Genomic DNA, 56,265 nt, shown 5'->3' with positions numbered 1-56,265 from the left:
CGGCGCCGGCCGCCGCCTCGCGAGGATCGCTGGTCAGGGTGACGGCGTCCCCGCCCTTGGCGAGGTCGCGCAGGTCCGGATGATATTCGGCCGGGCAGGCCACGTTCAGGTGGAAGCCGAACTTGGGCGCGGCGTGCATGAAGCTGTGGCAGACATTGTTGCCGTCGCCGACCCAGGCGATGGTCTTGCCCGCGACCGGGCCGGAATGTTCCTCGATCGTCTGGAGGTCGGCCAGGATCTGGCACGGGTGCGACCGGTCGGTCAGGCCGTTGATCACCGGCACGGTCGAGACGCGGGCGAAGCGTTCGACGTCCTCGTGATCATTGGCTCGGATCATCACCGCATCGACCATCCGCGACAGGACACGGGCGGTGTCCTCGACCGGTTCGCCTCGCCCCAGCTGCATGTCGGACGCGGTGGCGATGATGGCCGAGCCGCCCAGCTGGCGGATCGCCGCGTCGAAGCTGAAGCGGGTGCGGGTCGAATTCTTCTCGAAGATCATAGCCAGAACGCGGTCCCGACCCGGCGCATCGGCGTCGGCGCGCCCCTGGGGCCAGCCCTTGCGGGCGGCCTTGCGGGCGTGGGCGTCGTCCAGGATGCCGCGCAGGTCGGCCGCGGACAGCTGATGGATGTCGAGGAAGTGGCGGGTCATTCTCTACTCCGCTCAAACCCCGCGAAACGCGGGGCTGAAGGTCAGGCCGCCAGCTTCTCGCGGGCGACTTCGCAGGCGGCCTCGAACCGGGCGATCAGTTCGCGGGCCTCGTCCAGGGTCAGGTTCAGCGGCGGCAACAGGCGCACGCAATTGTCGCCGCCGCCGGCGACCAGCAGCTGCTGCGTATCGCGCGCCAGGGCCATGAACTCGCGATTGTTCGGGATCAGCTTGACCCCGATCAGCAGCCCCTTGCCGCGTACATCGACGATGATGTCGGGGAAGCGGGACTGAAGCCCGGCCAGCTGCTGCTTCAGATAGCCGGCGATGTCGTTGACGTTGGCCAGCAGTTCCGGCGTGTTGATCAGGCTCAGCGCCTTGCCGCCCACGGCCATGGCCAGGGGGTTGCCGCCGAAGGTCGAGCCGTGGACGCCCACTGTCATGCCCGACGCCGCCCGGGCCGTGGCCAGACAGGCGCCGATAGGGAAGCCGCCGCCCAGGGCCTTGGCCACCGCCATGATGTCGGGCGACATGCCGGCCCATTCGTGGGCCCACAGCTTGCCGCTGCGGCCCATGCCGCACTGGACCTCGTCGAAGATGATCAGCACGCCGTGTTCGTCGCACAGGTCGCGCAGGCCGCGCAGGCACTGTTCCGGCATGGCGCGGCAGCCGCCCTCGCCCTGGACCGGCTCGACGATGATGGCGGCGGTCGTCGGGTTGGCGACGGCGGCCTTGATGGCCTCGTGATCGCCCCATTTCAGCTGGTGGAAGCCCTGCATCGCCGGGCCGAAGCCGTCGGTATAGCTGGGGTTGGCGGCGGCGTTGATCGCCCCATAGGTCCGGCCGTGGAACGAGCCGTCGAAGCCATAGATGTCGATCCGCTCGGGCGCGCCGTTAGCCGAATGATATTTGCGCGCCGTCTTCAGCGCGCACTCGACCGCTTCGGTGCCCGAGTTGGTGAAGAAGACCACGTCGGCGAAACTGCTGTCGCACAGGGCGTCGGCCAGGGCTTCCTGGCCCGGAATACGGAAGATGTTGGACACGTGCCACAGCTTCTCGGCCTGGTCCTTGACCGCCTGGACCAGTTCGGGATGGGCGTGGCCCAGGCCGTTGGTCGAGATGCCGGCGACGCAGTCCAGATACTCGGTCCCGTCGGTCGACCACAGGCGAGCGCCTCGGCCGCGTTCCACTTCCAGCGGCGCGCGATTGTAGACACCCATCAGATGGTTCGTGGACACGGACTAAGACCTCCAAAAGCGAGACGGCCCCGGCGCAGGGGCGACGGAGCCGGATTTCACAGGGACAGGGGTTGTCGGATGAGTGACGGTGTTAGTCAACACCAGCGCCAAGGGCTTTCACTGCTCCGCCGCCGTCCGGTCCAGCCGTAGGGTCAGGTCGACGATGAAGCGGCCGAAGCGGGCCACGTCGTCGCCGTTCAGATAGGACAGCTTATCTTCCTTGGAATGGATGCGCTGGAAGACCGGCGGGACGAAGCCTTCCTTCAGGCCGTTGTCCTCGCCGCCGTTGAAGGCCAGCCACATCTGGTGCGCCCCGACGGCGTCCTGGGTTCCCAGCGAGACCACGGGCACGCCGGCGGCCGAGAAGACGCGGTCGTCGCTGGGCGGATAGATCGGGAAGGCGACGCAGTCGACGGCCTGTTCGGCGCACTGCGCACGCAGGGCGCCGAGGACGAAGCCCGACTGGCCGCCGTTGTTCTCACCATACATGACGGTGCGGCCATAGGCGGCGACGTCGGCGTTGATCACGGCGTGGATGCGCGACTTGTCGTGGGCGGCCAGCCAGGCCTTGGCGCCGATCAGGCCCAGCTCCTCCTGGTCGGTCAGGACGAAGATCAACCGATGATCCGTCGCCTGCCCCTTCAGCGTCTTCATCGCTTCGATCATGGCCAGGACCGAGCCGGCGTTGTCCACGACGCCTTGCGACATCGACCCGTCGCTCAGCTTCACCGCGTCATAATGGGCGGTCAGGACGATATCCCTGGGTCCATCGCCCAGGGTGACGACGACGTTCGACCCGGCCATTGGCCCAGAGCGTTGATTGCCGCCCTCGAAGGTCTGGATTTCGTGCGGCAGGCCGGCGGCCGTCAGCTGATCGACGATGACGGCCAGACGCTCGGCGTTCGACGGCCGGACATAGGCGGCTGCGGCCGTCTGGATCGCGGCGCCGGGCTCGTGAGCCAGGGCGGGCGAGGCGGCGAACAGGGCCGCAACGGCGACAAGCGAACGGAACAACATGGCGGACCTCCCCAGGACGATCCGCCAGAGTTAGCCGTCTAGCTCTTCAGACGCCAGCCCGACCGGAACACCAGCCAGCAGACCGTTCCCATAACGACCATCAGCACCGCCGACCCCGCGACCCCGATCGCCAGATTGCTCTCCGCATGGCCGATGAAGCCGTAGCGGAAGCCGTCGATCAGATAGAAGAAGGGGTTGTAGTGGCTGATCGAGCGGAACGGCTCGGGCAGATTGTCGACCAGATAGAAGGTGCCGGACAGGAAGGTCATCGGCATGACGATGAAGTTCTGGACCGCGGCCAGATGGTCGAACTTCTCGCTCCACAGCCCGGCTAGCACCCCGGTCATGCCCATGATGAAGCTGGCCGCCAGGGCGAACCAGACGATGGCCAGGATATTGGCCACGCCCAGGGGCGCGAAGGGCAGGACGCAAAGCGCCGTGACCAGACCGACGACCGCCCCGCGCGTCGCCGCCCCCAGGGTGAAGCCCAGGGTCAGCTCCAGCGGGCTCAGAGGCGGGGTCAGGAAATCAGTGGCCGTGCCCATGATCTTGGCCTGGATCAGGCTGGAGGAGGCGTTGGCGAAGGCGTTGTTCAGCACCGCCATCATGATCAGGCCGGGCGCTACGAACAGGGCGAAAGGCGTGCCGTGCAGCGGCGGCCGCGCGTCCTGCAGCGCGACCACGAAGACCAGCATATAAAGCAGCGTCGTCACCACCGGCGCCGCCACCGTCTGCGCCCCCACCTTCCAGAACCGCCGCACCTCGCGAAGATAAAGGGTCTGAACCCCTATCCAGTTGATCCCCGGATAGCGCCGCGGCTGCGGCAGGCCGGAGGGGCGGGTGGAGATCAGGTCGGGCGTCTCGGTCATGCGCCGCCAGATGCGCTTTGAAGCCTTGCCGCGCAAGGGAGTGGCGAGTGGTTAGTGGCGAGTGACGAGAAAGAGACGCCGAGATCGAGGGACAGGCCGCGCCGTCGCCACTCGCCACTCGCCACTCGCCACTCGAACCCGCCTTAACCTTAACGATGATTCAATATCTGGTTTCTGTGGACAGGATGATTCGCACATCTTGCGTCCCTTAACGGCTGGTTTACGATTAGTTGTAGGTCAAGACCCCGGAGGGGGAGCCTGGACCTAGATATTGAATCCAAACTCGCTGGAGGGTGGCATGACCGCAGGCTGGACCGACGACCGCGTAGGCGCGCTGAAGAAGCTCTGGCTCGAGGGCCAGTCCGCGAGCCAGATCGCCAAACAACTGGGCGGCGGGGTCACCCGCAACGCCGTGATCGGCAAGGTGCACCGTCTGGGCCTGTCCGGCCGGGCCGCCCCGTCGCAGCCGGCGCGCACCGCCGCCACGACCTTCCGCACCGCTCGCCCGCGTCCGACCGCGACGACCCAGGGCGCCGCGGCCCAGCCCTCGGCCCCGCGTCGCCTGGAGGCCGTCCAGCCCAAGCCGGTCCAGCCGGCCGCCCCGGCGCCCGCGCCGATCCCGGACCTGCCGGGCACGGCCACGGTCATGACCCTGGGCGCCCACATGTGCAAATGGCCGATCGGCGACCCGTCCTCGCGCGAGTTCAGCTTCTGCGGCCGTCGCGCCTCGGAAGGCGTCTATTGCGTCGAACACGCCCGCGTCGCCTATCAGCCGCAGGTTCGTCGCGGCAAGGAAAGCGGTTCGGACCTGGCCCGCAGCCTGCGTCGCTACATCTAAGAGCGCTACGCTCGCGACGCGGTCGCTCGCTGCTTGAGCGCGGCGCTTCGCGCGGGTCATGCTCGCGTCACAGATGCTCCTTATGGAGCTGCCTTCCCCCTCGCCGGCCGCCCAAGCGACCGGCGAGACTCTGGGGGCGGGGCTGCGGTTCATCCGGGTTGACGCAGCCCCATCCGCCTTCACCATCGTCATTCCGGGCGAAGGGCCGCTAGGCCCGTAGACCCGGAACCCAGCGGCGCGCGAGAGCGCGAACCTGTTGCGGAGTCGGTCTTTCCGCATCCAGCGGCTTACAGATTTCGCCTTCGGCGCCCCTGGGTTCCGGGTCTCCGCTGCGCTTCGCCCGGAATGACGAAAGAAGAACGCCTAGTTCAACACCCGCCGCGCATCGGGCGTATCCAGCGAAAAGGCCGGAATCTCCGCCTCGAAACTGCGACCGTCCGCATCCATCATATAATAGGCGCCCGCCATCGACCCGCTGTCGGTGCCCAGCGGACAGCCGGACGCATAGGCGTAGCTGGCCCCCGGCTCGATCACCGGCTGTTCGCCGACCACGCCGGGGCCGCGCACCTCTTCCACATGGCCGTGGCCGTCGGTGATGGTCCAGCGCCGGGCCATCAGTTGGACCGTCGATCCGCTCAGGTTCACGATCTCGATCTGATAGGCCCAGACCCAGCGACCGCCGTCGGGATCGGACTGGCCGGCCAGATAGCTGGGCCGCACCCGGATCAGTATGCCGTTGGTCTCGGCGGTATAGGCAGGTCCGTCATGCATGGGCTATATGCTCGCCCCGCCGCGCGCGGGCTGCAAGCGCGACTTGGAGACAAGTCGTGAAAACCGTGTGAGACAGACGCCATGAGCTCCTTCCAAGCGCCCCGTCCCGGCATCCTGCCCGCCCAGTCCATCGAGACGCTGATCGCCACGGGCGCCATCACGTCCGACACCCCGTTCGATCCCGATCAGGTCCAGCCCGCCAGTCTGGACCTGCGCCTGTCGGACCAGGCCTGGCGCGTCCGCGCGTCCTTCCTGCCCGGTCGGCGCAAGGTCGAAGAACGGATCGCCGACGTCACCATGCACGCCATCGAGATCACCGATGCCGGCGTCGTGCTGGAAAAGGGCTGCGTCTATATCGTGCGGCTGCAGGAACGGCTGAACCTGCCCCAGGGCCTGATCGCCCGCGCCAATCCAAAATCGTCCACGGGTCGGGTCGACGTCTTCGTACGCCTGCTGACCGATCAGGGCGCCAGTTTCGACGATGTAGCCGAAGGCTATGATGGTCCCCTGTATCTGGAGATCGCGCCCCAGACCTTCTCCATCTTGGTCCGCCCCGGCACCCGGCTGAACCAGCTGCGGCTGAAGGCCGGCGATCCGCCCAAGCTGGAGACCCGTTCGGTCGGCGTCGATCTGCAGGGCGGCGACATCGTCGGCTTCCGCGGCCGCCGCCACGCCGGGGTCGTCGACCTGGACCATATCGCCGGCCACGACCCGCGCGACTTCTGGGAGCCCCTGTCGCTCCGTCGCGGCGAACTGCTGCTGGACCCGGGCGAATTCTACATCCTGGCCTCCTCCGACGATGTCGAGATCCCGGTCGATCAGGCCGCCGAGATGACGCCGATCGATCCGTCGGTGGGCGAGTTCCGCGTCCATTACGCCGGCTTCTTCGACCCCGGCTTCGGCACCGACGAGGCCCATGGCGCGGGATCGAAGGGCGTCCTGGAGGTCCGCACCCACGACACGCCGTTCCTGCTGGAACACGGCCAGATCGTCGCCCGCCTGGTCTACGAACCCCTGACCGAACGCCCCAGCCGCCTGTATGGCGAAAGCGGCAGCCACTACCAGAACCAGGGCCTGAAGCTGTCGAAGCATTTCCGGGTCTGGTGAGGGAAGTGTCTCCTCCCCACTCGTGGGGAGGTGGCGCGGCGCTCCTTCAGCGCCGTGACGGAGGGGTTCTTCACCGCATCACCAGCGCCCGTGAGACGTCCAGAGCCCCTCCACCCCCGCGCGAAGAGGCGCGGCGGTCCCCCTCCCCGCAAGGCGGGTAGGAGACGATGGCCTCACGTCAGCTTGTCCGCCTTCCTCAGCCCCGGGAACATCGCCGACCACGCCCCCGTGGCCGCCAGCGCGCCGAACCCGCCGAACACCGCCGCCCCGACGGCGCCCAGCAACCGCACCATGACCCCGGAATAGGCCTCGCCCAGCTCGTTCGAGGCGCCGATGAACAGCATCGACACCGACGACACCCGCCCGCGCATATGGTCGGGCGTGGCCAGCTGGATCAGGGTCTGGCGCACATTGACGCTGATCATGTCGGCCGCCCCGCCGATCAACAGGGCCAGTCCCGACAGCCAGACGATCTTGGACAGGCCGAAGGTCAGGGTGCACAGGCCGAACACCGCGACGGCCGAGAACATCCACCGCCCCCCGTTCCGCCGGATCGGGAACCGGCTCAGATAGATGGCCATCCCCATGGCGCCGACGCCGAAAGCGGCCCGCAGCAGGCCAAAGCCTTGCGGTCCCACATGCAGGATGTCGCGCGCGAAGATCGGCGTCAGCAGGGCCACCCCGGCCAGCAGCACCACCACCAGGTCCAGCGATATGGCGCCCAGGACGATCTTGGTCTTCCACACATAGGCCAGACCCTCCTTGACGGAATCCACCGGCGACAGCGGATGGGCCTGGGGGGCCGGCTTGCCGCTGGTGCGGATCAGGATGAAGGCCGCGATCGCCAGCAGGAACATGCCTAGGGCGACCGCATAGGCTAGGGGCACATTGACCCCGACGATCACCCCGCCCAGGGCCGGCCCGGCGATGGCGCCGGTCTGGAAAGCGATGGACTGGGCCGCGATGGCCGGCGGCAGGGCCTTGCGCCCCACCACCATGGGCAGGAAGGCCTGACTGGCCGGCGCCAGGAAGGCCCGCGCAGCGCCGAACACGGCCGCCACCGCCAACAGCCCCCACAGCGGCGGCGCCCCGTGCAGGGCCAGAGCCAGGAAGGCGGCCGCGCAGGACGCCTCGACCAGGATGGAGATCCACACCGTACGCTTCCTGTCGCGCCGGTCGGCCATGGCGCCGGCCGGCAGGGTGAAGGCCAACAACGGCAGGAACTGACACAGGCCGACCAGGCCCAGATACAGGCTGGCCTCCTCGATCGGATGATCGCGCCGCGCGATCTCATAGACCTGCCACAACAGGGCCGAGGACTGGATCTGGATCGCCAGCACGGCGACCACCCGGCCGAACCACAACAGGCGGAAGTCGCGAATGCCCCAGGGACTGGACGGCCCCTCCGGCGGCCCGGACGACGAGAGGGGTGGAGCGGGCGGCGTGGGAGAGCCGGCGTCGATGGATTCTGTGGTCACGTTCTTCGGGGGTATTTCGGATAGGGCGAACCATCGCGGTGGAAATAACGGTCCGCGCCCTCGGGCAGGACCATGTCGATATCGGGATAGTCGCAGGCGGTGACGGTCGGGCTGCGCGTGCCGACCTCCAGCAGAACCGCCTCGCGGCCGGATCGGTTCTCGATCTTGTGGCCGTTCGGGACCCCGGCCTTGAAGCCCGCGCAGTCGCCGGCGCGCAGGATCGTCTCGCCGTCGTCCTCGATCAAGACGACCTCGCCCTCGACCACCATGACGAACTCGTCCTCGGCCGCGTGCCAGTGACGCTGGCTGGACCAGGCCCCGTCCGGCAGGCGCAGCAGGTTGACCCCGAACTGGTCCAGGCCCGCCGCATCGCCCAGCCGCCAGCGGCGGCGCGGCTTGCAGGGACCGGCGAATTCCTCCGGATAGGTCGTGCCGTCGCCGCGCGGGGCGGCGTCGATGTCGATCTTGGGCATGGGCCTTCTCCCCGTTGCGCGTTGTCCGTAAAGCATAGGCGCATGAGCCGCGCATCAACTCCTGTGATCGATCCTGTCGAACTGACCCGCGACCTGATCCGCATTCCGTCCGTCACCCCCGCCGACGAAGGGGCGATGGACGTTCTCGAACGTCATCTGACCGCCCTGGGCTTCCACTGCCGCCGTCTGGCCTTCGAAGGGCCGGGCGGAGAGGGCGTCCACGCCCGGATCGAGAACCTGTACGCCCGGCGCGGAACCGCCTCGCCCAACCTCTGTTTCGCCGGCCATACGGACGTGGTGCCGACCGGGCCGTCGGACCAGTGGTCGTCGCAACCCTTCACCGCCGAGGTCCGCGACGGCGTCCTCTATGGGCGCGGCGCGGTGGACATGAAGGGCGGAATCGCCGCCTGGGTCGCCGCCGTGTCCCAGGTCATCGCGGAGGGCGAGGTTCCGGGCTCCCTCTCCTTCCTGATCACCGGCGACGAGGAAGGCCCGGCCCTGCACGGCACCAAACGGGTGGTCGAGACCCTGGCGGCCGAAGGCGAGGTCATCGACGCCTGCGTCGTCGGCGAGCCGTCTTCGTCGCAACATCTGGGCGACATGATCAAGGTCGGCCGACGCGGCTCCCTGAACACCTGGATCACCGTCACGGGCAAACAGGGCCACGTCGCCTATCCCGAGCGTGCGGCCAATCCCGCCCCGGTGATCGCCCGGCTGATGAGCCGGCTGAACGATCATGTCCTCGACGACGGCTATGAGGGTTTCCCGCCGTCGAACCTCGAGATCACCACCATCGACATCGGCAATCCGGCCACCAACATCATCCCGGCCGAGGCCAGGGCGCGGCTGAACATCCGCTTCAACCCTAGCCATACGGGAGACGACCTGATCGACTGGCTGAACCGCGAGGCGGGCGCCATGCAGGCCGAGACCGGGCTGCGGATCACGTTGGAGCACCTGTGTTCCGGCGAAGCCTTCCTGACCGAGCCCGGCGTCTTCGTCGCGGCGGTCCAGGACGCCGTCGAGGCCGTCGCCGGCCGCCGCCCCGAGGCCTCGACCACCGGCGGCACCTCCGACGCCCGTTTCATCCGCGCCCTGTGCCCGGTGCTGGAACTGGGCCTGGTCGGCCAGACCATGCACCAGATCGACGAACGGGTGCCGGTGGCGGAACTGGAGACCCTGACGGCGGTTTATCGCCGGGTCATCGAGACGGTGTTCGAGCGGTTGTGAGGACCTTCCGTCACCTCCCCGCCGCGCGGCGAGGTGACGGGCCAGTATCGCGCTTGTGCAACGATCCTCGCTCGGCGAAAATCGAATCATGGCCAAGCCGATCAAGAGCACGACGACCGAGTGGCGCGACGTCGTGCTTGTCTGCCGAAAATGCTCGAAGAAGCTGGACGGCGGCTTCGGCCCCGACGGCGACATGACGCTGAAGAAGGCCCTGCGGAAGTATCTGCACCTGAAGAAGGGCAAGAAGGGGCGCAAGGGCGAGTTGACGGTGGCGGGGACCGACTGTTTCGACATCTGCCCCAAGGGCGGCGTGGTGGCGGTCAACGCCGCCCAGCCCAAGAAGCTGCTGATCATCCCGGCCGGGGCCGACCTGTTCGAGGTCAAGACGCGGCTGGGGCTGGACGACGGGCGGCGGTTGAAGGTGGTCCTGCCCGACTAGATCACGCGTCGGGCGCCTTCCTTCCGACGCCGAGCCGTGGCAGATCGGCGTCATGGATGATGCCAAGATCGAGAAACGCGTCGGCGTGCAGGCCACTTCCGACCGGTTGTGGGAGCTGGTCTCGGACCTGTCGCGATGGAATATCTGGAATCCCTATGAGACCGATGTCGAGGGCGCCATCGCCTTCGGCGGACAGCTGGAGATAACCGAAGCCTTTCCGGGTCAGCCGCAACGCCGGGTGACCGCACGCGTCGCCGAATGGCGGCCCTATGTGCGGCTGGTCTGGACTGAGAACCGGGGCTTCCTGTTCCGCAGCCTGCGCTACATCGACATCGAGGAACTGGACAAGGGCCGGTGCATCGTCTCCTCCGCCCACAAGTTCGCGGGCCTGAGGGGCGAGCTGTTCCACGACAAGCACCGGATCGCCCTGCGCGACGCGCACCAGGCCATCGTCGACCGGCTCAAGGCCGAAGCCGAGGCCTGATCCGTCAGCCCGTCACCCCTTGGCCAGGGTGTCCATGATGTTCAGGATCGCCGGTCCCAGGATGACGATGAACAGCACCGGCAGGAAGAACAGGATCATCGGCACCGTCAGCTGGGCCGGCAGGGCCGAGGCCTTCTTCTCGGCCGCCGACAGACGCAGCTCGCGGTTCTCCTTGGCCATGACGCGCAGGGCCGCCGACAGCGGCGTGCCATAGGTTTCGGCCTGGGTCATGGCGACGGCGACCGACTTGACGCCCGGATGATTGGTGCGCTTGCCCAGGTTCTCGTAGGCCAGGCGCCGGTCCGGCAGATAGCTGAGCTCGGCCGACAGCAGCGTCAGTTCCTCGGCGAGGTCGATCGACGAGGTGCCGATCTCTTGGCTGACCTTGGTGATCGCCGCCTCGATCGACATGCCCGCCTCGACGCAGATCAGCAGCAGGTCCAGGGCGTCGGGAAACGCCTGCATGATCGAGGTGCGCCGCTTGGTGATCCGGTTCTTCAGGAACAGGTTCGGCGCATAGAAGCCGGCCACGGCGGCGGCCATGCAGGCGGTGATCTTGTTCATCGTGGGCCAATCCACGATCTTGATCACGAACATGTAGAAGGCCGTCACCATCAGGAACAGGAAGGGTGACGCGAAGCGGAAGAAGTAGAAGGTCGTCAACGGACGCGGTCCGCGATACCCCGCCTGGGCCATCTGGTCGGCGACCTTGGGGTCCTCCAGCAGCTTGGTCAGGTTCAGCCGGTCCACGACCCGTTTCTTGAACCCTTCGTCGTCGGTGTGGCGCAGCCCGCCCGCTCCCGACTGGATGGCGGCCCGCGACCGGCGTTTCAGCTCGTCGCGCCGTTCGGAAACCGCCTTCATCCGCTTGTCCAGCTTCACCCCGCCGGTCATCGACGACAGCAGGGTCAGGACGGTGGCGAAGACCAGAACCCCGACGCCCAGGCTGAGCAGGTTCTGCGGGTCGGTGATGAAGCGGATGAAGCCCTGCATGGTCCCGCCTCAGATCTTGAACGAGATCATGCGCTTCATCACGAAGACGCCGGTGCCCATCAGGGCGGCCGCCACCAGCAGCAGGAAGTTGCCGCGGTAGTCGGTGAACAGGATCATCATGTAGCTGGGACTGGACAGCATCACCATGGTCATCACCGCCGGCGGCAGGGCGGCGATGATGCCGGCCGAGGCCAGGGCTTCGGACGACAGGGCCTTGACCTTCTCGGCCATCATCCGGCGCGCGCGCAGCACGGCCGACAGATTGCTCAGGGCCTCGGCCAGATTGCCGCCGGTCTTCTGCTGGATGGCGATGACGATGGTGAAGAACCGAAGTTCCGGCGTCGGCATCTGTTCGAACATCTTGTCCAGCGCCTGTTCCAGCGTCATGCCGACCCCCAGGGCCTCGACGAGTTTCTTGAACGCTGGACCGAGCGGCGCCGGGCTCTCGCGGGCGATGATCTTGAAACATTCGTGGACCGGCAGGCCGGACTTGATACCCCGGACGATGACATCGACGGCGTTCGGAAACTCCAGCGAGAACTTCTTCATCCGTCCCTTGGCCAGGAAGCCGACGACCCACCGGGGCAAGCCCAGACCGACGATGATCCCCAGACCCAGGGCCAGAAGAACGTGCAGCCCGGCCACCAGGGCGCCCAGGCCGGCGATCAGGCCGGCGACGACGCTGATGATGTAGAATGTGCGTACACTGATCGTCAGGCCAGCCTGCTTCAGCTTGGCGGCCATGTTAGCGCGGGCCTTGCGTTCGCGGCGCTCGGCGTCCTGCAGCTGGACCATGATCTGCTTGCGGCGCGCCTCGGGCGTATTGGCCGCGGCGGCGGCCTTGCGGGCCGTGGCGGCGTTGCGCTTGCCCTCGCCCAGGTTCTGGGCGCGCTTGACCGCCTGGCTGGAAGAATCTTCGCCGCCGACGAAGACCCAGCCAAGGCCGCCGATGGTGATGAAGGCCAGAACGGCGGCGAGGATCGGCAGCATCGCCCTACTCCGCCGCGTCGAGGGCGTCGGCCAGCTCGCGCTCCAGCCCGTAGTAACGGGCGCGGTCCCAGAACCGGGGGCGGGCGATGCCGGTCGAGCGGTGACGCCCCACGACCTTGCCGTGCTCGTCCTCGCCGGTGATGTCGTAGACGAACAGGTCCTGGGTCACGATCACGTCGCCCTCCAGCCCCACCACCTCGGTGATATGGGTGATGCGGCGCGACCCGTCGCGCAGGCGGGCGGCCTGGACGATGACGTCGACCGAGCCGACGATCATCTCGCGGATGGTCTTGGAGGGCAGACCGTAGCCGCCCATGGTGATCATCGATTCCATCCGGCTGATGGCCTCGCGCGGGGAGTTGGCGTGCAGCGTGCCCATCGAGCCGTCGTGGCCGGTGTTCATGGCCTGGAGCAGGTCGAAGGCCTCGGGACCGCGCACCTCGCCGACGATGATCCGTTCGGGACGCATCCGCAGACAGTTCTTCACCAGATCGCGCATGGTGATCGTGCCCTGACCCTCCAGGTTCGGCGGCCGGGTCTCAAGGCGCACGACGTGCGGCTGCTGCAGCTGCAGTTCGGCGGCGTCTTCGCAGGTGATGACCCGCTCGGTCGGGTCGATGAAGGCCGTCAGGGTGTTCAGCAGGGTCGTCTTGCCCGAGCCGGTGCCGCCCGAGATGACCAGGTTGCAGCGCGAGGCGCCGATGACGCCCAGGACGCGCGCGCCCTCGGGACTGATGGACTTGAAGTCCACCAGATTCTTCATCGTCAGCTTGTCCTTCTTGAACTTCCGGATCGTCAGGGTCGGTCCGTCCAGCGCCAGCGGCGGCGCGATGACGTTGACGCGCGAGCCGTCGGGCAGGCGGGCGTCGCAGATCGGACTCGACTCGTCCACGCGGCGGCCGACCTGGGACACGATCCGCTGGCAGATATTCATCAGCTGGCCGTTGTCGCGGAACCGGACATTGGTCAGCTGGACCTTGCCGGCCACCTCGATGAAGACCCGGCCGGCGCCGTTGACCATGATGTCGGCGATGTCGTCTCGCGCCAGCAGCGGCTCCAGCGGACCGTAGCCGAGGACGTCGTTGACGATGTCCTGGACCAGATGCTCCTGCTCGGCGACCGACATGGAGACGTTCTTGATCGCCACCAGTTCGGCGACGATGTCGCGGATCTCTTCCGACGCGGCCTTGGTGTCCAGCTGAGCCAGCTGGGCCAGGTCGATGGTGTTCATCAGCGCGTTGAAGATGGTCGTCTTCGTGGCGTGATAATAGTCGCTCTGCTCCCGGACGATCTCGGCGACCGCCTGGGCTTTTTTCAGCTGTTCGAAGCCGGCGGTGGCCTTGGGGCCGGCGGTTTTGCTTCCCTGCGGGGCGGGGTTGGGCGCTTCAGGAGCGGGCGCCGGTCGCGACGCCAGGGCGTCGAGGCGGTCCGGCTTCGGAGTTGCAGGCTGCACGGGCGCGTCCGCGCGAGCGAAGGCCTCGGCGACGGGTTCGAAGTCCGTCCCGCCGTCAAAGGCGAAGGCCTCGGTCTGTACGCCCGGCGTGGGTTGACGAGGCGCGGCCGCGAACTCGGGCGCGCCCGCCGGCTGGGGAACGGGACGCGGCGGCGCGGCGGCGACGCCAGGCTGGCCTGTGCGTTTTCCGAACACCCGTCAGCGCTTCTTGAACATGGAGCCGAACAGGGACTTCGACTCGCTCGAAGCCGCCTTGCCCGGTTTGGCCTTGGGTCCGGCCAGCGCCGGCAGTTCCCGGCGCGACACGATCTGGGCCAGGGTCTGGAAGGCTTCGGCGGCCTTGGTCTTGGCGCCGGCGTCCAGGATCATCTGACCGTTGTTGGCGGCCGCGCCGAAGGTCTTGGCGTCGAAGGGAATGATCAGGCTGGGGTGGACGCCCAGGGCGGCGCCGAAGTCCTTGGCCGGGATTTCCGGACGGCCCGGCACGCCGACCTGGTTCAGCACCAGCCGCGGCGGCGCGTCATTGGGGCGACCCGACCGGACCAGGTCCATCATGTTCTTGGCGTTGCGGAGCGAGGCCAGGTCGGGGGTGGCGATCACGACCACCTCGTCGGCGCTGATCAGGGTGCGGCGCATCCACGGCGACCACAGGTGCGGCAGGTCCAGGACCACGAAGGGGGCGGTCGAGCGGATCCGTGTGGTCACCTCCTCGAAGGCCTCGGTCGAGATGTCCCAGTCGGTGTCCAGGGTGGCGGGCGCGGCGAACAGGCTGAGCTTGTCGGTGCATCGGACCATCATCCGGTCCAGCAGGGTCGAGTCCAGACGGTCGGGCTGGCCCAGGGCGTCGGCGACGCCGTTCAGCGGATCCTGATTGAAGTCCAGGCCGGCGGTGCCGAACGGCAGGTCATAGTCGACGATGACGGTGTTGGCGCCGATGCGCTCGGAGATGGCGTAGGCGGTGTTGTGGGCCACGGCCGAGGCCCCCGCTCCGCCCCGCGCGCCGACGAAGGCGATGGAGCGGCCGACGAAGGGCTGGGCCGGATCATTGAACAGGCCGCCGATGGCCGCGATCAACTGCAGCGGCTGCAGCGGGCCGACCAGATACTCGCTGACCCCGCGCCGCATCAGTTCGCGGAACAGCAGGATGTCGTTGGTCGGACCGACGACGACCACCTTGGTGCCGGAGTCGCAGACCTCGGCCAGCTGATCGACCTCCCAGAGCAGGGTCTGGGGATCCTTTAGGCATTCGACGATGATCAGCGGCGGCGTCGGTTCGTGACGATAGGTCTCGACCGCGGCCATGATGCCGCCGATGCGGATCTGGGTCGTGGCCCGCGACAGGCGCCGGTCCTGGGCCGCGCGCTCGGCCGCCGCCAGGGTGTCCTGACGTTCGGCGAACACGTGAATGGCGATGCGCGGCACCGACACCTCGCCGATGGCGCTCGACGGGGCCAAACCGACGGGGGCCAGACCGGCGGAAGCCAGGTCTGCAGGGACGACGCCGACGGAAGCCGTGTCCGGAACCGGGACGAAATTGGACTGGGCCTGGGCCACCATGTCGCCCACCGGATTGAAACCGGCGGCGGGCGAGACCGGGCTCGCCGGCTGAAGCGTCTGGGCGCGCGGACCAGGTTCCGCCGTTGACGTCGGGCTCGGCGCGGTGAACTGCAGCGGCGCGCGCGCCGGCTCGCTCGGGAAGGCGCCAGGCTCGGAGAAATCCATATCGACGTCGAAGTCGTCGTCGAAGGTCTCGATATCTCGGGAAGCGGGAATGCTCATGGGGCTATTCCACCGCCGTCGAGACTCGTGTCCGAGCAACCAGAGTCTCTTGCGGGGCAGCCGTCAGCCTTCCAGCTCGATAGTTGTCGAACACGACCGATCGACGTCCGGCGTCAGCAGGGGTCAAAGCGCGTGGCGCGACGATGTCGCGGGGGTCGGCGATCTGAGCTGCCAGATTTGCAGTCACGGCGCAGCCGAAGTTGGCGCTGGTCCTATTGTCTCCCGTACGGCTCAGATTGCCCCAGGCCGTCCCGCAGCGGGGTACGGCCGCCTGAATGGTCTCGAAGCCGACGAGAACGGGAGCGCGGGGGTCAGGCCCAGTATAGCTGATGATGCGAAGTTGCTCCGACGCCAGGCCGAGACGCTCCAGCATGGCGTGGACGTCATAGGCGGCCTTGACGGCGACGGGATCTCCACCGGCCGGGGCTTCGATCACGATCACCTCGGCGCCAGACACGGCAAACCGCCGGGCCAGGTCGCTTAAAGCGGCATTCTGATTGGTGGACAGCCCGTCTTCGTGAACCGCGAAGGCGATCCGATCCAGGCCATTTTCGACCTGAAGCGAATATCGCGACGTCGGCGTCAGCGGAGCCGGCCCGCCCAGGCTTGCGGGACCGCCGACACAGCTGACAAGTCCGAAGACTGGAGCCGAAAAAGCGAGCGCGATAACGAGCGCCTTGGGGGTGCGGATCATGGGCTTACTCGATCACATAGCCGACCGCGCCCTGCCACTCGGCTCCGGGCCGGTCGCTCGACGGGGCGGGCGATCCGTAGATCTGGTTCAACTGGCCGAACAGCATGGTCTGCGAATCGCTCGCGATACGGAGGCCGTCAGCCGGCGTCTGCATCCGGTCGGGCGAAGTCGGTGAGACGATATAGGGTTCGACGATTACAACCAGTTCGGTCTCGCCGCTCAGAAAGTCCCGTGACCGAAACAGCGAACCCAGCACGGGGAGGTTGGTGACGCCGGGCAAGGAATCCACCGTCTGGCGGGAACTTTCCTGAAGCAGACCGGCGATCATCATGGATCCTCCAGAAGGCAGTTCGACCGTATTCTCGCTGCGTCGGACAGTCAGACCCGGAAGGGTGATGGAAGAAGCGGTGCCGGCGCCTATGGTGAATCCGCCCTCATCGGTCAGTTCCGACACCTCCACTTTCACCTGCAGCGAAATCCTTCCCTCGGACAGCACGACCGGCCGGAAGGACAGCCCCACGCCGTAAGGCTTGTAGGTCACTGTAATGGTGCCGTCCTTGTCGCGGCCGGTGGGCAGGGGGAACTCGCCGCCGGCCAGGAAGTTGGCGGATTCGCCATTTACGGATGTCAGGTTGGGTTCGGCCAAGGTACGGGCCAAGCCCACGCGCTCGAACGCCTCGAGACATCCGGTGGCGTTCGTACCCGTCATCGTCTGGAAGGCTGTCGATGCGGCGCTGGAAATCACATCCGTCAGCGAACTACCAGAGCTGCTGCTCCTGGTGTTGCGAACGAAATTCAAGTCATCGCCAATATTGGTCTGGGTAGTGTCCACGACGCTGTTGGCGTTATCGACGATGCTCGAAGTCGAAGTCGAATTCGAATGGTTCGTCGTCCGGCCGCCATTCTGATTATAGCAAAGGCCGCTTCCCCCAAGCGCCGCGCCGTTGACCCCGTAGGTGTTCGGTCGACTGAAGCCGTAGGAATGAATCCCGGACCCCTTCAGAATATCGGCGCTGAAACCCAGTTGCTTCAGGCTGCTGCGCTGGACCTCGACCACCCGCACCTTCAGTGTGACCTGATCAGACCCCGCCACACTGATCATGTTGATCACCTTCTCAGGTGCAGACACGAAGGCGCGAGCCACTTGAGCGGCTTGTGCGGCCTGAGCCGGAGATGCGGCGACACCCGTCAGGATCACACTATCGTTGACAGCCTCGGCACGGATTTCGCCGCCAGGGGCGAGACGGCCGAGCGTGTCCTGAAGGGCGCTGGTGCCGGCGTCGACGCGTACGCGCAGGCTCAGGATGGTGCGGCCGGCGGCGTCCAGGAAGACGGCGTCGGTCTCGCCCGGCGCGACGCCGATGACGGTGATGCGGCGCGGCGAATGCAGCATGGCCTCGGCCACCTGCGGATTGGATACGATGACGTCGCGCGCGTCGGCCGGCAGATCGACCGCGAACGAGGTGCCGCGCGGCAGGTTGATCAGTCTCTGCGCCGCCCCGGTCGAGACGGCGGTGCGGCTCTGGGCCAGGACCTCGGCGGGCGCGGCGCCCCCGGCGATCAGGGCGCTGGCCAGGGCGGCGGTGAAAAGACGCATGGTCGGCTTCCTCACGGCGTCACCACCTCGGGCGCGCCGCCGCGGTAGATGCGGACGGTCTGGCGTTGGGGGGCTGCGGCGGCGGCGGCGCGGCGGATCGAGCCGGACGGACCGGCCGTGTCGGCATAGGAACGCAGCGACAGGGACAGCTCGCCCTGGGCCTTGGCCTGAGCCAGGATTTCGGCGTCCTGGGGACCGACCTCCAGCGTGGCGGTCGCCCCGACCACCGCCTGTTCGTCGTCGCCGGCGCGGGTCGACTGGTCGATGGCCAGAACCTTGACGTTGTGCAGCACGGTGCCGGCGATGAATTTGCCGCCGCCGCCCTCGACGCCGCTCTTGTCCTCGCCGGTGAAGACCACATCGACCCGATCGCCGGGCAGGATGAAGCCGCCGGCGGCGGATTCCACCGTCACGCCGATGGCCATGGCCCGCATGCCGGGCTCCAGATAGGCGGCCAGATAGCCGCTGTCGCCGGCCCGCACGATCTTGCGGCCGACGATGGGTTCTCCGGCGAGAATGGGTTCACGCACCACCGACCCCACATAGTCGGCCTTGGCGCCGGAACTCGCGACCCGGTTGATGACCTTGGCCGCGCCCTCCACCACGTTCTCGGCCTTTTCGGCGGGAGCCTCGGCGGCGGGTTTGGCCGGGATCGGCGTCGAGCCGTCGGTGATGAAGGCCGGATTGACCTCGTCCAACGGCCACTCTTTCCAGGCCAGGTCCCCGTCCGTCAGACGCTTGCCGGGCGCCAGATCCTTCGCCGCAACCAGGATCTTGGCCATCGGACGGGCCTCCACCGGCGCGGCGGCGGCGGGAGCGGCGGGCTCTGAACCGTTGCCCATGGCGCGGACGACCAGGGCCAGGCCCAGGGCGGAAACGGCGGCGATACAGATGACGGCGATGCGGGCGGGCTTCATCCATAAAACTCCAACAGACGCCGCGACCCGGACTCGGTCCATGATGCGCTGTCGTTAACGATCATGACGCCGCCGGGTTAATGCGTTCCTAAGCTCGACGAACACGCGTCGCGCCTACAGCAGGCCGCTCATCAGGTCGGCGTCGGGGAAGGCCATCAGGGCGCCGATGGCGATGGCGACGCCGTAAGGAATATGTCCCTTGGGCTCGAGCAACCGCGCCGTCCAACCCGGGGCGGACGGCACGACGAACTGAAGGTGCTGGCGCGCCGCGATCAGCAGCAGGCAGAACAGCCCGCCCGCGACGCCGGTCCACAGCAGGAACATGGCCGATCCGCTCCAGCCCAGCCACAGGCAGCTGGCGGCGATCAGCTTGGCGTCGCCGCCGCCGATCCAGTTCAGGGCGAACATGCCGGCGCCGACGATCAGGGCCAGGACGGCCACCCCGACATGAACGCCAAGGTCCGCCGGCCCCAGTCCGGCCGCCAGGCCGATTGGAAAGAACAGGACGATCAGCGCCAGCGAGATCCAGTTGGGGATCTTCATCGTGACCAGATCATGCAGTCCGCCGACGATGACGAGGGCGGGCATCAGGCTCAGGGCGAGCAGAAGGACGGATTCCATCCCTTGGGTCTAGCGGCCGGACGTTAAGTTCGGGTTTCGCCCGCCGGGTCGCGCGCAAAGAGAAAGGGCCGGGGCGTCGCCGCCCCGGCCCTTCCCGGTTTCAAGACTTATTCAGTCTTACGCGTCCTTGCCGAGCTCGGCGCCGACGTTCTCGAGAGTTTTCTCAAGGTTGCCGCCGAGGGTGGTCAGGGCGGTGATGATGACGACGGCGATCAGGGCCGCGATCAGGCCGTATTCGATGGCCGTGGCGCCCGACTCGTCTTTAGCGAAACGCGAAACAAACTTGGTCATTGCATAGGTCCTTTGATTTATGTCCAGCGAGCAGATGGCGGGGGGAGCCGGTAGCCCGCTTGACCCCCAAAACGCAGGATGAGAATGCCCAACGCACATTAAGGCTGAGTCACGAATTGTGGTTACGCACGGATTCACCAAAGAAAAATCGCTTTGGGTGGCTTCAGCCTTTGTTGAGGAACCCGGCAGCATTATGCGCGCGTCCGCGTTCACACGCGCTATCGCACCAGAGTCGCCGATGCTCCGCCCTTCGATGATCCTCATGACCGCCGCCCTGGTCGCCGCATCCGCCCTCGCGCCGCTCGCGGCCTCGGCCCAAACCGCTTCCCAGGCCGGCGCCCTCAATGTCGAGATCGACCGCTCCGCCCGCGTTCAGTTGAGCGGATCGGCCTCGTCCGTCATCGTCGGCAATCCGGCCATCGCCGATGTCACCGTCGTCGACGCCTATACCCTGTTCATCGTCGGCAGGGGCTATGGCGTCACCGAAGTGGTCGCCGTGGACGGCGTCGGCCGCACCCTGTTCCAGCGCGAGATCGTCGTCACCGGCGGGTCGACCGGCACGGTCCGGGTGTGGCGCGGCGCCCAGGCCACCGAGATGGCTTGCGGCGCCTCCTGCGCGCCCAGCCTCCGCAAGGCGGAAGGAGCCACTTCTTCCTCCTCCGTCGCCCCCTGAGGTCGGTCGATGATCCGCCCCATACGTCCGGACGTATGGCGTTCCAGGCTTGGACGTCGTCATCGGACCGACGCCCGTAGAGCCCGCGAGGGCGCCGCGGCGGTCGAGTTCGCCATGGTGGCCCTGCCCTTTTTCGTTCTTCTATATTCGCTGATCGAACTCGGCCTGGTCTTCATGATCGACGCCGTGGCCGAAAACGCGGTCGTCGACGCCACCCGCCTGGTGCGGACCGGCCAAGCCTATGAGCAGGGCTTCGACGCGACCAAGTTCAAGACCGCCTTCTGCAATAATATGAGCGTCTTCAAGAGCGGTTGCGCCGCACGGACCACGGTCGACGTCCGCGTGGTCGCCAGTTTCGCCGCCACCGACGAAGGCGAGGACGCCGACGGCGACGGCGTCCCGGACAAGGACAACTATAACGGCGGCGACGCCGAGGACCTGGTGGTGGTCCGGATCTGGTACCGCCAGCCGATGATCGCCCCTTCCCTGACCCAGGCGGTCTCCAAGGGCGGCCCCGGCGAGATCGTCATCTCCTCCACCACCGCCTTCCGCAACGAGCCCTGGCGTGCGTAGGTCGCTGATCCGCCGTCTGGCCGGCGATGTCCGCGGCGTGTCCGCCGTGGAATTCGCCCTGATCGCCCCGGTGATGATCCTGTTCTACGCCGGACTGGTCGATCTGAGCCAGGCCTATATGGCGCTGAAGCGGACCAACCACGTGGCGGCGACGGCCGCGGATCTGGCGTCTCAGTCCCTGAGCCTGACCAGCGTCGACGTCGACAACATCTTCCAGGCCGGGCCGCACATCATGGCCCCCTTCGCCTCCCCCGATCTGGAGCAAAGGATCAGCAGCGTGACCCGGGTGTCCTCCACCACCTACAAGATCGACTGGAGCCGCAGTTCGAAGAGCACAGGAGCTCTGGCGAACGATCTGGCTCTGGCCGACGCCAAGGTGCCGGCGAACATGCTGGACAATGGCGAATCCGTGCTGATCGCCGAGGCGGCCTATACCTACAAGTCGCCCTTCCAGGCCTTCCTGCCCGAGTTTCGTTTCCAGCGTCGCGCCCTGCTCGAACCGCGCCGGACCGCCGTCATCACCTGCACGACCTGCTGATCAGGCCGTCAGCGCCCGTCGCAGGGCCGAAATTTTGGCCTCAGTCTCGGCCAGTTCCGCCTCGGGATCGCTGTCGGCCACGATCCCGGCGCCGGCCAGGGTGCGAAAACGCCAGCGGCCGTCGATGCATTCGAACGAGGCCGTGCGGATCAGCACCGAGGCCGTCAGCCCCCCGCCCTCTTCCAGAATGAACAGAGACCCGCACCAGGCGCCGCGCGGCGGCTCCAGACCGGCGATCACCTTCATGGCCTGATGCTTGGGCGCCCCGGTGATCGAGCCCGGCGGAAAGCTCGCCGCCAGCAGGTCGGCCGGCGTCACCCCCGGATCGGCCCGCCCCACCACGGTCGAGACCAGATGATGGACGGTGGGATGGCTCTCGACCGCGAACAGCCGATCCACCGCCACCGACCCGGCGCGCGACACCCGCGCCAGATCGTTGCGCATCAGATCGACAATCATCAGATTTTCGGCCCGGTCCTTGGCGCTGGCCCGCAGTTCGGCGGCCAGGGCGGCGTCCTCGACCGGATCGGACGAGCGGGCCCGGGTGCCCTTGATCGGCCGGGCCTCGATCCGGCCGCCGACGCCGTCGAAGGCCAGGAAAAGCTCGGGCGAGTTCGACACCAGGGCCAGATCCCCGACGCGCCAGAAGGCGCCATAGGACGAGGCCCGCCCTTGCTGCAGCCGCAGGAAGACGTCGAACGGATCGGCCTCGGGTTTCAGCGTCCCGTTCCAGCCGCGGGCGATATTGGCCTGGAACAGCTCGCCCGCCGCGATCCGCGCCACCACCTCGGCGACGGCCTCGCGATAGGCCTGCTCCGGCGCCTCGGCCGCAAACCCCTCGGCCGGCGGTTCCGTCGAAGGCGGCGCCGGTCGGGCGGCGACCAGCCAGGCGGCGGCGCGGTCGGCGGCGGCCTCGGCCTCGGCCGGATCGCGTCCCCGGCCGATCGCCCGGACCCTGTGCCGATGGTGATCGAAGCTCAGCAGGGACGGATAACGGGCCAGGATCAGATCGGGCCAGACCGGCGTCCGCGCCCCCGTCGCAGGACGCGCCCCGGCGTCATAGGCGGCCAGACCGACCGTGCCCGCCCCCCAGGCCGGATCGCGCAAAGGTCCGAACAGATCGGCCTCGACCTCGCCGACATGAACCCGGTCCGGCCCGGTCGCCAGATGGGACCAGCGCCCGCCCGGCCCGCCGTCCGACAACAGGGCCAGGGCGCCGTCCGCCCCGCCGATCCCGACGGCGACCTCCAGCGGTTCCGTCCACGGATGATCACGGACGACGACGTGGCTCAGACCCTCGCTCACGCCGACAGCCGCGCCTCGATCCGCTCGCGCAGGCCCGCATCGACGCCCAAGGCCTGCTCAAGATAGGCGTCCAGCGACCCGTGGCGGGACTCGATCTCGGCGATGGCGGCTTCCAGATAGGCGGGCTCCACCCCCAGGAAGGCGACCACCGCGTCGTCCGAGGCGACCCGGCCGGTCATCTTTTGCAGCTGTTTCGCGATCGACGGCGCCCGGCCGGCCAGGTCGACTGCGGTGTTGGTCAGCAGATAGTCCTCGACCATGTCGTCGCGGTGCACGCCCAGCAGATGATGGGTCAGGGCGGCGAGGAAGCCGGTCCGGTCCTTGCCGGCCGCGCAATGGATCAGCACCGGCCGGTCCTGGTCGTCCCCCATACCGGCGAGCGCGTTGAAATAGCGGCTGAAGACCTCCTGATGCGAGGCGTCGAAAGGCAGGCTGCGATAGGTCCGCTCCATGAACCGCCGGCCCGAGGCCGGGGTCAGGTCCTCGGTCTTCAGGAAGGTGATGTGCGGCGCCTCGACCCCGTCGTCCATCCCGCCCTCGATCACCAGGGCGTCGAACCCGTCATGCCGGCGCGACGGCTGGTCCCGCCGCTCGCCCGGCCGCCTCAGATCGACCACCGCGCCGAGGCCCAACCCCTTCAGCCGCTCCAGATCCGCATCGCTGGCCCGCGCGTGATGGGCCGAACGCAGCAGGCGGCCGGGACGCACGCGTCGCCCGGCCGCCGTGGCGTAATCGCCATAGTCGCGGAAGTTGTCGATGGCCTCGAAGGCATGAAGACGGTCGCTCATGCCGTCCTTTTAGCGCGCCGGCAGCAGGCCCGCCATGGCGTCCAGATAGGCGACGAAGGCGGCGCGGCCCGCTTCGGTCAGCCTGGCCTCGGTCAGGGGCTTGCGGCCGACGAAACTCTTGGTCACGGCCACGAAGCCCGCGTCCTCCAGCTTTCTCAGATGGACCGACAGATTGCCGTCGGTCGTCTGCAACCGGGCCTTCAGCGTGTTGAAGTCCGCCGTCTCCGCCCCGGACAGATAGGCCATCACCCCCAGCCGGATCCGTCCATGAATGACCTCGTCGATGCGGCCGATATCGAAATCGTCCGCCATCAGACGATCTCCGACGGTTCCTGCCGCATCAGGATCAGACCGGGGACCAGGGCGACGGCGAAGATCACCAGTGTGAAGACCAGATACATGCCCACGTCGCCTGCGAACCAGCCCACCACCACCGCGCCGATATAGGAAAGAATCCCGGTCACTGTCATCCAGCGCACTCTCGTCATGGCGCCCGCGATCATCCAGGCGGAACCGTAGGCCACAAAGACCACAGTGGGCATGACCTTCATCACCGACCAGTCACCGGACTGCAGCCCCATCGCCATCAATCCCATCCAGGTGACGAAGATTCCGTAGCCCACCGCCGACCACGCCGCGCCGACGGCTCGGTTGCCCGACGAGTTGAAACCAGGTTTGCCCTTCATTCGGCCGGTCAGCACCGCGAGCGCGACGCCGAACACGGCGCCCGCCCCGATCCAGAGCCAGACCGGCGCCCAGGGGCTGGCCTCGATCACTCCACTGAGCAGCGCCCACTGCCCCAGGTTAGCCACGCCGAACACCACGGCGGCCGTCACCAGGATCGGCCCGGCCAGCAGCGGCGCATGCCGCCCCTCATGGGCCAGGGCCCGCATATAGGCGATATCGTCCTGAATAGTCTGCGTCTCGCGCGTCATGGCGCCCTCCTCCTGAAATCGATGACCACAGGATGCACAATGTACTTTGTGTTGTAAAGCACTTTCACCACACCCATCTCCTCCCCATTCATGGGGAGGTGGCGCGACGCCTCTTCAGCGTCGTGACGGAGGGGTTCTTCACCGCATCACCGATGTCCGTGGGACGTCCAGAACCCCTCCACCCCCGTGCAAGAGGCGCGGCGGTCCCCTCCCCGCGCGGAACGGGGAGGAGACGGTCGGAGTCTTCACCTGAACGGCGGCTCGTCGAAGGCGCGCAGCTTGCGGGAGTGCAGGCGCGGCCCCTCGTTTCGCATCAGGTCCACCGCCTGGATGCCGATCTGCAAATGTTCCGAGATCGAGCCTTCGTAGAAGCGGTTGGCCTGGCCCGGCAGTTTGATCTCGCCGTGCAGCGGCTTGTCCGACACGCACAGCAGCGTCCCGTAGGGCACCCGGAACCGATAGCCCTGGGCGGCGATGGTGGCGCTTTCCATGTCGATGGCGACGGCCCGGCTCTGGTTGAAGCGCAGCGCCGACTTGGAATAGCGCAGCTCCCAGTTCCGATCGTCGGTGGTCACCACCGTGCCGGTGCGCAGGCGCAGCTTGACCTCGTCGCCCGGCATGCCGCTGACCGACTTGGTGGCGTCGTAAAGCGCGCGCTGGACCTCGGCGATGGACGGGATCGGAATGTCCGGCGGCAGCACCGCGTCCAGCACATGGTCGTCGCGCAGATAGGCGTGGGCCAGCACATAGTCGCCGATGGTCTGGCTGGCGCGCAGGCCGCCGCAGTGGCCGATCATCAGCCAGACATGCGGTCGGGTGACGGCCAGGTGGTCGGTGATGGTCTTGGCGTTGGACGGGCCGACGCCGATATTGACCAGGGTCACCCCCTTATGACCCGGCGCCGTCAGGTGATAGGCGGGCATCTGGTGCTTCTTCCAGGCCGTGTCGCTGATCGCCGCCTCGGGATTGGGCGTGTCCCGGGTGATCACCACCCCGCCGGCGCAGGACAGGGTCTCGTACGGCGTGCCCGGCGTCTGCAGCTGTTCGATGGCCCAGCGCACGAACTCGTCGACATAGCGATTATAGTTGGTGAACAGCACATAGGACTGAACATCGTCCACCGGCGTGCCGGTGTAGTGCCGCAGCCGCGCCAGCGAAAAGTCGGTCCTCAGCCCGTCGAAATGCGACAGGGGGAAATCTCCGGCCATGTCGAACAGACCGTCGGCGATCTCGTCGCCGATATGGGCCAGGTCCGTGGTCGGGAACCAGCGGGCCAGAGCGGTCGTCATCGACCGGTCCAGCGCCACCTCCAGCCCGTCGGTCACATAGGGGAAGGGGATTTCCTGGCGCGAGACCCCGACCTCGAAGGTCGCGCCGTATTCCCGTTCCAGCAGGCCCAGCTGTTCGTCCAGATAGGGGCGGAACAGGTCCGGCCGCGTGACTGTGGTGGAATAGGCGCCCTGTTTCGCCAGCCGGGCATAGGCGCGCGGCTCCAGATCCTGGGGGCGATCCCCGTCCCAGCGGATGCGAAGTTCGGGATAGGCGAACACCCCTTCGGCGCGCTTCAGCGGATCAGGCCGGACGCCGGTGTTGACGAAATCCCGCACGGCGTCGCGCAGGTTGGTCACGGATCGGGTGTAGAGGGTCTCGAGGCGGTCCAGCGCCGCCTGTGCTGTCATCTGTTCTGTCATGACTTCCTCTAGCGAAGCTTCGTGACCTTGGCGAGGCGCCGCAAGGTCAACCCCGGTTTCGCTGCATTGCAGCAATTTATGACAGAGGAACGGTTGCGGTTCCGCACGGGACGGCGCATCTGCCCCCCATGTCCTCTTCCCCCCCGTCAGCGCCCGCCAAGAAGGATCTCGGCTTCGTCGAGTTCGTCTGTCTGATCGCATTGATGATGGCGCTGAACGCCCTGGCCATCGACTCGATGCTGCCGGCCCTGCCGCACATCGGCGCGGACTTGGGCGTGGAGAACGAGAACAGCCGCCAGTGGGTGGTCACCGCCTATCTGCTCGGCTTCGGCGGGGCCCAGCTGATCTACGGCCCGCTGGCCGACCGGTTCGGCCGCAAGCCCGTCCTGCTGTTCGGGGTCGGCGTCTATGTGGTCTTCAGCCTGCTGGCGACCCTGGCCCCGACCTTCGACATGCTGATCCTGGCCCGGATCGGCCAGGGTCTGGGCAGCGCCTGCACCCGCGTTCTGGCCGTCTCCATCGTGCGCGACCGCTACGAGGGCCGGACCATGGCGCGGGTCATGTCGTTCAGCTTCCTGGTCTTCCTCGGCGTGCCCATCCTGGCCCCGTCCATCGGCCAGTTGATCATGCTGGTCGGACCGTGGCGCTGGATCTTCGCCGGTCTGGGCCTGATCGGCGTCGGCCTGATCGTCTGGGCGAGCCTGCGCCTGCCCGAGACCCTGAAGCCCGAGGATCGGCTGCCGATCCAGGCCCGTCGCCTGGCCTCGGCCTATAAGACCGCCCTGACCGACCGGACCGCCGTCGGTTATATGCTGGCCATGACCGCCATCACCGGCGCCCTGTTCGGCTTCATCAACTCGTCCCAGCAGATCTTCGCCGACGTCTTCGACGCCGAGGCCGCCTTCCCCGCCGTCTTCGCCCTGATCGCCGGCGGCATCGCCATAGCCTCCCTGGTCAACGCCCGTCTGGTCGTCAGCCTGGGCTCGCGCCGCATTTCGCACACGGCCCTGATCGGCTTCACCGTCATTTCGGCGGTCCATGCGACGGTGGCCCTGCTGGGGATCGAGTCGATCTGGACCTTCGCGGTCCTTCAGACCCTGACCATGTTCTGCTTCGGCCTGATCGCCGGCAATTTCGGAGCCATGGCCATGGAGACCATGGGCCATATCGCCGGCACCGCCGCCTCGATCCAGGGCTTCATCTCCACCATCGTCGGCTCGCTTCTGGGCTTTGCGGTGGGCCAGCAGTTCAACGGCACGACCGTGCCGATGGCCCTGGGCTTCACCGTCTTCGGCCTGATCGCCCTGGGCTGCGTCCTGTTCGCCGAACGCGGCCGCCTGTTCCGCGCCCATCACCTGCCGCCGATCAAGGCCGCCGCCGAGGCTTGATCTTTTCGGCGTTTCCGCGCGTTCTCCGGGCCAATCGTCACGATCAGCCCTGGAAAGCCTCGATGAAGCGCAAAGCCTTCGGTCTCGTCTCCGCCCTCGCCCTTGCTTCGGTTCTGGGCCTCGGCGCCTGCTCCACCACCACGACCGGAGGCGCCGCCATGACCCCGCCCGCCGTCGCCCCCGCGCCCGGCCCCGAGGCCGTCGACACCCATACCTACGCCCGTCCCGAGATCGCCCGCGTCGTCGACGTGGCCCTGGACCTGACGGCGAACTTCGAGGCCAAGACCCTGTCGGGCACGGCGACCCTCGACATCCTGGCCGTTCCCGGCGCCAACGAGGTCATCCTGGACATCCGCAACCTGGACATCCAGGACGTCCGCGACGCCCAGGGCCAGCCGCTGCGCTATGTCGTCGGCGATAACGACCCCATCAAGGGCCAGCCCCTGACGGTCTATTTCCCCGCCTTCGCCCCGAACGAGCGGCGCAAGATCACCATCCGCTATTCGACCCGTCCCGACGCGGCGGCCCTGCAATGGCTGACCCCGGCCCAGACAGCCGGCGGCCAGAAGCCCTATCTGTTCAGCCAGGGCCAGGCCATCCTGACCCGCACCTGGGTCCCGACCCAGGACAGCCCCGGCATCCGCCAGACCTATTCGGCCCGGATCACGGCGCCCGCCGACCTGACCGTGGTCATGAGCGCCGATCATCTGACGCCGCAGGGCGAACCGGCCGCAAACGGAATGAAGACCTGGCGCTTCCGGATGAACAATCCGATCCCGCCCTATCTGATCGCCATTGGGGTCGGCGACATCGCCTTCGCCCCCTTCGACGAACGCACCGGCGTATGGACCGAGCCCAGCCGCCTGCGCGCCGCCGCCGCCGAGCTGGAGCCGACGGCCAAGATGGTGGACGCCGCCGAGGCGCTGTACGGCCCCTATCGCTGGGGCCGCTACGACCTGCTGGTCCTGCCGCCCTCCTTCCCGTTCGGCGGGATGGAGAACCCCAAACTGACCTTCGCCACCCCGACCATCATCGCCGGCGACCAGTCGCTGGTGTCGCTGGTCGCGCACGAACTGGCCCACTCCTGGTCCGGCAATCTGGTCACCAACGCCACCTGGAACGACTTCTGGCTGAACGAGGGCTTCACCGTCTATTTCGAGAACCGGATCATGGAGTCGGTCTATGGCCATGACCGCGCCATGCAGGAACAGGTGCTCGGCTGGGACAGTCTGCAGGACACGCTGAAGTCCCTGCCGGCCGCCGACACCCGCCTGCATCTGGATCTTCAGGGCCGCGATCCCGACGACGGCATGAGCGACATCGCCTATGAAAAGGGCGCCCTGTTCCTCCGCACCATCGAGCGGGCCGTCGGCCGCGACCGTTTCGACGCCTGGCTCCGCGGCTATTTCGATCGCAACGCCTATCGGCCGATGACCACGGCCATGTTCCTGGACGACATCCGCACCCATCTGATCAAGGGCGACGCCGCCCTGGAGGCCCAGCTGCAGCTGGACGCCTGGGTCTATCAGCCCGGTCTGCCGTCCAACGCCGTGGCGCCCGTCTCCCACGCCTTCGAGCCGGTGGACGCCGCCGCCGTGGCCTTCTTCCGGGACAAGGGCCCGGCCTCGGCCATTCCGTGGGCGGACTGGAACACCCAGCAGCGCCAGCGCTTCCTCGGCTGGCGTCCCCAGGGCCTGGCCGCCGGCGCCGACTGGCTGACTACCGCCCAGCTGGCGGACCTGGAGCGCACCCTGAACCTGGCGCACGAAGGCAATACCGAACTGACCTTCGCCTGGCTGCAGATCGCTCTCGCCCACCGCTACCAGCCCTCGGTCGCCACGGCTGAGGCCTTCCTGACCGGCCAGGGCCGCCGCAAATTCGTCCTGCCCCTATTCCAGACCCTGTGGAACGAAGGCGACTGGGGCCGCCCTATCGCCCGCCGCATCTACGCCGAGGCCCGGCCGCTGTATCACCCCGTCACCAGCGGCTCGGTCGACCAACTCGTCGGCCGCCCCTGACCTGACAGACAGCGTCCCTTCGCGCGGGGGTGGAGGGGTTCTGGACGTCCCACGGACATTCGATGCGTCGAAGAACCCCTCCGTCACGACGCAAAGCCGCGCCGCGCCACCTCCCCATGAAATGGGGAGGAGACAGATGACGAAACCCGCCGTCTCCTCCCCGCTTTGCGGGGAGGGGGACCGCCGCGCCCCTTGCGCGGGGGTGGAGGGGTTCTTGACGTCCCACGGACGTCGGTGGTGCGTCGAAGAACCCCTCCGTCACGACGCGAAGCCGCGTCGCGCCACCTCCCCATGAAATGGGGAGGAGACAGATGACGAACACCCCTCCGTCTCCTCCGTAGAGCGGGGAGGAGACAAGACCCGTAACCCGCCTAATGACGCTGCTCCCCTTCGAGGAAAATCAACCCCTTACCCCTGTCTGACGACAATCGACCCGGCAGGCCTCCCCCTCGGATTACACTGGGGCCGAACGGCCTCGACGCCGGAGAGGGAGGGAAGATGAACCGTGAGACCCAACCGCGCCCAGGGCGGCTTTCAGACGATTCAGACTATTCAGACCCTCTTTTTTCGGCCGGGGTCTGAATCCCGCCGGCCCTGTCGCCAGCTTAACCGTTTATCGCCGCGTTGCAGCGCGGCGCCCTATCGTCTATCCCGCCGACACGGATTTCACTGGAGCTTTCCCCATGGCTGACCTGGCCCCCGGCGTCGTGACCCTCTTCGGAGGTTCGGGCTTCATCGGGTCGCAGGCGGTGCGCGCCCTGGCCCGCCGCGGCTGGCGCATCCGCATCGCCGTGCGCAACCCGGTCCAGGCCATCGAGGTCCAGCCCCAGGGCGATCCCGGCCAGATCCAGTTCATGCGCTGCGACGTGACCAGCGCCGACGACGTGGCGGCGGCGGTGCGCGGCTCGCACGCCGTGGTCAATCTGGTCGGCGTCCTGCATGACGGCGGCGGCAAGCGCGGCTTCAAGAGCGCCCATGTCGAGGCCGCCAGGGCCATCGCCCAGGCGTCCCGGGCCGCCGGGGTGGAACGCGTCGTCCAGATCTCGGCCATCGGCGCCGACGCGAACAGCCCCTCCGCCTACGCCCGCACCAAGGGCGAGGCCGAGAACCAGATCCGCGCCGTCTATCCCGACGCCGTCATCCTGCGCCCATCCCTGGTGTTCGGCGCCGCCGACGGCTTCCTGAACCGCTTCGCCGAAATGGCGACCATGGCTCCCGCCTTGCCTCTGATCGGCGGCGGCGCGACGAAGTTCCAGCCGGTCTATGTCGGCGACGTGGCCGAGTCCGTCGCGCGCGCCGTGATCCAGGGCGACGCCGCAGGCCGCACCTTCGAACTGGGCGGCCCCGACGTCTTCACCTTCCGCGAGGTGCTGGAACTGGTGCGGCGCGAGACCGGCCGCGACCGCCTGCTTCTGCCCATTCCCTTCCCGATCGCCCGACTGATGGGCGCAGTGCTCGAAACCGTCCGCTTCGTCGGCCTGACCCCGCCCCTGACCCGCGATCAGGTCGTCATGCTCCAGAGCGACAATGTCGTGGCCTCGGACGCCGCGACCCTGTCCGACCTGGGCGTCGTCTATCCGACGGGCATGGAGGCCATCGCCCCCTCCTATCTGTACCGCTACCGCGACGGCGGTCAGTTCGCCGTCTCGCCGGTTCGCTGAATCCATCCCCCGTTCGATCGGACCGCCGGCCGTTTTCACGGCCGGCGGCTCTTCGCAGACGGGAACAAATAGTGCACAGCTTCAGGATGCCGGCCACGCAGCTCCAGCCCTCCCCGACCCCCGCGCCCGATCTGGACGACGCCCGCGCTCTGCTGTCGCGCGTCTGGGGCCACGCGGACTTCCGGGGACTGCAAAGCCCGGTGGTGACCGAGCTGCTGGCCGGGCGCGACGCCCTGGCGGTCCTGCCGACCGGCGGCGGCAAGAGCGTCTGCTACCAGATCCCCGCCATACTCCGGCCGGGCCTTGGCCTGGTCGTCTCGCCCCTGATCGCCCTGATGACCGACCAGGTCGAGGCCCTGAAGCAGCAGGGGGTGGCCGCCGCCCGGCTCGATTCCGGCGTCTCGCTGGACGAACGCTCGGCCATCTGGGCCGCCGCCCGCGCGGGCGATCTGGACCTGTTGTATGTCTCACCCGAAGGTCTGGCCGCCGGCGCCATGATGGACCGGCTGGCCGAGCTTCCGCTCAGCCTGATCGCCATCGACGAGGCTCACTGCGTCAGCCAGTGGGGCCACGACTTCCGCCCCGACTATCGCAACCTGGGTCTGCTGGCCGAGCGGTTCCCGAACGTCCCCCGCATCGCCGTCACCGCCACCGCCGACGCCCGCACCCGCGACGACATCCTGCGCTCGCTGCGGCTGGAGGGCGCTCAGGTCTTCGTCGACAGCTTCGCCCGCCCGAACCTGCAGCTGTCGGCCGAGCGCAAGGAGAGCGCGTCGCGCGCCAAGACCGACGCCCGCGTCATCGAACTGGTGCGCGAGCGGCGGGGCAAGTCCGGCGTGGTCTATTGCGGCAGTCGTGACGGCTGCGACCGCGTGGCCCAGGCCCTGCGCGACGCCGGGACCAACGCCATCGCCTATCACGCCGGCATGGACACCAGGGAGCGCGACCGCCGGCTGGAACGCTTCCTGGCCGAAGAGGGCGCCGTCATGGTCGCCACCATCGCCTTCGGCATGGGGGTGGACAAGGCCGACGTCCGTTTCGTCATCCACGCCGATCCGCCCGGCAGCCTCGAGGCCTATTGGCAGGAGATCGGCCGCGGCGGCCGCGACGGCGAACCGGCCGAGGGCATCACCCTGTACGGTCCCTCCGACATCGCCTGGACCCTGCGCCGGCTGGACGGCCGCCCGATGGCCGAAGAGGTCAAACAGGTTCAGGTCAGGAAGGTGCGCCAGCTGTTCGCCATGCTGGACGGCGCCGTCTGCCGCGCCCAGGCCGTGCGTCGCTATTTCGGCGAGGCCGAGGCGGACCCTTGCGGCGTCTGCGACATCTGCGGCGACCCGCCCCTTCTCTATGACGCCACCGTCCCCGCGCAAAAGGCCCTGGCGGCGGTCCAGCGTCTGGGCGGCCGCTTCGGCCGGGGCCGGATCGTCGACCACCTGACCGGCCGCACCAAAACGGTTCAGCCGTGGGAGCAGTCGCTGTCGACCTGGGGCATCGGCGCCGACATCTCGCCCAACGGCTGGCGCGACATCGTCGATCACCTGCTGTTCGAGGGCCTGCTGGTCGAGGATCCGAACGACGGCAAGCCCCTGGTTGGTCTGGGCGAGGGCGAGGCGGTGCGCGCCGTCTACAAGGCCGAACGCAAGATCGAGGTGCGCCGTGTGCCCGCAGGCTTCGACGCCGGAACCCGCTCAGGCAATCCGCGCAATCGCCGCGACCGTTCGGGCGAGGGTCGCAACGCTGCGCTCGAGACCATGGATGCCGACGTCCGCGCCCGGTTCGAGGCCCTGCGCGCCTGGCGCCGCGACCGCGCCTCCGAACAGCACGTCCCGCCCTATGTCATCTTCCAGGACAAGACCCTGCTGGAAATCGCCCACGCCGAACCCGCCGACCTCGCCAGCCTCGGCGCCATCTCGGGCGTCGGCCAGTCCAAACTGGACCGCTACGGCAAAGGGGTGCTGGAGACGCTGAGCGCCCTGACCTAACCCAAAAACTGATCCACCGCCGCCTGGAACCGCTCCGGCTGGTCGATCATCACCTGGTGGTCGGCGCCCTCTATGCGGACGAAGCGTGCCGGGCGGGGCAGGTTGGCGAAGCCGTAGCGATACAGGCCTTCCAGCCGATGGCGCGGGTTGCTGGTGTCCCGCGTCCATCCATAGACCACCGTCACCGGCGCCGTGATGTCGCGCAGCCGCTGGCGCAGGTCGATCGTCAGGGCCTCGTACAGGCCCTGGGCCAGCACCCGCCGGTCGCCGCCCTGCAATCCCAAGCCGTCGAACACCATGTCGCCCGCCAGCCCCAGGTCGCCGCCCAGGGCCGAGACCTGTCCCTTCAGCGCCTGATCCCCGAACAACATCAGCGCCTGATAGCCCAGCCGCGCCAGAGGCTCGACCTGTTGCGGCGTGACGCGCGCATCGACCAGGGACGGGAAGAAGGGCGCGGAATCGACCACCATCACCCGCCCGACCCGATCCCGCAGGTCCGCCGCCACCCTCAGGGCGATCTGTCCGCCCAGCGAATGACCGATCAGGGCCGGCCGCTGGAGCCTCTGCTCGCGGATATAGCGTTCGATCTCCAGCGCCGCGGGTGCGGCCAGGGCGCCGCTGGCGTTGGCGCCGATGTCAGTCTGTCCGAACCCCCGGATCGTGACCAGGTGCACCCGATAACGACCGTCCAGCTTGTCCGCCGTCGACCGCCAGGCCGCCCCGGTGGAGCCCAGGCCGGGGATAAAGACGACGTCCGGCCCCGTCCCACGCGTCTCGACGATGATCCGGTCGGACCGGAAGGCGGGCGCCATGGAGGCGGAGGCCTGTGCGGTGAAACCCGGCAGAACGACGAACAGGGCCGCGACGAGAGAGGCGAGATAACGGATCATGATCCGCCCCTAACGCCGGATCACGGCGATCGGTTGACCGCCGCGACCTCTGATCACCGCCCCTTGAAGTCCGGCTTGCGCTTGTCGACGAAGGCCGACATGCCCTCCTTCTGATCGTCGAAGGCGAACAGGGAGTGGAACAGGCGGCGTTCGAAACGGACGCCCTCGGTCAGGCTGGTCTCAAGGGCGACATTGACCATCTCCTTGTTCATCATCACCGCCAGCGGGCTTTGCGCCGCGATCTTGGCGGCCGCCGCGCGGGCTTCGTCCAGCAGGGCGTCGGGGGCGACGATACGGCTGACCAGACCGGCGCGCTCGGCCTCGGCGGCGTCCATCATCCGGGCGGTCAGGATCATGTCCATGGCCTTGGACTTGCCGACCAGCCGGGTCAGGCGCTGCGAGCCGCCGATGCCGGGGGCGACGCCCAGATTGATCTCCGGCTGGCCGAACTTGGCCGTCTCCGACGCAATGATGAAGTCGCACAACATGGCCAGTTCGCACCCCCCGCCCAGGGCGTAGCCCGACACCGCCGCGATGATCGGCTTGCGGAACCGGGTGATCCGGTCATGGCCCAGGGCGAAGAAGTTCCCCTTGAACATGTCGGCGTAGGACTGATCCGCCATCTCCTTGATGTCGGCGCCGGCGGCGAAGGCCTTGGCCGATCCGGTCAGGATCAGGCAGCGCACGCTGTCATCGGTCTCCACCGTGTCGAGAAACGCCGCCAGTTCGCCGAACAGGGTCGAGTTCAGGGCGTTCAGCGCCTCGGGCCGGTTCAGGGTCACGACCGCATAACCATCGGCGTGGCGTTCGATCAGCAGGGTGGAATAGGTCTCGGCCATGGGCGGTCTCCTTCGTTTGTTCGCGTCATAAAGGATACCGCCTCTTTCGTCATTCCGGTGCGAGGTTCGAGCCTTTTGGCCTCAGCGCTTCTGACAACTGGGGCAATAGAAGGTCGAACGACCGCCCTGGACGATGCGAGCGACCACGCCGGTGCACCCCTCGCCACGACACGGCTCGCCCTCGCGGCCATAGACGTCGAACCGGTGCTGGAAATAGCCTTGGCCGCCCTCGGCGTTGGCGAAGTCGCGCAGGGTCGAGCCGCCCGCCGCGATGGCGTCGTCCAGGACGTGGCGGACCTCGGTCGCCAACCGTTCCAGCCGCGCCTTCGACACCGACCCGGCCGCGACCAGCGGCGAAATGCGGGCGCGGTACAGCGCCTCGCAGACATAGATATTGCCCAGGCCCGCGACGATCCGCTGATCCAGCAACGACACCTTGATGTTCTGTTTCTTGCCGGCGAAGGCCTCCACCAGGTGCGCGCCTGAAAAGCCGTTGCCCAGCGGCTCCGGTCCCAGGCCGGCGAACCACGGATGGGCCTCGACCTGGTCCGTCGGCATCAGGCCCATGAAGCCGAACCGGCGGGCGTCGGCGTAACCGATCCGGGTGGCGGCGCCGTCGCGGATCGCGCAGCCGCTGAAATGCTCGTGCTTGCCGGCGATCGGCGCCGCCTCCTCGAACTCGCCCAGCTGGGTTCCGTCCAGGGTGAAACGGCCGGTCATGCCCAGATGGGTGATCCAGGTCTCTCGGGTCGACAGGGCCATCAGCAGATATTTGGCCCGGCGGTCGATCCGCTCGACCGTCGCCCCTTCCAGCCGCTCGACGAACCGCTCGGGGAACGGAAACCGCAGATCGGGCCGGTTGATCCGCACCCGTGACAGGCGCGCCCCCTCCAGCACCGGCGTCAGGCCGCGTCGGACGGTTTCGACCTCGGGAAGTTCGGGCATGGAACGGTCCTAGCCCGCCTGGCGCCGCCAACCAAGCCTACCGTCCGGCCTCGCTTCAAACTTCGGCGAACCGTCTTGAATCTGCTGTCGCGCAGACACCGATCCCACATCCGCCTGACATGCGGCTTTGGCACACAGAGCGGGCTCATTCCGGGGGGAATAGTGACACAGTCGATTATCAACCGCGGGCCCCGCCCGCGCGTCCTGCCGTCGTTCGATCTGGGTCGAATGATCGGCGCCACGCGTGACGACGCCGCGATCCTGGCGGCGACGGCCGTCCTGGCGCTGAGCGTCTATTTCCTGGTCTTCCCCGGCGTCGACATCGCCGTGAGCCGGCTGTTCTATCGCCCAGAGGCGGGCTTCGTCCTAGCGGACAGCGTCGTGCTCAAGGCCCTGCGCAAGAGCTCCACCTTCGTCCTCGCCCTTCTGCTGATCAGCGTGATCGGGCGGCTGGTCTGGCGCGCCCTGCGCCGTCGCTCCCTCGGCGCCGTCGCGCGGCGGGCGGTCTTCGTCCTGGCGTCCCTGGCGATCGGACCGGGCCTGGTCGTCAATCTGCTGCTCAAGGGCATGTGGGGTCGCGCCCGGCCGATCCAGATCGACCAGTTCGGCGGCGAGGCCCATTTCACCCCCGTCTGGGTCGTCAGCGACGCCTGCCAGTCGAACTGCTCCTTCGTCTCGGGCGAAGGCTCCAGCGCGGCCTGGATGGTCGGCGCCGTCCTGGTCCTGACGCCGGCGAAATGGCGGCCCGTCGTCTTGCCTGCGGCCGTCGTCTACGGCGTCGCCCTGTCGATGAACCGGTTGGCCTTTGGCGGACATTTCCTGTCGGACGTCCTGCTGTCCTGGTGCCTGACGGCCCTGGTCATGGCCGGTCTCTACAGGGTGACGGTGGCTTCGCCCGGCCTGGTTCGGCGCGCGCGGCGGCGCTTTCGCGGCGTCCAGCCCGTCCCGGCCTGACCGCGACTGGTTGCCGCACGGGCCATTATGGGCTTACGTCCCGGCCGAACGTGGGAACCCCTCTGAATGACTGACGCTGTCGCCGCCCCGAAGGGCCGGCTTGAACTGACGCTTCGCGCCCTTGTGCTGGGCTGTCTGCTGGCGGTGATCTTCACCGCCGCCAACACCTATCTGGGTCTGCTGGTCGGCCTGACCTTCGCCTCGGCCATTCCGGCGGCGGTCATCTCGATGGCGGTGCTGCGGGCCTTCCGCACCTCGACCATCTGGGAGAACATGACCGTCCAGACCGTGGCCTCGGTCGGCGGGGCCATGAGTTCGATCATCTTCGTCCTGCCGGGCCTGGTGATGATCGGCTGGTGGCTGGAGTTTCCCTTCTGGCAGTCGGTGGCCATCTGCATTCTGGGCGGCGTTCTGGGCGTGACCTTCTCGATCCCGCTGCGCCGCGCCCTGGTGACCAACGGCGGCCTGCCCTATCCCGAGGGCGTCGCCGCCGCCGAGGTGCTGAAGGTCGGCTCGCGCGGAGCCGAACAGACCGAAAGCGCGGTGCGCGAGAACAAGTCCGGCCTGTGGGTCGTGGTCGCCGGCGCCGTCGTCTCGGCCGGCTACGCCCTGCTGGTCGCCGGCCGGGTCTTCGCCGGCGAGGCCGCCAAATTCTTCAAGCTTCCCGCCGCTCTGGGCGGCGGCGCGACCGGGATGGGTTTCGGCCTGCAGTTCGCCCTGCTGGGCGCCGGCCATCTGATCGGCCTGACGGTCGGCCTGGCCCAGCTGTTCGGGCTGATCCTGGCCTGGGCCATCGCCGTGCCGATCCTGACCAGCCCCGACACTGTCGCCTGGCTGACGGCGCACGGGATTCCTTCGATCGCCTCGACCCTGCCCGCCGGCGCCCCGGCCGAGGAACTGGCCATGACGGTCTGGAGCCGCGAGGTCCGCTTCATGGGCGCCGGCGTCATCGGCGTCGCCGCCATCTGGACCCTGATCAAGCTGGCCGGCCCGCTGATCGGCGGCCTGACCTCAGCCCTGTCCGCCAACGCCCGGCGCTCGCAAGGCGAGGTGCTGGAGCGCACCGAACAGGACATGCCGATCAAACTGGTCGGCGCGATCTCGGTCGTCTGCCTCGTCGGCATCGCCGGCCTCCTGGCCTGGTTCGCCCAGAGCGCCCCGGCCCTGGCCGGATCGACCGCCCTGCTGGTGATCGGCGGCCTGGTCTATGTGGTGCTGATCGGTTTCGCCGTCGCCGCCATCTGCGGATACATGGCCGGCCTGATCGGCTCGTCGAACAGCCCGGTCTCGGGCGTCGGCATCCTGGCCATCGTTATCGCCTCCCTGCTGATGCTGGGCGTCATGGCCATCGCGGGTGTGCCGGCCGACCCGTCGATCATCGCCTTCGCCCTGATCGTGACGGCGGTGGTCTTCGCCGTGGCCGTCATCGCCAATGACAACCTGCAGGACCTGAAGACCGGCCAGCTGGTCGAGGCCACGCCGTGGCGCCAGCAAACGGCCCTGATCGTCGGCGTCGGCGCCGGCGCCATCGTCATTCCGCTGATCCTGAACCTGCTGAACCAGGCCTTCGGCTTCGAGGGCGGCCCGCCCGCCATCGTCGAGGGCGCCAAGACCCTGGCCGCCCCCCAGGCGACCCTGATCTCGGCCCTGGCGCGCGGCGTCATCGGCGGCGACCTGCGCTGGGACCTGATCGGCCTGGGCGCGGCCATCGGCGTGGTGATCATCGTGTTGGACGCCGTCGTGTCCAAGGCCACGAACGGCAAGGTCAAACTGCCGCCCCTGGCTGTCGGCATCGGCTTCTATCTGCCCGCTGCGGTGACGACCATGCTGGTCATCGGCGCCGTCTGCGGCTGGATCTACGACAAGGCCGTGTCCAGCACCCGCTACGCCGACGTCGCGCGCCGCATGGGCGTGCTGCTGGCCTCGGGCCTGATCGTGGGCGAAAGCCTGTTCGGCGTCTTCACCGCCGGGGTCATCGTGGCCACCCGCGACGACGCCCCCTTCGCCATGCTGCCCGACGGCTCGTCCTGGCCGGCCATGCTGGCGGGCATCCTCGGCTTCGCCGTCGCGGTGTTCGGCCTGTACGCCTGGACCCGGAGCCGCGCCAAGGCGGTGTGACGCAACACCTCTCCCTCCCCCGACGGGGGAGGGGGGCGGAGGCGTAGCCGGAGCCGGGTGGGGGCGTCAGGGCGACGCATCGCAGACCTGACTTGATTCAGAACGGTGCGCCCGTGCCTGGCCGCCCCCACCCCGTCGCTTCGCGACGCCCCTCCCCCGCAGGGGGAGGGAGATCCTCAGGCCCGCGTCGCCACCATCATATAGTTGATCCCCGCGTCGTCGCTCTGGCTCCAGCGGTCGTGCAGCGGATCGTAGTTCAGCCCGTACGGCCCCTCGACCGTCACAGCCTCCTGCGCCAGCATCGACCGGATCTCGTCGGGCTTCAGGAACTGGCGCCAGTCGTGCGTCCCCGCCGGGACCCAGCGAAGGATGTATTCCGCCGCCACCTTGCCCAGTGCCAGCGACTTCAGGGTCCGGTTCAGGGTGGCGACCATCATCACCCCGCCGGGCCGGACCAGGCGCGAACAGGCGCGCACGAAGGCCTCCGGATCGGCGACATGCTCGATCACCTCCATGGTCAGGACCACGTCGAACGGCCCCGCCCCCTCGGCCTCGATCTGTTCGACCGTGGCGGCGCGATAGCCGATCTCCAGCCCGACCATGTCAGCGTGCGCCCGCGCCGTGCCGATATTCTCGGACGAGGCGTCGATGGCCGTGACGGCGAAACCCATCCGCCGCATCGGCTCGGCGATCAGCCCGCCGCCGCAGCCGACGTCCAGCAGGCTCAGCCCCTCGAACGGGCTGCGCGCCTTCGGATCCCGCCCCAGACGGACGCACAATTGTTCGCGGATCAGGGCCAGGCGCGCCGGATTAAACCGGTGCAGCGGCGCGAACGGCCCGCGCGCATCCCACCATTCGGCCGCCTGGGCCGAGAACCGGGCCACGTCCGCCGGGTCGATCGATGCACCAAATGCGCCCTCGGACGAATTTTGCGGAAAACCATGCCCTTCGCGGGGTAGGCGAGACGGTGCGGCGTCGCTAGAAGCGGTCATGCCCGAGGGATGAACCCTCGCGGTCCTTCACGCAAGCAGGGGGCGGAACGCCACGATGACGCGGCCTGATTCTTCACGATCTGCGACGACACGCCTGGTGATGAAGTTCGGCGGCACCTCGATGGGCGACCTCGAGCGGATTCGTCGCGCGGCGCGGATCGTCGCCGCCGAGGCCGCCGCGGGCCGGAAGATTGCGGTCGTGGTCTCCGCCATGGCCGGCAAGACCAATGAACTGGTCGCCTGGACCGACGGCGCCGGTCCGGCCGCCGCCGACCTGCCGCTCAGCGACGACGAATACGACGTGGTGGTCGCCTCGGGCGAACAGGTGACGGCCGGCCTCCTGGCCATGACCCTGCGCAACATGGGGCTGAACGCCCGTTCGTGGATGGGATGGCAGGTGCCGATCGTCACCGACGACGCCCACGGCCGCGCCCGCATCACCGACATTCCCGGCGAGAAACTGGGCGCCGCCGTCGACGGGGGCGAGATCGCCGTCGTGCCGGGCTTCCAGGGCGTGACCCTCGAGGGCAAGATCACCACCCTGGGCCGGGGCGGGTCCGACACCTCGGCCGTGGCCGTGGCGGCCGCCCTGGGCTGCTCCTGCGATATCTATACCGACGTGGACGGCGTCTATACGACCGACCCGCGTATCGAGAGCCGCGCGCGCCGCCTGAACAGGGTCTCTTTCGAAGAGATGCTGGAAATGGCCTCGCTTGGGGCCAAGGTGCTCCAGACCCGCTCGGTCGAGCTCGCCATGGCCAAACAGGTGCCGGTGCGCGTGCTGTCCAGCTTTATCGAACCTGACGAAACCGGCGCCCTGCCCCACGAGGCCGGCACCCTGATCTGCGACGAGGAGGAGATCGTGGAAAAACGCATCGTGTCCGGTGTGACCATGAGCCGTGACGAGGCCCGCATCACCTTGCTGGGCCTGTCCGACCGCGTGGACGCCCCCGCCGACGTCTTCACCCGCCTGGCCGAGGCCAACGTCAATGTCGACATGATCGTGCAGAGCCAGTCGCGCACGGCCGGGGCGGTCAATCTGACCTTCACCACGGGCCGCCGCGACGCCGTGCGCGCCGCCGACCTGATGAAGGCCGCCCAGGCCGAGATCGGCATCGAGGAGATCAGGGTCGATGAGGACGTGGCCAAGGTCTCGGTCGTCGGGGTCGGCATGCGCAGCCACGCCGGCGTGGCCCAGACCATGTTCAAGGCCCTGGCCGACAAGGGGATCAAGTTCCAGGCCATCTCGACCTCGGAAATCAAGATCAGCGTCCTGATAGACGCTGCGTACGCCGAGCTGGCCGTGCGCGCATTGCATTCGGCTTATGGCCTGGACGCGATATAGTTGATTTGAACAGGCGCAACGGCGCCGAAGCGCGGGAGCCATGATGCCGGCAGGCGGCGCGATGACCAGGGGACCCCGGATCCTCCTGCGCCAGATCCGCGAGGCTCTGGGCGGAGCCGGCCCCCTCGCGTCCGGGGGCGCGACCCCGGCCCAGGACCGGCTGAACATGGTGGTCCAGATCATCGCCCGGTCGATGGTCGCCGAGGTCTGCTCCATCTATCTGCGCCGCGCTTCGGGCGAGCTGGAACTGTTCGCAACCGAGGGTCTGAACCCCGAAGCCGTGCACAACACACGTCTGCGACCCGGCGAGGGCCTGGTCGGCGAGGTGGCGCGGATGGCCCAGCCCATAAGCCTGTCGGACGCCCCGTCCCACCCCGCCTTCTCCTATCGGCCGGAGACGGGCGAAGACCCCTATCACGCCTTCCTCGGCGCCCCCCTGCTGCGCGGCGGTCGGGCCATCGGCGTCCTGGTCGTCCAGAACCGCACCGAGCGGCGCTATGACGAGGAGGAGGTCGAGGACATCCAGACCATCGCCATGGTCCTGTCCGAGACCGTGTCGTCCGGCGAGCTGCTGGAGCAGGACGAACTGCGCGATGTGGAGCTGGCGCCCCACCGGCCCGAGCGGCTGAAGGGCCAGAAGTTCGGCGACGGCCTGGCCGTCGGTCAAGTGGTCCTGCACGAGGCGCCCCTGGCGCCCGAGAAACTGCTGGCCGAAGACCCCGCGATGGAGGAGGCGCGGCTGAAGCTGGGCCTGGCCTCGCTGAAGACCGGCCTGGACGCCATGCTCGACAAGGGCCAGGGCCTGGCCGGCCCCTCGTTCGAGGTGCTTGAGACCTATCGGATGTTCGCCGACGACCGGGGCTGGAACCGGTCGCTGGAAGAGGCGGTGCGCAACGGCCTGACCGCCGAGGCTGCGGTGGACCGGGTCAGGAACGAGCACCGCGCCCGTTTCGCCCAGGCCCGCGACCCCTATATCCGCGAACGGCTGCACGATTTCGAAGACCTGGCCGATCGGCTGCTGCGCGTGCTGGCGGGCGACAAGCCGGGCGAGCGCGAACTGCCCGACGACGCCATTCTGGTGGCGCGCAACCTGGGGCCCGCCGACCTGCTGGAATATCCGCGCGACAAGCTGAAGGGCCTGTTGCTGGAGGAGGGATCGGCCGCCAGCCACGCCGCCATCGTGGCTCGCGCGCTTCAGATCCCCTGCGTCGGCCGCCTGATGGGCCTGCGTGACCGCCTGTCGGAAGGCGACATCGTCATCGCCGACGGTGAGACCGGCGAGGCCTATCTGCGCCCCCGCGCCGACATGATCGAGGCGGTCCAGTCGCGTATGGCCGTCCGCGACCAGCGCCGGGCCCAGTTCGCCCAGCTGCGCGACACCCCGGCCGTGACCCTGGATGGTCAGCGCATCACCCTGCTGACCAACGCCGGTCTCGCCGTCGATCTGGAGAACCTGGACGAGACGGGGGCCGAGGGCATCGGCCTGTTCCGCACCGAATTCCAGTTCATGGTCTCGGACGAACTGCCCCGGCTGGACGCCCAGACGGCCTTGTACAGGCTGGTGCTGGACGCCGCCGGCGACCGGCCCGTCACCTTCCGCACCCTGGATATCGGCGGCGACAAGGTCCTGCCCTATCTGGAGGCCGAGCGGGAGGAGAACCCCGCCCTGGGCCGTCGCGCCATCCGCCTGGGCCTGGACCGGCCGTCCCTGCTGCGGATGCAGCTTCGGGCCCTGCTGACGGCGGCGGCCGGACGCGAACTGCGCGTCATGTTCCCGATGATCGCCACGGTGGACGAGTTCCGCGCCGCCCGCGAACTGGTCGACGTCGAATGCGCCTGGGCCCGACGCCGCGGCCGCGCCCTGCCCGCCCTGCTGCGTGTCGGCGCCATGGTCGAATGCCCGTCCCTGCTGTGGCATCTCGACGCGCTTCTGCCCCTGACCGACTTCGTCTCGATCGGCACCAACGACCTGTTCCAGTACATGTACGCCGCCGACCGGACCAACCCTCTGGTCTCGGACCGTTACGACCCCCTGTCGCCGCCGACCCTGCGCGCGCTGCAGACGATCCAGAAGGCCTGCGCCGACACCGGCACACCCGTGTCGATCTGCGGCGAACTGGCGGGCCGGCCTCTTGAAGCCTTCGCCTTGATAACCCTGGGCTTCACCCGTCTTTCGGCCCCGGCTGGCGGGATCGGTCCGGTCAAGCGGATGATCCTGTCCGCCGATCTGACGGCCGCGCGGCGGGGCCTGAACAATCTGCTGAACCTGTCCACCGGCTCCGTCCGCAACGAGATCGAATCCCTGGCTCGGAAGTTGAACGTCTCGGCCTGACGGTTGTGAAACGCGTTCCGTTTCGGGAATCGCCGTTGATGGGACGGGGATTATGGTTTATCCACAGGACGCATCAGACCAGCCCCCGGGGAGGGGCGAGCGTCGACAAGAAGACATGATAAACGACGGGTCCGTTTTGAGTACGGAGCGGCGCCCTGCCGTTCCGAGTGTGGGGTCAGGCGTCATGGCGCTAGATGCGGGGCACGCCCCCGAAGAGTTCAAGGCTCATCCCGACTGGAAGGACATCGCGCCCTCCATCGCCGAGTCCGCGACTCTGGGCGACGGCCTGCGCCGTGCGCGCGAACAGTCGGGCAAGTCCCTGGCCGAACTGGCGGACGAGACCAAGGTCCACACCCGTTTCCTGATCGCCCTCGAGCAGAACGACTGGTCCTCCCTGCCGTCGCGTGTCTTCGTCATCGGCTATGTACGGGGCTATGCGGCCGCCCTGGGCCTGGACGAGCAGCTGGCGGTCGAGCGGTTCAAGCGCGAAAGCCCGGACACCTCCGCCCCGCTGAAGGCGCCGATCGGCGTGGCCTTCGAGGACGTCAAACGCTATTCGCCGCGCATCATCGCCGGCGTCGCCCTGGTGGCCCTGGCCATCGTCGGCTGGAACATCTTCCAGCGGGTCAATCTGATGCGGGCGCCCCAGCCGTCCGACATCGCCGCCGTGCCCGAAAGCTGGTCGCTGGGCGAGGTGCCCGGCCAGAACGGCCTGATCGACCTGAGCGCGCCCCGCGCCGCGCCGCCCGACCAGACCACGCCGGCCCTCTACATCACGCCGGGCCTGGAGGCCCAGCTGACCGGCGTCGATCCCAATGATCCGGCCGTGATCGCCGCCGCCGCAGCGGCCGACAACGCACCGGTCCAGAAGGCCTTCAACCCGCGCGGCGCCGTCTATGGCGCGCCCGCCACCGCCTCCCAGGTGGTGATCCAGGCAAAGAAACCCGGCGCCCTGGTCGTGCGGCTCGGCGACGGTCAGGCCCTGTTCGCGCGCCAGATGGCGACGGGCGAAGCCTGGCGCGCGCCGCTGGGCGTCAGCGCCGTCATCGACGTCTCGGACCCGACCGCCTTCGACGTCTATCTGAACGGTGAACACGGCGGCATTCTCCCGGCCGTCCTGACCCCCCTGGCCCAGCTGAACAGCCGCGCCGAACAGGCGGCGCGTCAGGTGGCCGAGGAACAGGCCCGTCGTCAGGCCCAGATCCAGGCCGACCGCGCGGCCCAGCAGGCGGCTCAGTCGTCGGTCACGCCCGCTTATGCTCCCCCGACGGCGACGAACTGATCTTCGACCCGTGGCCTCGCCGCCTGCATCGGCCTATATGAGACCCCGATGAGCGACCACACCTCAGAACTCGGCCACGTCCGACCCTGGCGCCATATCGAGCGTCGCAAGAGCCGCCAGATCCGCGTCGGCTCCGTCCTCGTGGGCGGCGACGCGCCGATCAGCGTCCAGTCGATGACCAATACGCCGACGTCCGACGCGGCGGCGACCCTCGACCAGATCCGCCAGCTGGAAGAGGCCGGCGCCGACATCGTCCGCGTCTCCTGCCCCGATGTGGAATCGACCGAGGCCTTCAAGACAATCGCCCGCGAGGCCAAGGTCCCCTTGGTCGCCGACATCCATTTCCACTACAAGCGCGGCATCGAGGCGGCCCAGGCCGGCGCAGCCTGCCTGCGGATCAATCCGGGCAATATCGGCAGCGCCGACCGCGTCCGCGACGTGATCCAGGCCGCCAAGGACCACGGCTGTTCGATGCGGATCGGCGTCAACGCCGGCAGTCTGGAAAAGGAGCTGCTCGAGAAATACGGCGAGCCCTGCCCCGACGCCATGGTCGAAAGCGCCCTGAACCACGCCCGCATCCTGCAGGACCACGACTTCCACGAGTTCAAGATCTCGGTGAAGGCCTCCGACCCCTTCCTGACCGTCGCCGCCTACCAGCAGCTGGCCGAGGCCATCGACTGCCCCCTGCACCTGGGCGTGACCGAGGCCGGGCCGTTGCGGACCGGCACGATCAAGTCGGCCATCGGCATGGGTTCGATGCTGTGGGCCGGGATCGGCGACACCATCCGCGTCTCCCTGGCCGCCGATCCGGTCGAGGAGATCAAGGTCGGCTTCGACATCCTGAAGTCGCTGGGCCTGCGCCACCGGGGGGTCAACATCATCGCCTGCCCGTCGTGCGCCCGTCAGGGCTTCAATGTCATCGAGACCGTGACCCTGCTGGAAGAGAAGCTGGCCCATATCTCGACGCCGATGAGCCTGTCGGTCATCGGCTGCGTCGTGAACGGCCCGGGCGAGGCCCTTTATACCGACATCGGCTTCACCGGCGGCGGCAAGGGCGCGGGCATGATCTATCTGAACGGCAAGATCGCCCACAAACAGGCCAACGACGGTATGATCGACCATATCGTCGAACTGGTCGAGGCCAAGGCCGCGGAGCTGGACGCGGCGCGCGCGGCAGAGCTTCAGGCTGCGGAGTAGTCGCGACCTTCGGTCCGTCGTCCGAATTTCACGCACCCGTGATTGACGGATTGTTTCAAAGATGCAATCTCCAGTTTGACCTGCTTGGGGAGCAGGCTTAACTCATTGGGGAATTTAATGATTTTTACAATTCACGCACGCTTCGGCGTGCGCGCGCTCATGCTTGTCGGCGTGGCGCTGTCTCTGCCTGCCTGCGCCACCGTGACCCGCGGATCCAGCCAGCAGTTCAGCGTCCAGAGCACGCCTCCGGGCGCTCAAGTCACCACCTCGAACGGCTTCGAATGCCAGGCGACGCCTTGCACCTTCCGCATGCCGCGCAAGGACGCCTTCCGCATCACCGTCTCGAAAGACGGCTATGTCGCCCAGACGCACGACGTCACCAGCAGCGTCTCCGGCGCGGGCGGCACGGCCATGGCGGGCAACATCCTGATCGGCGGCCTGATCGGCGGAGCGATCGACGCCACATCGGGCGCCATGAACGACCTGAAACCCAATCCGCTGATCGTGACCCTGCGTACGCCGGCCGAAGAAGCCGTCGCGGCTCAGGCTCCCGCAGCAGCGACGACGCCCGCCGCCGCCGCCGGAGAGGAATGATGATCCGTCGCTTCGCCGCGGCCGCCGCTGTCGTCGCCCTTATGGGCGTCGCGGCCTGCGCCAGTCCGTCCAACCCCGCCATGATGACCCTGCCGGCCACGCCGGGCCTGACGGCGTCCGCCGGCGACATCGGCTACCATTCGGTGACGACGGTCACGGTTTCCGGCGGCCAGGGCACCAATCCAATGTGGACGTCCCAGGTATCCAACGCGGACTTCAAGACCGCTTTGGAAGCCTCGCTGGCGTCGGCCGGCTATATGGGCGCCGAAGGCGAGCCGATGGAGGTCTCCGCCTCTCTGATCGATCTGAAGCAGCCGTTCGCCGGCTTGGACATGTCGGTCACGAGCCAGATCCGCTATACGGTGACCCGCGCAGAACAGACCGTATTCGACGAGATGGTGGCGGCGACCGGCACTGCGACCATGAGTCAGGCCTTTGTTGGCGTCGAACGTCTGAGAATGGCCAACGAGGCCTCGATCCGCGAGAACATCAAGGAATTCCTGACCCGTTTCCGCGCCCGCGCGCGCTGAACCGACCAGAAAAGCCTGGAACGACGGCGGGTCCTCGACCCGCCGTCGTTTTCTGTTCAGATCACCTTGAACAGCCGCAGCGCCTGATAGCCTGCGGACAGCAGCACAACGGCGCCCACCCCATAGGTCAGGACCCGACGCGGTGCGATCCGCGCGACCACGCCGGCGAACGGGGCGGCGACCAGCCCGCCCAGGATCAGGCCCAGAATGGCCATGGCGTGGGTGGCGAAGCCCTCCGCCTGCTGCCAGTGGCCGGTCAGGAGTGCGGCGAGGAAGGTCGCGGAAATGGCCGAGGTGACGAAGAATTCGGCGGTGTTGGTCGTCCCGATCGACGCACGTGGATCCTGTCCCGAGCCCACCAGAGTCGTGGTCACCGTCGGTCCCCAGCCCCCGCCGCCGATGGCGTCGAAGAAGCCGCCGACCACGCCCAGCGGACCGGCGAGTTTCAACGGGAAAATCCGTTCGCGGGTCTCGCGGGTGGCGCGCCAGATGATCACCAGGCCCATGATCGCCAGATAGGTGGTGATCCACGGCTTCACCACGTCGCCGTCGACACTGGTCAGGACGAAGGCTCCGAGACCACCGCCCACGACACCCCCCAGGGCCAGGGGCGCGAACAGTTTCCAGTTCACATTCTTGTTGACCGTATGGGAGCCGGCCGAGGCGGCGGTGGTGAAGACCTCAGCCGCATGGACGCTGGCCGAGGCGGTCGCCGGCGGCACGCCGAACGACAGCAGCACCGTCGAGGAAATCACCCCATAGGCCATGCCAAGCGCCCCATCGACGATCTGGGCCAGAAAGCCGACGAACAGGAAGATGAGGAAGTCTTGCATGGCGGCTCCAAAACTTCGCGAAGTTGCGTTTTATTTTCCTACCGGGTCAATAGGAGAAGAACTGGTTGCGGCTTGCAGCAGGGTTCGCGCTTCGAACACGGCCGCAAGGGCGTCGCGACCGTCCTGCAGCACCGGCTGGAGCGGACAGGTCTCCACGTCCGGACAGGTCTCGCACGGGCCGAAGGCGGTGCGCGAAGCGCAGGGCGCCAAGGCCAGCGGGCCTTCCAGCGCGCGGATCACGTCGGCGAAACTGACGGCGTCCGCCGGCGCCGCCAGGGCGTAGCCGCCGGTCCGCCCCCGCTTGGAGACCAGCAGGTTCTGGCGTCTCAGGTCCAGCAGTATGGCCTCGAGAAATTTGCGCGGCGCGGCGGCCGCTTCCGCGATCTCGCCTATGGTGGCGGGCCCCCCGCCCGGAAGTCCGGCTAAATGGACCATGGCGCGCAGGGCGTATCGCGAGCGGTTCGACAGCATGGTCCGTGATGGCGCGCCCTTGCGTCGGACGCAAGACGGCGCGGGGCCTCAATGCCTCGTGACGTCCAGCCTGGCCACCGCCTCAAGGATCTGCGGCCCCGTATAGGGTTTCAGCACCAGGGCCTCGGCCATGTCGGCATGCCGCGCGGCTGCGGTGACGTCGCCGGAGACGAAGATCACCCGCACATCCCAGCGCCTGGTCAGGACGCCGGCGAGTTCGACCCCCGACGTCCCGTCCGACAGATTGATGTCCAGCAGGGCGGCGTCGATGGGGTGGAGGGCCGCCGCGGCCTCGGCCGCCGCCGCGCTGTGGAACGGCCCCACCACCCTGTGGCCGGCCTCGGTCAGAAGCTCGGTCAGGGCGGCGGCCGCATCGGCGTCGTCCTCGACCACCAGCAGGGTCAGGGCCTCGACCTCGGTCGGCGGCGCCGCGTTTTCGGCCAGCTGCGGGGCCTGACGGGTGATCACGGCGCGCAGATCGCGCCAGACTTCGGCGGCGGGACGATCGGTGTTCAGGTCATAGATGGCGGCCATGGCCTTCAACTCCCGGGCGTCTTCGGACGACAGGTTCCCATCGGTCTCGGCGAGGCGCCGGTCGAACAGGCCACACAGGCGTTCGACGCTGGCCGCGCCATCATCGACGGCGGCGGGCTTGGAAGGGGGCGGGCGATCGAACATGGCGTCCTTCTCACGGCGGCTCGACGGGCAGCTATACGGTTGGGACCGGTTTCGTAAGCGCGTCTGACGCCATCGTTATCGGGGATCACAAACCCGGCGCCGCGTCTTGATTCTCGCGATGATCGACATCCGCCCCCCCGTCGCGCTAAGGACGGCCCCTCTTGCTCTCCAGGATATTCCCCTCTTGCGTCTGCCCCAGGCCCGTCTCGATCAGGTGCTCGACCGTTTCCACGAGGTGGAGGCCCGGATGGGCGCGGCGACGGACGGCGCCGAGATCGTCCGCCTGTCCAAGGAGCATGCCGAGCTGAAGCCCGTCGCCGACGCGGTCGAGGGCCTGGCCCGCCTCCGCGCCGAAATGGCCGATCTGGAGGCGATGACGGCCGACCCGGAAATGGCGGCCATGGCCCAGGAGGAACTGCGCGCGCTGAACGACAGCCTGCCGGAACTGGAGCGGGACGTGGCCTTGCTGCTGGCGCCCCGCGACGCCGACGAGAACGCCTCGGCCGTGCTGGAAGTCCGCGCCGGCACCGGCGGCGACGAGGCGGCCCTGTTCGCCGGCGATCTGTTCCGCATGTATTCGCGCTACGCCTCGACGCGAGGCTGGCGGATCGAGCTGGATTCCGCCACCGAGGGCGACGCCGGCGGCTACAAGGAAATCATCGCCACCGTCACCGGCGAGGGCGTGTTCGGCCGGCTGAAGTTCGAAAGCGGCGTCCACCGGGTCCAGCGCGTCCCGACCACCGAGGCCGGGGGCCGCATCCACACCTCGGCCGCGACCGTCGCCGTCCTGCCCGAGGTCGAGGACGTCGAGATCGAAATCCTGGAAAAGGACATCCGCATCGACACCTTCCGCGCCTCGGGCTCGGGCGGCCAGCACGTCAACAAGACCGATTCCGCCGTGCGGATCACCCACCTGCCGACCGGGATCGTCGCCACCAGTTCCGAGAAGTCCCAGCATGTGAACCGCGACAAGGCGATGAAGAACCTGCGCGTGCGCCTGTATGACATGCAGCGCCAGGCCAAGGACCTGGCCCGGGCGGACTCGCGCAAGTCCCAGGTCGGCTCCGGCGACCGCTCCGAGCGGATCCGCACCTACAACTTCCCCCAGGGACGCGTGACCGATCACCGGATCGGCCTGACCCTGCACAGCCTGCCGCAGATTCTGGAAGGCGACCTCGACCCCATGCTGAACGCCCTGATCGCCGAGGACCAGGCCGCCCGTCTGGCGGACCTTGAGGCCGAGTTCGGCTGATCAGCCCAACACGCCCGCTGTCGGCAGCCACAGCACCAGACCGGTCGCGGCTGTATAGCCGGCGAAGGCGTGGACGGACTGACGACGCCCCTGCTGACACGTCAGAAAAGCCTCTCGCGACCAACGGCTGGACCAGAGCAGATAGAGGGCCTGGATCGTCCATCCCGACAGGAAGGCCGCGACGGCCCAGCCGCTCAGCATCGCCAGAGCCAGCCCCGAAGCGAAGACCAGGGCGCCGCCCAGAGCGATGACCCCGTCGCAAACATGGTCGCCGACGGAGGCCGGGGCCAGCCCCGCCAGGGCGCGTTGCAGCCGCCAACTGAGCCAGGCCTGACACATCAGCATCAGCCCGCCCATGACGTAGAACATCCCGATAGCGCGCGCCGCCCACTCCATGGCGAGAATAAGGCAGTATTTCCCGGCGGCCGTAAGACCGGAATACTCCCTAGCGGGTCGATCATATCCCTACCGGCGCAAACAAGACACAACCAACGATATCCGAGCCGGCCTGCTGAAGGCGACCTCGGGCTTTTCGTTGCGGCGCCGCCAGTCATGAAAAAGGCGGCGAGAGCCTCGCCGCCTTTCCAGGTCTTACAGGTCCAGCAGGGCCCGTTGCGGGTCTTCCAGCAGTTCCTTGATCCGCACCAGGAAGGTGACGGCTTCCTTGCCGTCGACGATCCGGTGGTCGTAGCTGAGCGCCAGGTACATCATCGGGCGGATCTTGACCTCGCCGTTGATGGCCATCGGGCGCTGGACGATATTGTGCATGCCCAGGATGCCCGACTGCGGCGCGTTCAGGATCGGCGTCGACATCAGCGAGCCATAGGTGCCGCCGTTGGTGATGGTGAAGGTGCCGCCCTGCATCTGATCCATGGTCAGATCGCCGTCGCGGGCGGCCTTGCCCAGGGCGCCGATGCCCTTTTCGATACCGGCCAGGGTCAGGGTGTCGGCGTCGCGCAGCACCGGAACCACCAAGCCCTTGTCGGTGCCGACGGCGACGCCGATGTCATAGTGGTTCTTGTAGATGATGTCCGTGCCGTCGATCTCGGCGTTGACGGCCGGGATCTCGTGCAGGGCCGCGACGACGGCCTTGGTGAAGAAGGACATGAAGCCCAGCTTCACGCCGTGACGCTTCTCGAACACCTCTTTGTACTGGGTGCGCAGGGCCATGACATTGGTCATGTCCACCTCGTTGAAGGTGGTCAGCTGGGCGGCCGTGTTCTGCGATTCCTTCAGGCGACGGGCGATGGTCTGACGCAGGCGCGTCATCTTCACCCGCTCCTCGCGCGGACCGACGGCGCGCGGCGCCGAGGCGGCGGCGGCGGCGGGCGCCGGGGCGGCCTGACCGATGGCGGCGATGGCGTCGGCCTTGGTGATATTGCCCTTGGGACCGGTCGCGGCGATGGTCTGGGGGTCCAGATTGTTCTCGGCGACCACGCGCTGGACGGCGGGCGACAGGGCTTCGTTCTTGGCGACCTGGGCCGAGCCGGTGTTGGCCGGAGCGGCGGCGGGAGCCGGAGCCGCAGCGGCGGGCGCGGCGGCGGCCGAGCCCGAGCCCGAGATCGAACCGATCTTCTGGTTCGGCGTGACGGTCGCGCCTTCGTCCGCGGCGATGGTCAGGACGCCGTCAGCCGGGGCGGAGACTTCGACCGCGACCTTGTCGGTCTCGATCTCGACCAGCAGTTCGTCCTTCTTGACCGCGTCGCCGGTCTTCTTGAGCCATTTGCCCATCGAACCCTCGGCGACGCTCTCGCCCATGACCGGGACCATGATGTCGATGTTCGAGGCGGCGGCCGGAGCAGCGGCGGCCGGAGCGGACTTGGCTTCGGCCTTCGGCGCGGCGGCCGGCTTGGCCCCGGCGGCGCCTTCGGTCACGGCGCCCAGGACCGTGCCGGGAACCACGGTGTCGCCCTCGGCCGCATTGATGGCGCCCAGCACGCCGTCCGCCGGCGAAACGACTTCCAGCGAGACCTTGTCGGTCTCGAGCTCGACGAGCAGTTCGTCCTTCTTGACCGCGTCGCCGACCTTCTTGGTCCATTTCGCGATGGTGGCCTCGGTGACGGATTCACCGAGGGCGGGGGTCAGGATGTCGGCCATGTCGGGTCCAGCTGTCTCTAGGAGTATCGTGGGAGGTGTATCAGGCGAAGGCTTCGTTGGTGAAGGCCTCGAGTTCCTTCAGGTGCCGGCTCATCAGACCGGCCGCCGTGGAGGCGGAACCCGGACGGCCGACATAGCGGGCGCGCTTGGAGGCGACGTCCAGCTTGTCGAGCGTCAGCTCCAGCCAGGCGTCGACGAAAGTCCAGCCGCCCATGTTCTTCGGCTCTTCCTGGCACCAGACCACCTCCGCCTTCGGGAAGCGGGCCAGTTCCTTGCGCAGCGACTGGATCGGCCACGGATAGAACTGTTCCAGGCGCAGGATGTAGACGTCGTCCACGGCCTGGCCGTCCTTGGCCTTCTTCTCGCGGGCGTCCAGCAGGTCGTAATAGACCTTGCCCGAGCACAGGATGACGCGGCGGATCGCCTTGTCCGGCTTGATCTTGATCCCCGCGACGTCGGGGCGGGTCTGGGCGTCGTCGTGCAGGAGGCGGTGGAAGGACGAACCCTCCGCCAGATCCTTCATCGACGAGACCGCCTTCTTGTGACGCAGCAGCGACTTGGGCGTCATCAGGATCAGCGGCTTGCGGAACGGCCGCTGCATCTGGCGACGCAGGATGTGGAAATAGTTGGCCGGGGTGGTGCAGTTGGCGACCTGCATATTCTCTTCGGCGCACTGCTGCAGGAAGCGCTCCAGACGAGCCGAGGAGTGTTCCGGTCCCTGGCCTTCATAGCCGTGCGGCAGCAGCATGGTCAGGCCGCTCATCCGCAGCCATTTGCGTTCGCCCGAGCTGATGAACTGGTCGATCACCACCTGGGCGCCGTTCACGAAGTCGCCGAACTGGGCTTCCCACATCACCATGGTGTTGGGGTCGGCCAGCGAATAGCCGTACTCGAAGCCCAGCACCGCCTCTTCCGACAGGGCCGAGTCGATCACCTCGAAATTGGCCTGGCCTTCGCGCAGGTTGTTCAGCGGCACATACCGTTCTTCGGTCGTCTGATCGATGACGCCCGAATGGCGCTGCGAGAAGGTGCCGCGCACCGAATCCTGACCCGACAGCCGAACCGGGAAGCCTTCGTCCAGCAGGGAGGCGAAGGCCAGGCTCTCGGCCGTGGCCCAGTCCAGGCCCTCGCCGCTGGCGATGGCCTCGCGGCGGCCGTCGATCACCCGCTTCAGCGTCTTGTGCATGTCGACGCTGTTCGGAATGGTCGTCAGACGGTGTCCCAGGTCCTGCAGCTTGGCCAGGGGCACGGCCGTCTCGCCGCGCAGCTCGTCCTGGGGCGACTGGAAGCCCTGCCACTGGCCGTCCAGCCAGTCGGCCTTCTCGGCGGACCAGCCCTTGCCGGCGTCGAACTGCTCGTCGAGGAATTTATCGAACCGTTCGATCTCGGCCTCGACCTCGGCCTGGGAGATCACGCCCTCGGCGACCAGACGCTGCGAATAGAGTTCGCGGGTCGAGGGCTGGGCGCGGATCTTCGAATACATCAGCGGCTGGGTGAAGGTCGGATCGTCGCCTTCGTTGTGGCCGAACCGGCGATAGCAGAACATGTCCACCACCACGTCCTTGTGGAACTTCTGGCGGTATTCGGTGGCCACCTTGGCGGCGAAGACGACCGCTTCCGGATCGTCGCCGTTGACGTGGAAGATCGGCGCCTGGACCATCAGCGCGACGTCCGACGGATAGGGCGACGAGCGCGAGTTCCGCGGGCTGGTGGTGAAGCCGATCTGGTTGTTGATGACGAAATGCAGGGTGCCGCCGGTGCGATAGCCCTTCAGCCCCATCAGGGCGAAACATTCGGCCACCACGCCCTGACCGGCGAAGGCGGCGTCGCCGTGGATCAGCAGGGGCACGACCTTGGACCGGTCCAGCGCCCATTCGGCCTCGGGCTTGCCGGCGTTGGCCTCGCGGATGTCGAACGCCTGTTTGGCGCGCGCCTTGCCCAGCACCACCGGATTGACGATCTCGAGGTGGGACGGGTTGGCGGTCAGCGACAGGTGGACGTGGTTGCCGTCGAACTCGCGGTTCGAGCTGGCGCCCATATGATATTTGACGTCGCCCGAGCCCTCGATGTCGCTCGGCACGGCCGAACCGCCCTGGAACTCGTGGAAGATGACCTTGTACGGCTTGCCCATCACGGCGGCGAGCACGTTCAGGCGGCCGCGGTGGGCCATGCCCAGCACGACCTCGTCGACGCCCAGGTTGCCGCCGCGCTTGATCACCTGCTCCAGCGCCGGGACCATGGCCTCGCCGCCGTCCAGACCGAACCGCTTGGTGCCGGGGAAACGCTTGTGCAGGAAGCGTTCGAAGCCCTCGGCCTCGATCAGCTTGTTCAGGATGGCCAGCTTGCCTTCCTTGGTGAAGGCGTTCTGCTCGAACTTGTCGGCGCCCTCGAACCGCTGCTGCAGCCAGGACTTCTCCTCCGGCTCGGCGATATGCATGTACTGGATGCCGATGGTGCCGCAATAGGTGCGCTTCAGCAGGTCCAGGACCTCGCGGATGCTGCCGGTCTGAAGCCCCAGGACCCCGTCCAGGAAGATCGGACGGTCCATGTCGGCTGCACTGAAGCCATAGAATTCCGGCGTCAATTCCGGGTTGTCGACCGGCTGTTCGATGCCCAGCGGGTCCAGATTGGCCTGCAGGTGTCCGCGCACGCGATAGCTGCGGATCAGCATCAGGGCGCGGATGGAATCATGGGCGGCGGCGCGGATGTCGTCAGCCGAAACCGAGGCGGGCGCGGCCGGAGCGGCGGCGGCCGGAGCGGCGCCCGGCTTCTTCGGATCGGGCTTCGCGGCAGGCCAGCGCCCGTCGAAGACCGCGTTGGCCTCGCTGGGCTCGGAGGCGGTTCCACGTCCCCAGGCGCCGGCGCCGGCCGAGGCCTTCACGCTGGCGGCGTTGTCGCGCAGCTGGTCGAAAAAGGCTTTCCATTCCGCCGAGACCGAGCCCGGATCATTGGCCCACTTCTCGTGAAGCTCCTCGATATAGGCCGCGTTCGACCCATAGAGGAATGAGGTCTCGGCAAAGACCTGGTTCAGCCGACCGGCATCGTCCGCCATCGTTTCGCAATCCCTGGCCCCCGACGGACACATCTCCGTGAGGGGTGCGCCCGTCATATAGGCCCGCTTTCCTTATGGGTCATGACCGAAACGGGGCAATTCGGTGAGAAATTGGTCGCAGCCGCAAAGAAAAACGCCCCCGGCCGAAACCGGGGGCGTTCAATCCAGCCGAGACCGGCATTTTTCGTTCTCCCTCCCCCACGGGGGAGGGGGGCGAAGCGAAGCGGAGCCGGGTGGGCCCGGCAAGGCGACGCCCACCAGACCCTCCTTCCCCAGACAGGCGCGACCCAGCCGGGCCGCCCGGGCAAGACTCTGGTGGAAGTGCTGAAGGGCTGATCGCACGAACCTCTCCCTCCCCCTGCGGGGGAGGGAGAGGTTCGT

At 67.9% G+C, this 56,265-nt stretch carries 52 protein-coding genes (1 of these 52 only partly in view); 21 read left to right on the top strand and 31 right to left on the bottom strand.

Going from position 1 to position 56,265, the window contains the following annotated elements:
- From argF to H2037_RS13150, 4 genes are all read right to left on the bottom strand, one after another.
- Nucleotides 1-652 carry the 5' portion of an ornithine carbamoyltransferase gene (argF, locus tag H2037_RS13165; protein WP_292122811.1) on the bottom strand. The gene continues 263 nt to the left of window position 1, outside the view, so the window shows 652 of its 915 coding nt (coding positions 1-652); the start codon lies at nt 650-652; the stop codon falls past the left edge of the window.
- A 41-nt stretch (nt 653-693) separates the two neighbouring features.
- Complete coding sequence (locus H2037_RS13160; RefSeq protein WP_292122808.1) at nt 694-1,887, bottom strand: aspartate aminotransferase family protein; 1,194 nt, start codon at nt 1,885-1,887, stop codon at nt 694-696.
- Nucleotides 1,888-2,004: 117 nt separating this feature from the next.
- Nucleotides 2,005-2,904: a M20/M25/M40 family metallo-hydrolase gene (locus H2037_RS13155; RefSeq protein WP_292122805.1), complete on the bottom strand. Its 900-nt coding sequence runs from the start codon at nt 2,902-2,904 to the stop codon at nt 2,005-2,007.
- Nucleotides 2,905-2,942: 38 nt separating this feature from the next.
- The gene (locus H2037_RS13150) at nt 2,943-3,773 is read right to left on the bottom strand and encodes an ABC transporter permease (protein WP_292122802.1); all 831 of its coding nucleotides are present in this window, start codon (nt 3,771-3,773) and stop codon (nt 2,943-2,945) included.
- A 298-nt stretch (nt 3,774-4,071) separates the two neighbouring features.
- Here H2037_RS13150 and H2037_RS13145 point away from each other — a divergent pair, with 298 nt between their 5' ends.
- Nucleotides 4,072-4,611, top strand: coding sequence for a GcrA family cell cycle regulator (locus H2037_RS13145; RefSeq protein ID WP_292122799.1), 540 nt, complete (start codon nt 4,072-4,074; stop codon nt 4,609-4,611).
- Between the two features lie 363 nt (nt 4,612-4,974).
- Here the strand turns inward: H2037_RS13145 and apaG are convergent, their stop codons facing one another.
- Entirely contained in the window at nt 4,975-5,382 is a 408-nt protein-coding gene (apaG, locus tag H2037_RS13140; protein WP_292122796.1) for a Co2+/Mg2+ efflux protein ApaG, read from the bottom strand.
- An 81-nt stretch (nt 5,383-5,463) separates the two neighbouring features.
- Here apaG and H2037_RS13135 point away from each other — a divergent pair, with 81 nt between their 5' ends.
- Nucleotides 5,464-6,489: a 2'-deoxycytidine 5'-triphosphate deaminase gene (locus tag H2037_RS13135; RefSeq protein ID WP_292122793.1), complete on the top strand. Its 1,026-nt coding sequence runs from the start codon at nt 5,464-5,466 to the stop codon at nt 6,487-6,489.
- Nucleotides 6,490-6,662: 173 nt separating this feature from the next.
- Here the strand turns inward: H2037_RS13135 and H2037_RS13130 are convergent, their stop codons facing one another.
- Nucleotides 6,663-7,967 (bottom strand): MFS transporter, encoded by a 1,305-nt coding sequence (locus tag H2037_RS13130; protein ID WP_292122790.1) that lies wholly within the window; start codon nt 7,965-7,967, stop codon nt 6,663-6,665.
- Nucleotides 7,964-8,440 (bottom strand): cupin domain-containing protein, encoded by a 477-nt coding sequence (locus H2037_RS13125; RefSeq protein WP_292122788.1) that lies wholly within the window; start codon nt 8,438-8,440, stop codon nt 7,964-7,966. The genes H2037_RS13130 and H2037_RS13125 overlap by 4 nt, the downstream gene beginning before the upstream one ends.
- Nucleotides 8,441-8,482: 42 nt before the next feature.
- Between H2037_RS13125 and dapE the strand changes: the two genes are divergently transcribed.
- The 3 genes from dapE (at nt 8,483) to H2037_RS13110 (ending at nt 10,593) form a co-directional block, all read left to right on the top strand.
- Nucleotides 8,483-9,670, top strand: coding sequence for a succinyl-diaminopimelate desuccinylase (gene dapE / locus H2037_RS13120; protein WP_292122784.1), 1,188 nt, complete (start codon nt 8,483-8,485; stop codon nt 9,668-9,670).
- An 88-nt stretch (nt 9,671-9,758) separates the two neighbouring features.
- Nucleotides 9,759-10,109 (top strand): hypothetical protein, encoded by a 351-nt coding sequence (locus tag H2037_RS13115; protein WP_292122781.1) that lies wholly within the window; start codon nt 9,759-9,761, stop codon nt 10,107-10,109.
- A gap of 52 nt (nt 10,110-10,161) precedes the next feature.
- Entirely contained in the window at nt 10,162-10,593 is a 432-nt protein-coding gene (locus tag H2037_RS13110; RefSeq protein ID WP_292122778.1) for an SRPBCC domain-containing protein, read from the top strand.
- Nucleotides 10,594-10,605: 12 nt separating this feature from the next.
- Here H2037_RS13110 and H2037_RS13105 read toward each other — a convergent pair whose 3' ends face one another.
- From H2037_RS13105 to H2037_RS13065, 9 genes are all read right to left on the bottom strand, one after another.
- Nucleotides 10,606-11,586 (bottom strand): type II secretion system F family protein, encoded by a 981-nt coding sequence (locus H2037_RS13105; RefSeq protein ID WP_292122775.1) that lies wholly within the window; start codon nt 11,584-11,586, stop codon nt 10,606-10,608.
- Nucleotides 11,587-11,595: 9 nt separating this feature from the next.
- The gene (locus tag H2037_RS13100) at nt 11,596-12,576 is read right to left on the bottom strand and encodes a type II secretion system F family protein (protein ID WP_292122772.1); all 981 of its coding nucleotides are present in this window, start codon (nt 12,574-12,576) and stop codon (nt 11,596-11,598) included.
- Between the two features lie 4 nt (nt 12,577-12,580).
- Complete coding sequence (locus H2037_RS13095; RefSeq protein WP_292122769.1) at nt 12,581-14,224, bottom strand: ATPase, T2SS/T4P/T4SS family; 1,644 nt, start codon at nt 14,222-14,224, stop codon at nt 12,581-12,583.
- A gap of 3 nt (nt 14,225-14,227) precedes the next feature.
- The gene (locus tag H2037_RS13090) at nt 14,228-15,808 is read right to left on the bottom strand and encodes a cellulose synthase operon protein YhjQ/BcsQ (protein WP_292122767.1); all 1,581 of its coding nucleotides are present in this window, start codon (nt 15,806-15,808) and stop codon (nt 14,228-14,230) included.
- Nucleotides 15,809-15,812: 4 nt separating this feature from the next.
- Nucleotides 15,813-16,502: a CpaD family pilus assembly protein gene (locus H2037_RS13085; protein ID WP_292122764.1), complete on the bottom strand. Its 690-nt coding sequence runs from the start codon at nt 16,500-16,502 to the stop codon at nt 15,813-15,815.
- 4 nt (nt 16,503-16,506) lie between these two features.
- Nucleotides 16,507-18,099, bottom strand: coding sequence for a type II and III secretion system protein family protein (locus H2037_RS13080; RefSeq protein ID WP_292122761.1), 1,593 nt, complete (start codon nt 18,097-18,099; stop codon nt 16,507-16,509).
- Between the two features lie 11 nt (nt 18,100-18,110).
- Complete coding sequence (cpaB, locus tag H2037_RS13075) at nt 18,111-19,016, bottom strand: Flp pilus assembly protein CpaB (RefSeq protein ID WP_292122759.1); 906 nt, start codon at nt 19,014-19,016, stop codon at nt 18,111-18,113.
- Between the two features lie 114 nt (nt 19,017-19,130).
- Nucleotides 19,131-19,637, bottom strand: coding sequence for a prepilin peptidase (locus H2037_RS13070; protein WP_292122757.1), 507 nt, complete (start codon nt 19,635-19,637; stop codon nt 19,131-19,133).
- 117 nt (nt 19,638-19,754) lie between these two features.
- Nucleotides 19,755-19,928 (bottom strand): Flp family type IVb pilin, encoded by a 174-nt coding sequence (locus H2037_RS13065; RefSeq protein ID WP_292122754.1) that lies wholly within the window; start codon nt 19,926-19,928, stop codon nt 19,755-19,757.
- A 238-nt stretch (nt 19,929-20,166) separates the two neighbouring features.
- On the opposite strand from H2037_RS13065, the gene H2037_RS13060 reads away from it, so the two are divergent.
- Genes H2037_RS13060 through H2037_RS13050 form a run of 3 tightly spaced genes read left to right on the top strand, consistent with a single transcriptional unit; the run spans nt 20,167 to nt 21,712 of the window.
- On the top strand, nt 20,167-20,601 hold the full coding sequence (locus H2037_RS13060; RefSeq protein WP_292122751.1) for a pilus assembly protein N-terminal domain-containing protein: 435 nt from the start codon (nt 20,167-20,169) through the stop codon (nt 20,599-20,601).
- Between the two features lie 9 nt (nt 20,602-20,610).
- A complete protein-coding gene (locus tag H2037_RS13055; RefSeq protein WP_292122748.1) occupies nt 20,611-21,174 on the top strand; it encodes a TadE/TadG family type IV pilus assembly protein in 564 nt (187 codons plus the stop codon).
- Entirely contained in the window at nt 21,167-21,712 is a 546-nt protein-coding gene (locus H2037_RS13050) for a TadE/TadG family type IV pilus assembly protein (RefSeq protein ID WP_292122745.1), read from the top strand. The genes H2037_RS13055 and H2037_RS13050 overlap by 8 nt, the downstream gene beginning before the upstream one ends.
- Here the strand turns inward: H2037_RS13050 and H2037_RS13045 are convergent, their stop codons facing one another.
- From H2037_RS13045 to H2037_RS13025, 5 genes are all read right to left on the bottom strand, one after another.
- Complete coding sequence (locus tag H2037_RS13045; RefSeq protein ID WP_292122742.1) at nt 21,713-23,017, bottom strand: anthranilate synthase component I family protein; 1,305 nt, start codon at nt 23,015-23,017, stop codon at nt 21,713-21,715.
- Nucleotides 23,014-23,805 carry a tyrosine-protein phosphatase gene (locus tag H2037_RS13040; RefSeq protein ID WP_292122739.1) on the bottom strand — a complete coding sequence of 264 codons (792 nt, stop codon included), beginning with the start codon at nt 23,803-23,805 and terminating at the stop codon, nt 23,014-23,016. Before H2037_RS13040 ends, H2037_RS13045 begins: the two co-directional genes overlap by 4 nt.
- 9 nt (nt 23,806-23,814) lie before the next feature.
- Nucleotides 23,815-24,117, bottom strand: a complete 303-nt coding sequence (locus H2037_RS13035) for a transcriptional regulator (protein WP_292122736.1) — start codon at nt 24,115-24,117, stop codon at nt 23,815-23,817.
- Nucleotides 24,117-24,740 carry a hypothetical protein gene (locus tag H2037_RS13030; protein ID WP_292122734.1) on the bottom strand — a complete coding sequence of 208 codons (624 nt, stop codon included), beginning with the start codon at nt 24,738-24,740 and terminating at the stop codon, nt 24,117-24,119. The genes H2037_RS13035 and H2037_RS13030 overlap by 1 nt, the downstream gene beginning before the upstream one ends.
- A gap of 245 nt (nt 24,741-24,985) precedes the next feature.
- On the bottom strand, nt 24,986-26,431 hold the full coding sequence (locus tag H2037_RS13025; RefSeq protein WP_292122732.1) for an AMP nucleosidase: 1,446 nt from the start codon (nt 26,429-26,431) through the stop codon (nt 24,986-24,988).
- Nucleotides 26,432-26,559: 128 nt separating this feature from the next.
- On the opposite strand from H2037_RS13025, the gene H2037_RS13020 reads away from it, so the two are divergent.
- The 4 genes from H2037_RS13020 (at nt 26,560) to recQ (ending at nt 33,483) form a co-directional block, all read left to right on the top strand.
- Nucleotides 26,560-27,819, top strand: a complete 1,260-nt coding sequence (locus H2037_RS13020) for a multidrug effflux MFS transporter (RefSeq protein ID WP_292122731.1) — start codon at nt 26,560-26,562, stop codon at nt 27,817-27,819.
- Nucleotides 27,820-27,881: 62 nt separating this feature from the next.
- Nucleotides 27,882-29,837 carry a M1 family metallopeptidase gene (locus H2037_RS13015; RefSeq protein ID WP_292122728.1) on the top strand — a complete coding sequence of 652 codons (1,956 nt, stop codon included), beginning with the start codon at nt 27,882-27,884 and terminating at the stop codon, nt 29,835-29,837.
- 683 nt (nt 29,838-30,520) lie between these two features.
- Complete coding sequence (locus H2037_RS13010) at nt 30,521-31,498, top strand: complex I NDUFA9 subunit family protein (protein WP_292122725.1); 978 nt, start codon at nt 30,521-30,523, stop codon at nt 31,496-31,498.
- Between the two features lie 86 nt (nt 31,499-31,584).
- Nucleotides 31,585-33,483 (top strand): DNA helicase RecQ, encoded by a 1,899-nt coding sequence (gene recQ / locus H2037_RS13005; protein ID WP_292122874.1) that lies wholly within the window; start codon nt 31,585-31,587, stop codon nt 33,481-33,483.
- Here the strand turns inward: recQ and H2037_RS13000 are convergent.
- The 3 genes from H2037_RS13000 to mutM form a co-directional block, all read right to left on the bottom strand.
- Nucleotides 33,480-34,373, bottom strand: coding sequence for an alpha/beta hydrolase (locus H2037_RS13000; RefSeq protein WP_292122722.1), 894 nt, complete (start codon nt 34,371-34,373; stop codon nt 33,480-33,482). The genes recQ and H2037_RS13000 overlap by 4 nt on opposite strands.
- 53 nt (nt 34,374-34,426) lie before the next feature.
- Nucleotides 34,427-35,212 carry an enoyl-CoA hydratase gene (locus tag H2037_RS12995; RefSeq protein WP_292122719.1) on the bottom strand — a complete coding sequence of 262 codons (786 nt, stop codon included), beginning with the start codon at nt 35,210-35,212 and terminating at the stop codon, nt 34,427-34,429.
- 81 nt (nt 35,213-35,293) lie between these two features.
- The gene (mutM, locus tag H2037_RS12990) at nt 35,294-36,157 is read right to left on the bottom strand and encodes a bifunctional DNA-formamidopyrimidine glycosylase/DNA-(apurinic or apyrimidinic site) lyase (RefSeq protein ID WP_292122716.1); all 864 of its coding nucleotides are present in this window, start codon (nt 36,155-36,157) and stop codon (nt 35,294-35,296) included.
- A 228-nt stretch (nt 36,158-36,385) separates the two neighbouring features.
- Here mutM and H2037_RS12985 point away from each other — a divergent pair, with 228 nt between their 5' ends.
- Nucleotides 36,386-37,111: a phosphatase PAP2 family protein gene (locus H2037_RS12985; protein ID WP_292122713.1), complete on the top strand. Its 726-nt coding sequence runs from the start codon at nt 36,386-36,388 to the stop codon at nt 37,109-37,111.
- A gap of 66 nt (nt 37,112-37,177) precedes the next feature.
- Nucleotides 37,178-39,229 (top strand): oligopeptide transporter, OPT family, encoded by a 2,052-nt coding sequence (locus H2037_RS12980; protein WP_292122710.1) that lies wholly within the window; start codon nt 37,178-37,180, stop codon nt 39,227-39,229.
- A gap of 176 nt (nt 39,230-39,405) precedes the next feature.
- Here H2037_RS12980 and ubiG read toward each other — a convergent pair whose 3' ends face one another.
- Entirely contained in the window at nt 39,406-40,221 is an 816-nt protein-coding gene (ubiG, locus tag H2037_RS12975) for a bifunctional 2-polyprenyl-6-hydroxyphenol methylase/3-demethylubiquinol 3-O-methyltransferase UbiG (RefSeq protein WP_292122708.1), read from the bottom strand.
- Between the two features lie 55 nt (nt 40,222-40,276).
- Between ubiG and H2037_RS12970 the strand changes: the two genes are divergently transcribed.
- The 6 genes from H2037_RS12970 to H2037_RS12945 all read left to right on the top strand — a co-directional run bounded on the left by H2037_RS12970 (nt 40,277) and on the right by H2037_RS12945 (nt 47,501).
- Nucleotides 40,277-41,566 carry an aspartate kinase gene (locus H2037_RS12970; protein WP_292122705.1) on the top strand — a complete coding sequence of 430 codons (1,290 nt, stop codon included), beginning with the start codon at nt 40,277-40,279 and terminating at the stop codon, nt 41,564-41,566.
- 43 nt (nt 41,567-41,609) lie between these two features.
- Nucleotides 41,610-43,898, top strand: coding sequence for a phosphoenolpyruvate--protein phosphotransferase (gene ptsP / locus H2037_RS12965; protein ID WP_292122871.1), 2,289 nt, complete (start codon nt 41,610-41,612; stop codon nt 43,896-43,898).
- A 184-nt stretch (nt 43,899-44,082) separates the two neighbouring features.
- Nucleotides 44,083-45,180, top strand: coding sequence for a helix-turn-helix transcriptional regulator (locus tag H2037_RS12960; protein WP_292122702.1), 1,098 nt, complete (start codon nt 44,083-44,085; stop codon nt 45,178-45,180).
- 48 nt (nt 45,181-45,228) lie between these two features.
- A complete protein-coding gene (gene ispG, locus H2037_RS12955; protein ID WP_292122698.1) occupies nt 45,229-46,377 on the top strand; it encodes a flavodoxin-dependent (E)-4-hydroxy-3-methylbut-2-enyl-diphosphate synthase in 1,149 nt (382 codons plus the stop codon).
- A gap of 117 nt (nt 46,378-46,494) precedes the next feature.
- Nucleotides 46,495-46,971 carry a PEGA domain-containing protein gene (locus tag H2037_RS12950; RefSeq protein ID WP_292122695.1) on the top strand — a complete coding sequence of 159 codons (477 nt, stop codon included), beginning with the start codon at nt 46,495-46,497 and terminating at the stop codon, nt 46,969-46,971.
- Nucleotides 46,968-47,501 carry a hypothetical protein gene (locus H2037_RS12945; RefSeq protein WP_292122692.1) on the top strand — a complete coding sequence of 178 codons (534 nt, stop codon included), beginning with the start codon at nt 46,968-46,970 and terminating at the stop codon, nt 47,499-47,501. Before H2037_RS12950 ends, H2037_RS12945 begins: the two co-directional genes overlap by 4 nt.
- 56 nt (nt 47,502-47,557) lie before the next feature.
- Here H2037_RS12945 and H2037_RS12940 read toward each other — a convergent pair whose 3' ends face one another.
- From H2037_RS12940 to H2037_RS12930, 3 genes are read right to left on the bottom strand one after another with little or no spacing between them, the layout of a single operon-like run.
- A complete protein-coding gene (locus tag H2037_RS12940) occupies nt 47,558-48,334 on the bottom strand; it encodes a sulfite exporter TauE/SafE family protein (RefSeq protein WP_292122690.1) in 777 nt (258 codons plus the stop codon).
- 30 nt (nt 48,335-48,364) lie between these two features.
- Nucleotides 48,365-48,805 (bottom strand): Rrf2 family transcriptional regulator, encoded by a 441-nt coding sequence (locus H2037_RS12935; RefSeq protein ID WP_292122687.1) that lies wholly within the window; start codon nt 48,803-48,805, stop codon nt 48,365-48,367.
- Nucleotides 48,806-48,853: 48 nt separating this feature from the next.
- Entirely contained in the window at nt 48,854-49,483 is a 630-nt protein-coding gene (locus tag H2037_RS12930; protein ID WP_292122686.1) for a response regulator, read from the bottom strand.
- 184 nt (nt 49,484-49,667) lie between these two features.
- On the opposite strand from H2037_RS12930, the gene prfA reads away from it, so the two are divergent.
- Nucleotides 49,668-50,735, top strand: a complete 1,068-nt coding sequence (prfA, locus tag H2037_RS12925; RefSeq protein ID WP_292122683.1) for a peptide chain release factor 1 — start codon at nt 49,668-49,670, stop codon at nt 50,733-50,735.
- Here prfA and H2037_RS12920 read toward each other — a convergent pair whose 3' ends face one another.
- The 3 genes from H2037_RS12920 to H2037_RS12910 all read right to left on the bottom strand — a co-directional run bounded on the left by H2037_RS12920 (nt 50,736) and on the right by H2037_RS12910 (nt 55,884).
- Complete coding sequence (locus H2037_RS12920; protein WP_292122681.1) at nt 50,736-51,104, bottom strand: hypothetical protein; 369 nt, start codon at nt 51,102-51,104, stop codon at nt 50,736-50,738.
- Nucleotides 51,105-51,326: 222 nt separating this feature from the next.
- Entirely contained in the window at nt 51,327-52,832 is a 1,506-nt protein-coding gene (odhB, locus tag H2037_RS12915) for a 2-oxoglutarate dehydrogenase complex dihydrolipoyllysine-residue succinyltransferase (protein ID WP_292122679.1), read from the bottom strand.
- Between the two features lie 40 nt (nt 52,833-52,872).
- On the bottom strand, nt 52,873-55,884 hold the full coding sequence (locus H2037_RS12910; protein ID WP_292122676.1) for a 2-oxoglutarate dehydrogenase E1 component: 3,012 nt from the start codon (nt 55,882-55,884) through the stop codon (nt 52,873-52,875).
- Between the last annotated feature and the right edge of the window lie 381 nt (nt 55,885-56,265).

This window comes from Brevundimonas sp., assembly GCF_013912065.1.
GTDB lineage: Bacteria > Pseudomonadota > Alphaproteobacteria > Caulobacterales > Caulobacteraceae > Brevundimonas.
The sequence above is the reverse complement of the archived record's forward strand: the minus strand, read 5'-3'. Positions and strand labels throughout refer to the sequence as shown.

Coding starts and splice junctions, on each gene's coding strand:
- H2037_RS13030 (WP_292122734.1), bottom strand. CDS start 24,740: ATGACGCGCGAGACGCAGACTATTCAGGACGATATCGCCTATATGCGG.
- ubiG (WP_292122708.1), bottom strand. CDS start 40,221: ATGACCGCTTCTAGCGACGCCGCACCGTCTCGCCTACCCCGCGAAGGG.
- dapE (WP_292122784.1), top strand. CDS start 8,483: ATGAGCCGCGCATCAACTCCTGTGATCGATCCTGTCGAACTGACCCGC.
- H2037_RS13040 (WP_292122739.1), bottom strand. CDS start 23,805: ATGAGCGACCGTCTTCATGCCTTCGAGGCCATCGACAACTTCCGCGAC.
- H2037_RS12970 (WP_292122705.1), top strand. CDS start 40,277: ATGACGCGGCCTGATTCTTCACGATCTGCGACGACACGCCTGGTGATG.
- H2037_RS13085 (WP_292122764.1), bottom strand. CDS start 16,502: ATGATCCGCACCCCCAAGGCGCTCGTTATCGCGCTCGCTTTTTCGGCT.
- apaG (WP_292122796.1), bottom strand. CDS start 5,382: ATGCATGACGGACCTGCCTATACCGCCGAGACCAACGGCATACTGATC.
- ptsP (WP_292122871.1), top strand. CDS start 41,610: ATGCCGGCAGGCGGCGCGATGACCAGGGGACCCCGGATCCTCCTGCGC.
- H2037_RS12930 (WP_292122686.1), bottom strand. CDS start 49,483: ATGTTCGATCGCCCGCCCCCTTCCAAGCCCGCCGCCGTCGATGATGGC.
- H2037_RS12945 (WP_292122692.1), top strand. CDS start 46,968: ATGATGATCCGTCGCTTCGCCGCGGCCGCCGCTGTCGTCGCCCTTATG.
- H2037_RS13090 (WP_292122767.1), bottom strand. CDS start 15,808: ATGAGCATTCCCGCTTCCCGAGATATCGAGACCTTCGACGACGACTTC.
- H2037_RS13115 (WP_292122781.1), top strand. CDS start 9,759: ATGGCCAAGCCGATCAAGAGCACGACGACCGAGTGGCGCGACGTCGTG.
- cpaB (WP_292122759.1), bottom strand. CDS start 19,016: ATGAAGCCCGCCCGCATCGCCGTCATCTGTATCGCCGCCGTTTCCGCC.
- H2037_RS13025 (WP_292122732.1), bottom strand. CDS start 26,431: ATGACAGAACAGATGACAGCACAGGCGGCGCTGGACCGCCTCGAGACC.
- H2037_RS12950 (WP_292122695.1), top strand. CDS start 46,495: ATGATTTTTACAATTCACGCACGCTTCGGCGTGCGCGCGCTCATGCTT.
- H2037_RS13015 (WP_292122728.1), top strand. CDS start 27,882: ATGAAGCGCAAAGCCTTCGGTCTCGTCTCCGCCCTCGCCCTTGCTTCG.
- H2037_RS13000 (WP_292122722.1), bottom strand. CDS start 34,373: ATGATCCGTTATCTCGCCTCTCTCGTCGCGGCCCTGTTCGTCGTTCTG.
- H2037_RS13020 (WP_292122731.1), top strand. CDS start 26,560: ATGTCCTCTTCCCCCCCGTCAGCGCCCGCCAAGAAGGATCTCGGCTTC.
- H2037_RS13150 (WP_292122802.1), bottom strand. CDS start 3,773: ATGACCGAGACGCCCGACCTGATCTCCACCCGCCCCTCCGGCCTGCCG.
- H2037_RS13035 (WP_292122736.1), bottom strand. CDS start 24,117: ATGGCGGACGATTTCGATATCGGCCGCATCGACGAGGTCATTCATGGA.
- H2037_RS13055 (WP_292122748.1), top strand. CDS start 20,611: ATGATCCGCCCCATACGTCCGGACGTATGGCGTTCCAGGCTTGGACGT.
- H2037_RS13105 (WP_292122775.1), bottom strand. CDS start 11,586: ATGCAGGGCTTCATCCGCTTCATCACCGACCCGCAGAACCTGCTCAGC.
- H2037_RS13010 (WP_292122725.1), top strand. CDS start 30,521: ATGGCTGACCTGGCCCCCGGCGTCGTGACCCTCTTCGGAGGTTCGGGC.
- H2037_RS13080 (WP_292122761.1), bottom strand. CDS start 18,099: ATGCGTCTTTTCACCGCCGCCCTGGCCAGCGCCCTGATCGCCGGGGGC.
- H2037_RS12960 (WP_292122702.1), top strand. CDS start 44,083: ATGGCGCTAGATGCGGGGCACGCCCCCGAAGAGTTCAAGGCTCATCCC.
- H2037_RS13155 (WP_292122805.1), bottom strand. CDS start 2,904: ATGTTGTTCCGTTCGCTTGTCGCCGTTGCGGCCCTGTTCGCCGCCTCG.
- mutM (WP_292122716.1), bottom strand. CDS start 36,157: ATGCCCGAACTTCCCGAGGTCGAAACCGTCCGACGCGGCCTGACGCCG.
- H2037_RS12920 (WP_292122681.1), bottom strand. CDS start 51,104: ATGTTCTACGTCATGGGCGGGCTGATGCTGATGTGTCAGGCCTGGCTC.
- H2037_RS12985 (WP_292122713.1), top strand. CDS start 36,386: ATGATCGGCGCCACGCGTGACGACGCCGCGATCCTGGCGGCGACGGCC.
- H2037_RS13110 (WP_292122778.1), top strand. CDS start 10,162: ATGGATGATGCCAAGATCGAGAAACGCGTCGGCGTGCAGGCCACTTCC.
- H2037_RS12940 (WP_292122690.1), bottom strand. CDS start 48,334: ATGCAAGACTTCCTCATCTTCCTGTTCGTCGGCTTTCTGGCCCAGATC.
- H2037_RS13135 (WP_292122793.1), top strand. CDS start 5,464: ATGAGCTCCTTCCAAGCGCCCCGTCCCGGCATCCTGCCCGCCCAGTCC.
- H2037_RS13145 (WP_292122799.1), top strand. CDS start 4,072: ATGACCGCAGGCTGGACCGACGACCGCGTAGGCGCGCTGAAGAAGCTC.
- odhB (WP_292122679.1), bottom strand. CDS start 52,832: ATGGCCGACATCCTGACCCCCGCCCTCGGTGAATCCGTCACCGAGGCC.
- H2037_RS13070 (WP_292122757.1), bottom strand. CDS start 19,637: ATGGAATCCGTCCTTCTGCTCGCCCTGAGCCTGATGCCCGCCCTCGTC.
- H2037_RS13100 (WP_292122772.1), bottom strand. CDS start 12,576: ATGCTGCCGATCCTCGCCGCCGTTCTGGCCTTCATCACCATCGGCGGC.
- H2037_RS12995 (WP_292122719.1), bottom strand. CDS start 35,212: ATGGCCGAGACCTATTCCACCCTGCTGATCGAACGCCACGCCGATGGT.
- H2037_RS12935 (WP_292122687.1), bottom strand. CDS start 48,805: ATGCTGTCGAACCGCTCGCGATACGCCCTGCGCGCCATGGTCCATTTA.
- H2037_RS13060 (WP_292122751.1), top strand. CDS start 20,167: ATGCTCCGCCCTTCGATGATCCTCATGACCGCCGCCCTGGTCGCCGCA.
- H2037_RS12980 (WP_292122710.1), top strand. CDS start 37,178: ATGACTGACGCTGTCGCCGCCCCGAAGGGCCGGCTTGAACTGACGCTT.
- recQ (WP_292122874.1), top strand. CDS start 31,585: ATGCCGGCCACGCAGCTCCAGCCCTCCCCGACCCCCGCGCCCGATCTG.
- H2037_RS13125 (WP_292122788.1), bottom strand. CDS start 8,440: ATGCCCAAGATCGACATCGACGCCGCCCCGCGCGGCGACGGCACGACC.
- ispG (WP_292122698.1), top strand. CDS start 45,229: ATGAGCGACCACACCTCAGAACTCGGCCACGTCCGACCCTGGCGCCAT.
- H2037_RS12910 (WP_292122676.1), bottom strand. CDS start 55,884: ATGGCGGACGATGCCGGTCGGCTGAACCAGGTCTTTGCCGAGACCTCA.
- H2037_RS13065 (WP_292122754.1), bottom strand. CDS start 19,928: ATGACCAAGTTTGTTTCGCGTTTCGCTAAAGACGAGTCGGGCGCCACG.